Annotated in this window: 29 protein-coding genes; 20 read left to right on the top strand and 9 right to left on the bottom strand. The window is 65.8% G+C overall.

Annotation, left to right across the window (positions count from 1 at the left end; translation table 11 throughout):
* Window positions 1–74: 74 nt before the first annotated feature.
* Window positions 75–1,151, bottom strand: a complete 1,077-nt coding sequence (locus tag ACESMN_RS01035) for a putative zinc-binding metallopeptidase (RefSeq protein WP_373051726.1) — start codon at window positions 1,149–1,151, stop codon at window positions 75–77.
* Between the two features lie 367 nt (window positions 1,152–1,518).
* On the opposite strand from ACESMN_RS01035, the gene ACESMN_RS01030 reads away from it, so the two are divergent.
* Together ACESMN_RS01030 and ACESMN_RS01025 are read left to right on the top strand one after the other, a co-directional pair.
* Complete coding sequence (locus ACESMN_RS01030; RefSeq protein ID WP_373051725.1) at window positions 1,519–1,719, top strand: dodecin family protein; 201 nt, start codon at window positions 1,519–1,521, stop codon at window positions 1,717–1,719.
* Between the two features lie 194 nt (window positions 1,720–1,913).
* Entirely contained in the window at window positions 1,914–2,519 is a 606-nt protein-coding gene (locus ACESMN_RS01025) for a hypothetical protein (RefSeq protein WP_373051724.1), read from the top strand.
* Window positions 2,520–2,608: 89 nt separating this feature from the next.
* Here ACESMN_RS01025 and ACESMN_RS01020 read toward each other — a convergent pair whose 3' ends face one another.
* On the bottom strand, window positions 2,609–3,628 hold the full coding sequence (locus ACESMN_RS01020; protein ID WP_373051723.1) for a sodium:calcium antiporter: 1,020 nt from the start codon (window positions 3,626–3,628) through the stop codon (window positions 2,609–2,611).
* A gap of 458 nt (window positions 3,629–4,086) precedes the next feature.
* On the opposite strand from ACESMN_RS01020, the gene ACESMN_RS01015 reads away from it, so the two are divergent.
* Window positions 4,087–6,330, top strand: coding sequence for a glycosyltransferase (locus ACESMN_RS01015; RefSeq protein WP_373051722.1), 2,244 nt, complete (start codon window positions 4,087–4,089; stop codon window positions 6,328–6,330).
* Here the strand turns inward: ACESMN_RS01015 and ACESMN_RS01010 are convergent.
* A complete protein-coding gene (locus tag ACESMN_RS01010; protein WP_373051721.1) occupies window positions 6,327–7,007 on the bottom strand; it encodes a TVP38/TMEM64 family protein in 681 nt (226 codons plus the stop codon). The genes ACESMN_RS01015 and ACESMN_RS01010 overlap by 4 nt on opposite strands.
* A 287-nt stretch (window positions 7,008–7,294) precedes the next feature.
* Between ACESMN_RS01010 and ACESMN_RS01005 the strand changes: the two genes are divergently transcribed.
* From ACESMN_RS01005 to ACESMN_RS00995, 3 genes are all read left to right on the top strand, one after another.
* The gene (locus ACESMN_RS01005) at window positions 7,295–7,582 is read left to right on the top strand and encodes a hypothetical protein (protein ID WP_373051720.1); all 288 of its coding nucleotides are present in this window, start codon (window positions 7,295–7,297) and stop codon (window positions 7,580–7,582) included.
* A 288-nt stretch (window positions 7,583–7,870) separates the two neighbouring features.
* A complete protein-coding gene (locus ACESMN_RS01000) occupies window positions 7,871–8,662 on the top strand; it encodes a transglutaminase domain-containing protein (protein ID WP_373051719.1) in 792 nt (263 codons plus the stop codon).
* A 390-nt stretch (window positions 8,663–9,052) separates the two neighbouring features.
* Window positions 9,053–10,378 (top strand): acetyl-CoA carboxylase biotin carboxylase subunit family protein, encoded by a 1,326-nt coding sequence (locus ACESMN_RS00995; RefSeq protein WP_373051718.1) that lies wholly within the window; start codon window positions 9,053–9,055, stop codon window positions 10,376–10,378.
* 165 nt (window positions 10,379–10,543) lie between these two features.
* On the opposite strand, the gene gpmA is transcribed toward ACESMN_RS00995, so the two are convergent.
* Entirely contained in the window at window positions 10,544–11,293 is a 750-nt protein-coding gene (gene gpmA, locus ACESMN_RS00990) for a 2,3-diphosphoglycerate-dependent phosphoglycerate mutase (RefSeq protein ID WP_373051717.1), read from the bottom strand.
* Between the two features lie 237 nt (window positions 11,294–11,530).
* On the opposite strand from gpmA, the gene ftsH reads away from it, so the two are divergent.
* The 3 genes from ftsH (at window position 11,531) to ACESMN_RS00975 (ending at window position 14,601) form a co-directional block, all read left to right on the top strand.
* On the top strand, window positions 11,531–13,474 hold the full coding sequence (gene ftsH / locus ACESMN_RS00985) for an ATP-dependent zinc metalloprotease FtsH (protein WP_373051716.1): 1,944 nt from the start codon (window positions 11,531–11,533) through the stop codon (window positions 13,472–13,474).
* Between the two features lie 61 nt (window positions 13,475–13,535).
* Window positions 13,536–14,051, top strand: a complete 516-nt coding sequence (locus ACESMN_RS00980; protein ID WP_373051715.1) for a type 1 glutamine amidotransferase domain-containing protein — start codon at window positions 13,536–13,538, stop codon at window positions 14,049–14,051.
* A 262-nt stretch (window positions 14,052–14,313) separates the two neighbouring features.
* On the top strand, window positions 14,314–14,601 hold the full coding sequence (locus ACESMN_RS00975; RefSeq protein ID WP_373051714.1) for a hypothetical protein: 288 nt from the start codon (window positions 14,314–14,316) through the stop codon (window positions 14,599–14,601).
* A 52-nt stretch (window positions 14,602–14,653) separates the two neighbouring features.
* On the opposite strand, the gene treZ is transcribed toward ACESMN_RS00975, so the two are convergent.
* The 3 genes from treZ to glgX are packed head-to-tail and all read right to left on the bottom strand — an operon-like array spanning window position 14,654 to window position 21,211.
* Window positions 14,654–16,387, bottom strand: a complete 1,734-nt coding sequence (gene treZ / locus ACESMN_RS00970; RefSeq protein WP_373051713.1) for a malto-oligosyltrehalose trehalohydrolase — start codon at window positions 16,385–16,387, stop codon at window positions 14,654–14,656.
* Window positions 16,384–19,044, bottom strand: coding sequence for a malto-oligosyltrehalose synthase (treY, locus tag ACESMN_RS00965; protein ID WP_373051712.1), 2,661 nt, complete (start codon window positions 19,042–19,044; stop codon window positions 16,384–16,386). The genes treZ and treY overlap by 4 nt, the downstream gene beginning before the upstream one ends.
* Window positions 19,034–21,211 carry a glycogen debranching protein GlgX gene (gene glgX, locus ACESMN_RS00960; RefSeq protein ID WP_373051711.1) on the bottom strand — a complete coding sequence of 726 codons (2,178 nt, stop codon included), beginning with the start codon at window positions 21,209–21,211 and terminating at the stop codon, window positions 19,034–19,036. The genes treY and glgX overlap by 11 nt, the downstream gene beginning before the upstream one ends.
* Window positions 21,212–21,432: 221 nt before the next feature.
* Between glgX and ACESMN_RS00955 the strand changes: the two genes are divergently transcribed.
* Together ACESMN_RS00955 and ACESMN_RS00950 are read left to right on the top strand one after the other, a co-directional pair.
* On the top strand, window positions 21,433–21,786 hold the full coding sequence (locus tag ACESMN_RS00955) for a hypothetical protein (RefSeq protein WP_373051710.1): 354 nt from the start codon (window positions 21,433–21,435) through the stop codon (window positions 21,784–21,786).
* A gap of 124 nt (window positions 21,787–21,910) precedes the next feature.
* Window positions 21,911–23,149 (top strand): MFS transporter, encoded by a 1,239-nt coding sequence (locus ACESMN_RS00950; RefSeq protein ID WP_373051709.1) that lies wholly within the window; start codon window positions 21,911–21,913, stop codon window positions 23,147–23,149.
* A 33-nt stretch (window positions 23,150–23,182) separates the two neighbouring features.
* Here ACESMN_RS00950 and ACESMN_RS00945 read toward each other — a convergent pair whose 3' ends face one another.
* Window positions 23,183–24,622 (bottom strand): phospholipase D-like domain-containing protein, encoded by a 1,440-nt coding sequence (locus ACESMN_RS00945; RefSeq protein ID WP_373051708.1) that lies wholly within the window; start codon window positions 24,620–24,622, stop codon window positions 23,183–23,185.
* 373 nt (window positions 24,623–24,995) lie between these two features.
* Between ACESMN_RS00945 and otsB the strand changes: the two genes are divergently transcribed.
* From otsB to ACESMN_RS00900, 9 genes are all read left to right on the top strand, one after another.
* The gene (gene otsB / locus ACESMN_RS00940) at window positions 24,996–29,114 is read left to right on the top strand and encodes a trehalose-phosphatase (RefSeq protein ID WP_373051707.1); all 4,119 of its coding nucleotides are present in this window, start codon (window positions 24,996–24,998) and stop codon (window positions 29,112–29,114) included.
* Window positions 29,111–31,039: a 1,4-alpha-glucan branching protein GlgB gene (gene glgB / locus ACESMN_RS00935; RefSeq protein WP_373051706.1), complete on the top strand. Its 1,929-nt coding sequence runs from the start codon at window positions 29,111–29,113 to the stop codon at window positions 31,037–31,039. Before otsB ends, glgB begins: the two co-directional genes overlap by 4 nt.
* Before the next feature lie 6 nt (window positions 31,040–31,045).
* On the top strand, window positions 31,046–33,043 hold the full coding sequence (locus tag ACESMN_RS00930) for an alpha-1,4-glucan--maltose-1-phosphate maltosyltransferase (protein WP_373051705.1): 1,998 nt from the start codon (window positions 31,046–31,048) through the stop codon (window positions 33,041–33,043).
* A 35-nt stretch (window positions 33,044–33,078) separates the two neighbouring features.
* Window positions 33,079–36,396: a maltose alpha-D-glucosyltransferase gene (gene treS, locus ACESMN_RS00925; RefSeq protein ID WP_373051704.1), complete on the top strand. Its 3,318-nt coding sequence runs from the start codon at window positions 33,079–33,081 to the stop codon at window positions 36,394–36,396.
* A gap of 96 nt (window positions 36,397–36,492) precedes the next feature.
* Window positions 36,493–38,460: a 4-alpha-glucanotransferase gene (locus ACESMN_RS00920; protein WP_373051703.1), complete on the top strand. Its 1,968-nt coding sequence runs from the start codon at window positions 36,493–36,495 to the stop codon at window positions 38,458–38,460.
* 121 nt (window positions 38,461–38,581) lie between these two features.
* Window positions 38,582–41,242 carry an AMP-binding protein gene (locus ACESMN_RS00915; RefSeq protein ID WP_373051702.1) on the top strand — a complete coding sequence of 887 codons (2,661 nt, stop codon included), beginning with the start codon at window positions 38,582–38,584 and terminating at the stop codon, window positions 41,240–41,242.
* Between the two features lie 114 nt (window positions 41,243–41,356).
* The gene (gene ppsA / locus ACESMN_RS00910; protein ID WP_373051701.1) at window positions 41,357–43,774 is read left to right on the top strand and encodes a phosphoenolpyruvate synthase; all 2,418 of its coding nucleotides are present in this window, start codon (window positions 41,357–41,359) and stop codon (window positions 43,772–43,774) included.
* A gap of 66 nt (window positions 43,775–43,840) precedes the next feature.
* Window positions 43,841–44,770, top strand: coding sequence for a 1-phosphofructokinase family hexose kinase (locus tag ACESMN_RS00905; RefSeq protein ID WP_373051700.1), 930 nt, complete (start codon window positions 43,841–43,843; stop codon window positions 44,768–44,770).
* Window positions 44,771–44,824: 54 nt separating this feature from the next.
* Window positions 44,825–45,454: a response regulator transcription factor gene (locus ACESMN_RS00900; protein ID WP_373051699.1), complete on the top strand. Its 630-nt coding sequence runs from the start codon at window positions 44,825–44,827 to the stop codon at window positions 45,452–45,454.
* Window positions 45,455–45,487: 33 nt separating this feature from the next.
* On the opposite strand, the gene ACESMN_RS00895 is transcribed toward ACESMN_RS00900, so the two are convergent.
* Window positions 45,488–45,814: a hypothetical protein gene (locus ACESMN_RS00895; RefSeq protein WP_373051698.1), complete on the bottom strand. Its 327-nt coding sequence runs from the start codon at window positions 45,812–45,814 to the stop codon at window positions 45,488–45,490.
* Between the last annotated feature and the right edge of the window lie 191 nt (window positions 45,815–46,005).

Raw genomic sequence — 46,005 nt, 5'->3', positions numbered from 1 at the left:
GCGGCGCCGGTGGGAGCGGCCTCCGGCCGCGATGGGGTTCGCGGGTCGATCGTGGCGCGGGTGGGAATGGCCGCCTACCGGACTGACTGGTGGCGGATGATCCGGTGCACCAGCTGCAGCTTCTCCACCGCCGGGGGCGCAAGGACGAAGGGATAGGCGTCCTCGTGGCCCATGCTGCGGTTCAGGCTGTTCAGCGCGAAGGCGAGTGGTAGCCAGTTCTCGAGGATCGGCGCGAACTCCGTCTGACTGCAGGGATCGAATCCGTGCTCCTTGGCCATGGACTGCTGACCGGTCCCCTTCAGGCGCACGTCGACGCCGAAGGCGCGCGCGGTCTCCAGGGTATCGACGATGTGCAGGTAGTGGGCCCACGTCTCGGCCCAGTCCTCCCAGGGATGACTGCTGGCATAGGCAGTGACGAAGCGTTCCCGCCAGCCGCGTGGCGGGCCCTCGGCATGATGGCGCTGCAGTGCCTGCCGGTAGTCCAGGGTCTCGTCGCCGAACAGCGACCGGAAGTCGCTGAGCCATTCGCGGTCCCGAACCAGCCGGTCCCAGTAGTAATGCCCGGATTCGTGGCGGAAGTGTCCGAGAAGCGTCCGGTACGGCTCTGCCATGTCCTTGCGCATTTGCTCCCGGGCTGCAGGGTCGGCCTCGGCGATGTTCAGGGTGATCAGGCCGTCGGCGTGTCCGGTGAGCACGCGCTGCTGCTCATTGAACGCCGGATCCGGGTCGGCCAGGAAATCGAAGGCCATTCCCTTGGGATCCCGGTGCCTCGGCTGCACCGGCAGGTCCAGGCGGAGCAGGCTGTAGACCAGGCGTCGCTTCTGGGTTTCCAGCCGCTGCCAGAGGGTCTGGTTGCCCGCAACGGTCAGGTCCGGGATGGTGCGGTTCAGTCGGCAGGACACGCAGAGCGGATCCGGATCCCGTTCCGGGATCATCCAGTTGCAGACCTCGTACTGCGCCGAATTGGCGCAGGCCCGATAGATGGCGTCCTCAGGCGATGCCAGGGCACGCCAGAGACCCTGCGCCGTGCCTTCGAGCGCGGAGACCTCCATGCGGTCGGGGAGAAAGCCCAGGGTATGTCCACAGCGGACGCAACGGACGTTCTCGAAATAGACGTGCTGGCCACAGTGCTGGCAGGCATAGAGTCTCATGATGCTCCGGGATCGGGGAGGGTCGCGATTCGGGCAAATATAGCAGGCTCATCAACCTGCGCAGGAGGCCAGCCCCGGTCCTGCGATCCTGCAAGGCAGGCCGATCCGCGACAGGATTCGCCGGCCACGGAGGTCGGCTTCGGCACAGCTCCCGAACAGGGGGCTCACCATGCCGCGGCATGCCGGCAGTTCAGTGAGGTCGCCATGTTGGTCTTCCCGGATGGGTCCGATTACCTAGGGAAAAACATGGCTGGACGCACTCCCGGGAGCCCACTATGTTCATGGGTACGGCGGCAGCCGCCGGATCGTCGGTCCGGCAACGCTGTGACGTCGGCGCATCCCTGCAAAAAATCTGAGGAGAAATCTCATGACAGTCGCAAAGGTTACTGAAATAACGGCCGAATCGACCAAAAGCTTCGAGGATGCGATTCAACAGGGACTCGACCGGGCCTCCACCAGCCTGCACGGTATCAAGGGCGCCTGGGTGAAGGAGCAGAAGGTGACGGTCGAGAATGGAAAGATCGCGGGTTACCGTGTTGACCTCAAGGTCACATTCATACTGGACTGAACGAGCCCGCCCAGAGGGCCGGGCTCCCTCTCTATCGGTCGCGGGCAATCGGCCGCCCCAGGCCGAAAGACGCCGAAGCCGCTGTTGAGCCTGTGGCGCATGGGGCCGCACGCGCGCCGGCCCCCGCCCGCGTCGTGCTACAAGCCAGACGGACTGCCGTCGCCCAGGCGGTTGTGCGGACGTGGCCTCTCGTGATGATTCCCTGGTGGTTCAAGTTCGCCTATCTGGCCTTCGTAGCCGTTCTGGTTCCCGTCTATGCGCTGGAACACGGCTGGGTGAGCTTCCTCTGGTTCTCCAACCTGGCTCTGATCGGCGGGCTCATGGCTGCATGGCTGGAGAGCCCCCGCCTCGCCAGCATGATGCTGGTCGCCGTGCTACTGCTGGAGATGGGCTGGATCGCCGATTTCGTCGGCAGCCTCTTGCTGCTTGGGACTGCGCCCCTCGGTGGTGTGGACTATCTGTACGATCCCGGAATCGCGCTGCCTGTCCGTCTGCTGTCGCTGTATCACCTGCTGCTTCCCTTCGTGCTCCTGTGGCTGGTCTGGAGGCTGGGATATGACCGGACCGCGTGGCGGCCCTGGATCCCGATCGGACTCTCTGTGCTGGTGCTGAGCTTTCTGCTCTCGAGCCGGGAACGGAACGTGAACTGGGTGTGGGGTCCGGGCGGCGAGCCCCAGCAATGGATGCCCCCGGAGGCATGGCTGGCTCTGGTGCTGGCCTTCTGTGGCCTCGTCTGGTGGAGCACGCACATGCTGATCCTGCACGTATTGCAGCGTTGGGGGTTGCGGATAAACCGCTAGTGTCCTGAGTCAGAGGTTCGCAGCGCGCGCTGAGGAGGCGCCGATGGCCCTGTTCAGCGCCTGCCTGGTGGGCCACGGCAGTTCGCGGGCTAGCGCAGAAAGAGTGTCGCCAGGGTAATCGCATACAGTCCAAGGACCAGCGTGCTCTCGAAGCCAATGTTCCCGAAGCCGAATTTTTCGCGCCGCAGGAGTCCCATCATCAGTGTCCCGGACATCAGAATGGTGACGGCGATCCACAGCAGTTCGTCAGTGCCGAGGGAGGCATACAGCGAACCCTCGCGGTAGAGCGAGTCGGAGACGGACAGAAACAGGACATCAAACGCGTTGCCGCCGATCACATCACCGACCGCAAGAGCAAGCGCGCCGCGGCGCACCGCCGCGACGGCGATCACCAGTTCGGGGAGGGAGGTGGAAACCGCGGTGAACACACCGCCAACCACGCTCTCCTGGATTCCGAGATGAGCGGAGAGGGCGATACCGGACATGGCGATGACCCAGCCGGAGGCCGCCACCGCGGCCGCCAGCGCTGCGAACACCAGCCAGTCAACCGCTACCGCCCTCTCTCCCCGGTGCCCTTCCTCTCCCTCGGGTGGGGTTTGGCGGGTGATCCTCGGTCGCCACATGGGATGTTTGTGCGCCCGGCTCACCAGCTTGACGCCCCCGATGTACGCGATCACCAGGACGATGGATGCCGGATGCATCCACCCGATCTGGAGCTGCGGGGTGGCCATCGCGAACAGCGGGATCGCCAGCAGGGCGATCAGCAGGGCCACCTGCTGGAGGTTCGCCTCGGAGGCGGCTGCATGTTCGAGATTGGCCCGGCGGTAGACCATGTCGGCCACGGCCAGAAAGACCGTCTGGGCGGCGATGCCGCCAAGCGAATTGCTGACCGCAAGTGAGGCGTGGCCCTGGATCGCGGCGGTTCCCGAGGTCACGAGCCCCGAGAGCGACGTGGTGGCGCCGATGAACACGGCGCCCATCACGGCCTGACCCAGACCGGTCACTCGGGCAAGATACTCGGCGCGGGCGGTGATGAGCACGCCGCAGACGCCGATGACGGCCGCCGCCAGCAGGAATCCCACGAGGCTTACCGTCAGAGACAACGCCATGCGGTACACACCGTTGGTTGCGCGGGGATACCCCTGAGTGTTGCATAGATTGCTGAGCTGCGGAGCCACCTTCGGTCGCCATCGTTACCGGATGCGATGGGTGTCCGTGCGGAGGCCCGGGCTTGGTCGGGCAACCGACCGGGAACCGGCGAGGAGGCCGGCGACGGACGGCCGGTCGGGTGGGCGGGAGGTATCCTGTTTGTTCATTTCATGCCGAACCCGTCCTTGCGGCGGAGGACGAACCGCTGTTTGCTGATGTGGCGGCCACCAACAGGGTCATTGTTTTCGATGTCGATCAAGCAACGCCTGCGGCGCCGGGATTGGACCGGAGGACATTCCTCCGGTACCGGCATTGTGCCGCTCCGGAGTCTTCACGATCCTTTCGGGCCCTGTCATCCGGGGGAATCGCGGACGGCGCGACGCCGCGTCCGGGGCGGCCATGACTGCGGGGCGGCAGGGTGACCGGCAGAAGACGGCGTGCCCGCTGGCTCACGCTGCTCCACGTCGGCAACCTCGGACTGCTCGGCGTGCTGCTCCTGCACCAGGCCCATCTGCATCTTGCCCATCCCGGCTATGAATCCGTGCATGTTTCCCAGGTTCAGGAGATCCGGCAGCGGGTGGACGGACGCAGCGAATTCCGCTTCGCGGTCGTGGGTAACGTGAACAACTCGGTCCGGGTGTTCCGTGATCAGGTCGTGCCGCGTCTGAACGCCGGTCCCTATGACTTCGTGGTCTCCGCCGGTAATGCCGTCAGCGGCGGACAGGAAGAGAACTATCGGACCGTCCACCGGCTGTTCAATGCCCTGGATGCTCCTTACGTGCTGACATTCGGCCAGAACGAGCACGATGATTTCGGAAGCTTCCGCTTTTACGAGCAGTTCGGCCCCTATTTCTTCTCCTTCGTGGCCGGCGATGTGCACTTCCTCTTCCTCGATGGCACCGGCAAGAGCTCCCTGTCCTGGCAGCTGGACTGGGTCGAGCGCGAGCTGTCCGGCTCCTCGGCATCGCGCCGCCTCGTCTTCATCGGCCTGCCCGTTCACCGGAAGCTCCCGGAGACACCGGTCTTCGAGTCGGAACACTACCTCGATGCACCGGCCTTCCGCGACGCACTGGTCGGGCTCTTCGAACGTCACGGCGTCGACGTGGTGTTTTCGTCCAACCTGACCCTCTTCTCGCAGCTCGAGCGCAATGGCGTCCGGTATGTAACGACCGGCGGGGCCGGGGGGCTGATCGTCGACAGCGAATCGAGCTTCCATCACTTCGTCGACGTGGGGATTTCCGCCGACGGCATCACCATTGAGCCGATCCGCCTGGACCTGCACCTGCCTGCCTGGCAACGCAGGCTGGATGGTCTCTGGAACGCGATCTACTCGTTCTTCTATGTCAGCTACACCCGCTTCCTGCTGCTCGTCAGTGCACTCGTGCTGCTCGCGCTGTACCTGCATCGCCTGCTGGTCGAGGATCGCGATTACTATCCGGACTTCGACGTTGACCCCGCCCCGTACCAGGGACGTTCGCTGCGTGTCGGCATGTATTCCAACAACTACTTCCCCTTCGTCTCCGGCGTGACGGTTTCCGTGGAGCGGCTGCGCCGCGGTCTGGACGCGCTTGGCGATCGGGTCCTGCTGATCGTGCCCCGGTATTCCGACCCATGCGTGGACGATGGGGACATCGAGCGTGCGCCGACATTGATGGCCTTCGGCGAGCAGGGCGAGTTCCCGCTGTCGAATCCCCTGCGCGCGCGGCTGGGAGCCCGCCTGAGGGCCTTCGGTCCCGACGTGATCCATGTGCACCATCCGTTCTGGCTCGGTTCATTGGGGCTGTTCATGGGACGGCGATTGAAGATACCGGTGGTGTATACCTACCACACGCGACTGGAGCACTATGCCCACTTTGTACCGCTGCCGGGCCTGCTGTTCCGGAATCTGATCTCGCATTACCTGATCCGGCGTTTTGCAAACAAGTGCCAGGGAATCGTGGTGCCGACCAGCTCCGCGGAGGAGTACCTGCGCGTGATCGGCGTCAGCACCAAGACCCTGGTGCAGCCGACCGGGATCGACTTCGATCGTTATCAGCAGGTGGAGGAAGGCAGTGTGGCGAGGCTCCGTGCCAGACTCGGCATCGCGGGCGGCGAGACGGTGCTGGTGAGTGTCTCGCGACTCAGCGCCGAAAAGAACATCGAATTCATGCTCGAATCACTGGCCGGCCTCGTGTCGCGCGGAACAACGGCCTTTCGGCTCGTGCTGATTGGTGACGGGCCGGCCCGGCCACGGCTGATCCGGTTGATCGAAGATCTTGATCTTGCCGGCCGGGTGGTGCTGGCCGGTTCCGTGCCTCCGGAAGAAATGCCCCGCCATTACCGCCTCGGCGACGTCTTTGTGTTCGCTTCCAAGTCCGAGACCCAGGGCATGGTGATCCTGGAGGCGATGTCGGCCGGATTGCCTGTGGTGGCCGTGCGTTCCAGCGGTATCGCGGACGCCGTGATCGACGGAAAGAACGGCTTCAAGACGCCCGAGGATCACGACGCCTGGGCTACGCGGGTGCAATCGCTGATAGAGGACATCGAACTTCGGACCCGTTTGGGCGTTCGGGCCCGGGAGTTCGCCAGGGCCCATGACACCGCGTCCTTTGCCCGAAACATCCATGATTTCTACGCGTTGCTGCTGGCCCAGTACCATGCAGGCCGCCGGCAGGCCCACTAGCGCCGGTTGCCGAGCTTCCTGCCGTAGTTGCGCAGGCCAAGGAGGAGACCGATCGCTGCGGCCAGGCCCGCGAGTGCCCAGAACAACTCCTCGCGGCTGGCCGCGAAGATCAGCGCGCCAAGCTGGCTGCCCAGCAGCGTCACCGCGGCGAGTCCCGGTACGATGCCCAGAGTGGATCCGATCATGTAGTCACGAAAACGCAGGTGGAACGCTCCCGCCAGCATGTTTGTGACCGTGAACGGAGCCACTGGCAGGAGGTTGATCCACGTCATGGTGCAGATGCCGCGGCGTATGAAGAGACGCGAGAGTCTCTGCAAGCGCCGTCCGCCGTAGACCACGACGGCTTCACGACCGAGTCGGCGGCCAATCCAGTAGGAAACGACCGACGAGGTCAGGGTGCCGAGGGTGGCGTAGAAGAACCCCCAGGTCGGACCGAACAGCAATGCCGTCAGGACCACCATCAGGGTCAGCGGAAACATCATCAGCAGGGCGGCCGCGTAGGCTGCCATGATCCCGGGGACAAGCCAGGGGTTGTCGCGCCAGTCGGCAACGGACGCAAACCATCCCCGGAGGTTGTCGACGGTCAATACCTGCTCGATTGCGAGCCACTGCCACAGCAGTCCGAGTGCAAGCAAGATGACCGCCGCACCAAGCACGTTTACCAGTGGACGTGACATCGGACGCTCCGGCCAGCGATGAAAAGAGGCCTGTGAGGCGGCTCGGTTCGGCGCCCTCCGTCGCCGATGCGGCGCTGCACGGAAGATCACCATAAATACCAAGGATGCCGCAGCCGCCACGACCTTGTCACGATACCGCAATGTGATCGGTGCAAATGAGGGAGGCTTCGAACGGACGGATCCATCGATGTTTCTTCGACCCGTCGGTTGCGGTCTCGAATGGACTATGATCTGCGCAGGCGCGGCCTCACCCTGGCGGCGATTCCTGTGATCCAAAGGAGGCAACGATGAGCGATCGAGACGCGTACGTGGAGAAGATGAAGGCGAGGATCGACCAGTGGAACGCCGACCTGGCCCAGCTCGAGGCCCGTTCGCGCGAGGCCGAGGCGGATATGCGGGCGAAATACGACGAGCAGATCAAGGAGCTGCGGGAAGATCGGGAGCGCGCTGAGGAGCGGTTGAAGGAGCTTCAGCAGGCCAGCGAGGATTCCTGGAAGCGCTTGCGCGACGGCATGGAGTCGGCCTGGGACGAGATGGCCAAGGCGTTCCGGGAGGCCTGGGAACGCTTCCGTTGAGATGACGCTGTTTGACCCGGGTCGCCATGGCCCGCATGGGATCATTCCGACCGGGAAGGAAGCCTGAGGCGGGAGCGGGCGGGGCGGCCGCAGGATGGAAATGCGCGCGCCGGATCGATAGCCTGAACCCAATGGTGCATCACGGTGCGCGGCTGGTTCCGACCCGTGTGCCACCACTGGCCTGCGGCACCGCGGGGTAGGGCGCGAAACGGCTTGTGCCCACCATCGGCCACGGCATCCTGGCCGGCGCCGGCAGGTTCGCGAACGACGACCGTCACGGGAGGGCACATGTGGTTGCGGGTCAGTTGCAGGCTTGAAATGGCGTTCGATGTCCCGAGCCCGATGATCCTGCTCCTGCGTCCACGGAGCGATTCGAGACAGTGGGTCGCGCGCGACTACTATGCGGTCTGGCCGCCCCTGCCGATCCACGAATACACGGACATCTACGGCAACCGGTGCCAGCGCCTGCTGAGCCCGGCGGGTCGGTTTCAGCTGGAGGTGTCCTCGGATGTCCATGTTGCCCCGGGGATCGAGCGGCGGCCGGGTGCGCCGTTCGTCGAGGTGCAGGAACTGCCCGTGGACGTCCTCACCTGCCTGGCGCCGAGCCGCTATTGCGAGTCCGATCGGCTCGGCGGACTGGCGACCCGGATTGCGGGCCGACGCCGCCCCGGATACGAGCAGGTGCAGGCCATCACGGAGTGGATCCACAGGACGCTGGAATATCGCACCAACTCGCATCCGGTCCCGATCTCCGCGGAGGAGGTGCTGGAACGGGGTCACGGAGTGTGCCGGGACTTCGCTCATGTGGGCATCGCGCTTTGCCGCAGCCTGAGCATCCCTGCACGGATCACCGTTGGCTACCTCCACCGCCTGGAGCCGATGGATTTGCATGCCTGGTTCGAGGCCTTTCTGGATGGCGAGTGGTACGTCTTCGACCCCACGCGGGCCACGCTGAGCGGTGGGCGGGTCTGTCTGGCCCATGGCCGGGACGCGGCCGATGTGCCGGTCTTCACGCAATTCGGTCCGCCGGTGTTCCCGACGCGGATGGATGTGACCGTGGATGAGGTCCCGGGACCGTGAGACTGCGGGGCCTGGCCGCCGGAGGCCTCTGCGCCGGGGATCGCCACGTCCCGCCACGCTGCGCTGGCGGCTAAAGGCTGCGCGCCTGGCGGTGACGGCGCCGATCCGCATGTTCGGGGCCGCGGAGCCTTCGTGCCCATCGGGACTCGCCTTGCGCGTCGGTTCGCTGCCGGTGGCCACGCCGAAAGGGCGTATTCTTACCTATTTACAAAATTGCAAAATTCGGGTTGCCAAGCGGAAGCTCGTGATCCCGTTACAGCCATACCCAGTCATACTATAATAGAGGAAAATGGAGCCCCGGCTGGCGCGCAATGCGGTCCGGCCGGTGTTTATCGTCCCGTGCCCGGGGACGATCCGTTGCCATCCGACATCATCCACTCAGGAGTCGATGTGTCAAAGAACATTTTCATTATCGGGGCCGACTGGTTCAACATGCAGAAGGTCAGAAAGGTCGAGATTGATGCCGAGTTCAAACTCCACGAACTCCTCAGTTTCGACGAAGTAAAGGGAAAGGGTTTCTATCCGGTAGAGGAGTGTCTCGCGAAGGCAAAGGAGCGTCTTCAGGAATTCGACGGTTCAATCGATGCGATCATCGGCTACTGGGACTTTCCGGTCACCACCATTGTGCCGATCCTCTGCCGCGAGTACGGACTTCCCTCGCCGTCGCTTGAAAGCGTGCTGCGGTGCGAACACAAGTACTGGAGCCGGCTTGAGCAGCGCAAGGTGATCCCGGACATGACCCCGCGCTTCGACGTGGTGGATCCGTTCGACGATGCGGCGGTCAACGCCATCGACGTGCCCTTCCCGTTCTGGATCAAGCCGGTCAAGGGGACGGATTCACTGCTCGCCTTCAAGGTGCGCAACCGCCGCGAACTGGATCACGCAATCGACCGGATCCGGGCGCGGATCGACCGGATCGGGAGACCCTTCGACCAGATCCTCGCGCATGCGGATCTGCCCCCGGAAATCGCGGGCATCGGTGGCCACCACTGCATCATCGAGGAGTCCGTTGGCGGTCGCCAGTGCACGATCGAGGGTTATGTCTTTGGCGGCGAGCCGCGGCATCACGGCATCATCGATTCGATCAACTACCCGAAGCGCTCATCCTTCCTTCGCTATCAGTATCCATCGATCCTGCCGAAGCGGGTCAAGAGCAGGATCAGTGAAGCGACGAACCGGCTCCTGCCACACCTGGGCTACGACAATGCCACCTATAACGTGGAGTATTTTTACCAGCCGAAGAGCGAGCAACTGACATTGCTGGAGATCAATCCCCGCCTGTCGCAATCACACGCCGACATGTTCGAAAAGGTGGATGGGGCATCCAATTTCCAGATCATGCTGGAACTGGCCCTGGGAAGGGAACCCGATTTCCCGTTGCGCCGCGGCCGTTACGGTTGCGCGGCGAAGTTTCACGTGCGCGTGTTCGAGGATGGAATCGTCTCGCACGCGCCTGACGCCTCCGACATCCAGCGCATAGAGCAGGAGTTTCCCGAGACGCGGATCGAGCTCAAGGTCCGGCAGGGAACACGATTGTCGGAGATGCTGGAACAGGACAGCTACAGCTACGACATCGCCCATGTCCATACAGGCGCCCGCGACCGGAAGGCGCTGCTGGAAAAATACAATCACATCCTGGAGGCGCTGCACTTCGAGTTCGAGCCGGTGCCCGAGGAATCGGCCGAGGCCCCCGAGGTGATGGAGATCTCGGCCTGAGGTCGGGTGCCCGTGCAGAACGAGACAGCGAGCATGCGCGGCCCGACCTGTCTCGTCTCGGCGGGCAGGTACCGGCATGCCGGCAAGAATGATCATCGCGGCGGAGGCTGCCTCCGCAATATTGGAGCCCGTTCCATGTACGCGAGAGCGGGTCCTGCAGACGGATCAATGATCCGAATCCATGCGGCGGGCGATGTCGCTTGGCAGTTCCTGGTCATCCGTGAGTCCGCCGATGTATCGGCTCGAACGCGGCCGCAGGTCTTCGTCGAGGTCATAGAGGAGCGGGACTCCGACCGGGATTTCCACGTGAGGGATGACCTCGTCCGGGATCGCATCGAGCATCTTCACCATGCCCCGGATGGAGTTGCCGTGGGCGGAGACCAGCGGCGTACGGCCCCTCTTCAGAGCCTGCATCACGGGGCCCTCCCAGGCCGGTTGCATGCGCGACACGGTATCCTGCAGGCTCTCGCCGCGGGGCAGCCGCTTCCGGGCGACCTCGGCATAGCGCGGATCGTGCCCGGGAAAACGGGGGTCCTCCAGATCCAGCTGGGGCGGCCGTACGTCCCAGGAGCGGCGCCATGCGTGCACCTGCTCCTCGCCCGCCAGATCCGCCATCTCGCCCTTGTCGAAGCCCTGCAGCGCGCCGTAGTGGCGTTCGTTGAGACGCCAGTCGCGCACCACTGGCAGCCAGGCGAGTTCCATCTCATCCAGGGCGATCCACAGGGTCCGGATCGCCCGGATCTGGACCGAGGTGAAGCACAGGTCGGGCGTCAGGGCCGCGGCCGTCAGCGCAGTGGCGGCATCGGCCGCCTGCTGCCTGCCGGTGTCGGTCAGGTCGACGTCGGTCCAGCCGGTGAAGAGGTTGGCACGGTTCCACGAGCTTTCTCCGTGCCGCAAAAGGATCAGTTGGGGCATGGTGGGTTCCTCCCGTGGCTGGAAGCGCCGGGGACCGCCGGCTGTTGCCCGTTTCCGGGCCGTGGTCCGGTCCCTGCCGGTGGTGGGTATCCGCGCCATCCCCGCGCAGGCCGTTGCCGGCGACCGGACGGTCAGGCGGCCGCTGGTGCGGCGGAGCATGGAACATGATGAAGCGACGATTGACCTATCAGTATAGAGGCAATCATCGATCCGGTTCGGAGTAGGAGACGCGCGAGGATGAATCAGGGGCGCGAGCAAAATCCGCGGGGGGACTCGAAGAGCGGACCCGGATGGGGTCGTGACGGGGATCGCGGGAATCGGGAAGGCGCCCGCAACGGCCTATGGGAGAAATGGCTGATCTTCGTCTGGCTCTCTCTCGCGGTCCTCCTGGCCCTGAACTGGATCGACGAGCGCGATCGGCTTGAACACACGGTACTGACCTACAGCGAGTTCCTGCGCGCGCTCGAGGCGGGGCACGTGGGCACAGTGACGCTTCGCGGCCAGAACATACGGGGCGAACTGACGGAATCGGGCCGCGAGGCGCTGGAGGTGGAGGACCCCGGTTCCTTCGAGACGGTGCGACCGGAACTGGCGGGCGAGGCCCTGCTGCAGAGGCTGCAGGAACTCGACATCGATATCGCGGCGGAACCCGTGGAGCGGCCGTGGTGGCAGCAGATGGTGATCCGGGCCCTGCCGTTTCTGCTGCTGCTGGCCCTGCTGGTGTGGTTCTGGGGCCGCATGCAGCAGCGGGCGATGAGCGGGGGTGGCGGTGCGTTCGGATTCGGGAAGTCCACCGCGAAACGGGTTCGCAGCGAGGATAGCGACACCCGCATGGATGACGTCGCGGGATCCGAGAATGCGAAGAAGGAGATCACCGAGGTGGTGGAATTCCTGAAGGAACCCGCCCGCTTCCGCGAGCTCGGGGCACGCATTCCGCGCGGCATCCTGATGATGGGGCCGCCGGGCACCGGCAAGACACTGCTCGCCCGGGCGGTGGCGGGCGAGGCGGGTGTTCCGTTCTTCAGCATCAGCGGCTCGGAGTTCATCGAGATGTTCGTGGGCATGGGGGCCTCGCGGGTTCGGGACCTGTTCAAGCAGGCCAAGGAGGCGGCGCCGTCGGTGGTCTTCATCGACGAACTCGACGCCATCGGGCGCTCCCGGGGTGCCGGCATGGGCGGCGGACACGACGAACGGGAGCAGACGCTGAACCAGATCCTGTCGGAGATGGACGGCTTTGAGGGCGAGGAGTCGGTGGTCGTGCTCGCGGCGACCAATCGCCCGGACGTGCTGGACAAGGCCCTGCTCCGGCCCGGCCGCTTCGATCGCAAGATCACCCTGGATAAGCCGCACCGGGAGGCGCGCCGGGACATCCTGAAGGTGCACACGAAGTCGATCCCGCTCGCGGATGACGTGGACCTCGACCGTCTTGCCGCGGGGACCATCGGACTCTCGGGTGCGGACCTGCGCAACCTAGCCAACGAGGCCGCGTTGTTTGCGGGGCGCCGGGGGCTCAAGCAGGTGGACTGGGCCTGCTTCTCCGATGCACGGGACCGCATCCTTCTTGGTGAAACCCGCGAGCACGGGCTGTCGGACCGGGATCGCCAGATCGTCGCGTACCACGAGTCGGGACACGCCCTGCTGGCATACCTCCTGCCTCGGGCCGATGCGCTCGAAAAGGTGACCGTGATCCCGCGCGGCCGTGCGCTGGGGGTGACGGCCCAGGTGCCCGAGGAGGAGCGGTACAACTTCAACGAGTCCTATCTCCGCGACAAGATCGCGGTGATGTTCGGCGGGCGTCTGGCGGAATCGATCGTCTTCAACGAGCTGAGCAACGGAGCGGAAAACGACCTGCGCGAGGCCACGCGCCTCGCCCGCAGGATGATTGCGCACTGGGGCATGAGTGAGCGCCTGGGTCCGGTGGCATTTCCCCAGCAGCAGGAGGAGGTCTTTCTCGGGCGGGAACTGGGCCAGCAGCGCGAGCACAGCGAGTCCACCGCGACTGCGATTGACGAGGAGGTCAGAAAACTGCTGGTCGACATCGAGGCCGGTGCGAGAGAGACCCTGGAGAAATACCGGGGCGCACTGGAGGCGCTTGCCCAGGCCCTGAAGGAGCGCGAAACCCTGGAGGTGGAAGAGATCCGGGAGATGCTGAAGGGCAGGGTACGGGAAGGGCAGGCCTGAATCTCCCGCGCCGCGGCCCTCGCGATGTCCCTGATGAAAACCAATGTCTGGAGACAGCATCATGAGCCTTGACGACAAGCACGTCGCCATCCTTGTCGAGGATGGTTACCAGGAACTGGAACTGCACTATCCGCGCTTGCGCATGCTCGAGGCCGGGCTGCGGGTCTCGGTCGTGGGCGCCGGCAAACCGGAATACGCGAGTGCCAAGGGCTACACGGTGAAGGCGGACGTCAGCGCCGACGAGGTCGATGCAAACGGCATCGATGCACTGATCATTCCCGGCGGCATGGCCCCGGACAGGATGCGCCGGCATCGCGCGATGGTCGACCTGGTGCGTGCCGTGCATGAGCGCAACAGGCCGGTAGCCTGGATCTGCCACGGGGGCTGGATGGCGGTATCGGCAGACATCCTGCGCGGGCGGCACGCGACCTCTTTCCATTCGATCCGAGACGACATGATCAACGCCGGCGCCGAGTGGAGTGACGAGGAGGTCGTCGAGGACGGCAACCTGCTGAGCAGCCGCACGCCGGACGACCTGCCCGCCTTCTGCCGGGCCCTGCTTGAAAGACTCCGGTGATGCCGGGGGCAGGGGGGATAAGCACGGGATTCACGGGGGCTGATTTACGACGATTAACGGCGATTAACGATTAACGGGGACAGATTTATAAATCTGTCCCCGGCGGGGCCGGTCCCTGGCGGCCGCCGGGGGGCAGAGGCCCTCTACCAGCGCTTCGGCCCTGGCACGTAATCATGCGTGGCCGGGACCGGGCCTTACCGCCTGCGGGCGCCAAATCCGCAGGCGTCCCAGGTACATCACAAAGAACGAGGAGAGCGACGCGATGGGTGAACGAGAGGAATACGTTGAGAAGATGAAGGCGAAGATCGAGGAGTGGAACAACGACCTGGCAAAGCTGGAGGCGAAGGCCAAGGAGGCCGATGCCGAGATGCGTGCAAAGTACGATCAGCAGATCAAGGAGCTGCGCGAACAGCGCGATGAGGCCGAGGAGCGGCTTCATGAGGTCCGGGAGGCGAGCGAAGACTCGTGGAAGAAGTTGCGCGAAGGAATGGAGTCGGCCTGGGACGACATGGTGAAGGCGGTCCGGGACGCATCCGACCGCTTCCGGTAGACCGGCGGGCAGACCCCGGATCCTTGTCGCCCCACAAAGGCGCAGGGAAGGCTCAGGCGAGGATCGCCGCGCACTCTCCGGGGAGCTGGAGGGTGGTGCCCCGCAGCTGGATCCCGGGTGCGGAGCACAGTCGCAACGCAAGGTGTGCCACGTCCGGGGGCAGGGCCAGGGTCTGCGGCGCCTTACCCAGGTTGCAGGCCGTGACCATGCCAGAGCGCAGCAGGGCGATGCAGCGGCGGTCTTCGTCGACGGTCACCCGCAGCCGATCGAGACGGTCGTCGGCGAAGGCCGGGTGGCTGCGCCGCAGCCGGATCAGCGACCGGTGCCAGTCGAGAATCCCGGCATGGGGATCCCGCTTGCGTTCGTCCCAGTCCAGTCGTGAACGGTGGAAGCTGTCCGCGGCCTGTGGATCGGGAATGCTCTCCGGATCCCAGCCGAAGGCGGCGAATTCCTCGCGCCGCCCGCTGCGCACGGCCTCGGCGAGCCCCCGGTCCTGGTGGTCGGTGAAGTAGAGAAACGGGCTGGATGCGCCCCATTCCTCACCCTGGAAGAGCATCGGCACGAACGGGGACGTCAGCACCAGAGCGGCGCCCACCTTCAGCAGCGCCGGGGACAGCAGATGGCTGCTGCGTTCGCCGGTGGCGCGATTGCCGACCTGATCGTGGTTCTGCAGACAGCCGACGAAGCGTCGGCCCGGCACGCCGGTGGCCGGGCGCCCGTGGGTGCGTCTCCGGTAACGGGAGTAGACGCCGTCGTAGGCGAAGCCGCGGGTCAGTACCTTCGCCAGCTGCTCGAGTCTGCCGAAGTCGGCGTAGTAGCCATTGGATTCGCCGGTCAGCAATGCGTGGAGCGCGTGGTGAAAGTCCTCGTTCCACTGCGCGTCCAGTCCGTACCCGCCAATCTCCACCGGCCGTATCAGTCGCGGATCGTTGAGATCGCTCTCCGCGATCAGCACGAGTGGCCGCCCCGTGCGGCTCTCCAGCCCCCGGACCTCGTCGCAAAGCGCCTCGAGGAGGTGCACCGCGGAGGTGTCGATGATGGCGTGGACCGCGTCGATGCGCAGGCCGTCGAAGTGGTAGTCGCGCAGCCACATCAGCGCATTGTCAATGAAGAAGCGCCGGACCTCGTCGCTGTGGACGCGGTCCAGGTTCACCGCCTCGCCCCAGGGCGTGCTGTACGCGTCGGTGAAATAGGGGCCGAACTGGGCCAGATAGTTGCCGTCCGGACCGAGGTGGTTGTAGACGACGTCAAGCAGCACGGCGAGGCCGCGCCGGTGACAGGCATCGACCAGCCGCTTGAGTCCATCCGGACCGCCATAGGCGTGGTGCGGGGCGAACAGATCCACGCCGTCGTAACCCCAGCCGCGATCACCGGGAAACTCCTGTACCGGCATCAGCTCCAGGTGCGTGACGCCGAGCTCCGCCAGATGATCGAGCCGGTCGATCACCGCCTGGAAGGTCCCCGCAGGGGTGAAGGTACCGACGTGGATCTCGACCACCACCGCCGCGGCCAGAGGAGGTGCGCGCCAGCCCTGATCACTCCATTCGAAGGTCTGGTGGTCCACCCAGCGCGAAGGGCCGTGTACGCCATCGGGTTGCCAGGCCGAGCGCGGATCGGGGAACGGACCGTTGCCATTCACATGGAAGGCGTAGTCCACGCCATGAGCGAGTGCGGCGCTCTCCAGCCGCCACCAGCCGCCGTCCTGGCGTGCCATCGGCGTACGGGTTCCGGCGCATTCCAGCAGCACCTGTTCCGCTTCTGGCGCCCAGACCCTGACCGCGGTCACTGCGTGTCCTCCACCCGCTCGAGCAGCGCCAACGGGAAGGGCGCAAGCAGGTCGGCCACCAGGGCGTCTCCATCACCCTCCAGCAACGCACCCGAAAGCCGGTTCCTCCAGCGTCCCGGCGGGATGGGCAGGCGCGTGTCCTGCCAGTCGCCGGCAAGGCCCAGGACCAGCCGTGGCACCACGACCAGCACGCCGCCCCCGCGCAGGTAGGCGAGCGTGTGTCTGGACCTGGATCCTTCTGCGACCACTGGTTCATAGCCACCCGTCGGGCCGAAGGCCTGCGGGCGGTCGCGGCGCAGCGCCAGCGCCTCGCGAATGACCCACAGCTTCGGAAGCCCCTCGTCGCCGCGAGCGAGGATCTGGTCGGCGGAGAGCGTGTCGAGCTCCGCGAGCAGGCGTTGGCGCTGTTCGAAGTCCACTGGTCGCCGGTTGTCCGGATCCACCAGGCTCAGGTTCCACAGCTCCGTGCCCTGATAGATGTCCGGGACCCCGGGGGCGGTGCACTTGACCAGGGTCTGCGCGAGGCTGTTCACCCGCCCGGGCAGGATCAGCGGGGCCACGAAGGCCTCGACCATCTCCCGGAATTCGGAGTCTGCCAGCAGGTCCTGCGCGAAGTCCCGGATGGCCTGCTCGTAATCGGGATCGTTTTGCGTCCAGGTCGTGTGCTGCTTGGCCTCGCGAATCGCCTTTTCCATGTATGCGGTCAGGCGTTCGCTGTCGATCGGCCAGGCGCCCACCAGCGTCTGGTAGAGCAGGTATTCCGTCGCCGGATCGGGGCCGTGGGCCGAACGGTGCCGGGCGTTGTGTTGCATCCAGGCCCGGACGGCCCGGCCCCAGGCCTGCGGGATCTCCGACAACAGCACCAGGCGCGCGCGTACGTCCTCGCTGCGCTTGCTGTCGTGCGTGGAGCTGGCCAGCATCGCGGTCGGATGCCGGATCAGGGAATCCCGGGAGGCCCGGTGAAACGCGTCCACCGACAACCCGAATTGCCGGGGGTCGCCGCCCACCTCGTTCAGGGCCACCAGGCGATGAAACCGGTAGAAGGCGGTATCCTCCACTCCCTTGGCCATCGCCGGTCCCGTCAGTTGCTGAAAGCGCAGCGCGAGTTCGGCCTCCAGATCACCCTCGATACGCAGAAGGAGCAGGGCCTGCAGGAACTGCAGCAGCTCCTCGTCGAGATGGGGGGCCTGGAGGTGAGCGTCTTGAATCGCTGCGCGGATGTAGCGTCTGTCGGACTCCGTGACCCTGGTACCCCCCATCACGTAGGTGCGATAGACCGGAAAGGATGCCGCGACCTCAACGAGCGTCTGGTAGAGACCCTCGCGGCTGTAGTCGCGATGCCGGCGATGCCGCTCGCAGATCGTCACGAAGAGCGATGCCAGACGCTGGAGTTCGCTGCCGAGGACTTCCCAAAGGATCTGGTGCTTGCTTTCCAGGGCCACCTCCGCGAAGTCGGCGGATTCACCGGTGATCTCCTGGTACAGCGTCGTCATGGGGCCTTCGCCGGAGGGATCGACGAAGAGTCCCTGCAGACGGTTCAGAAAGTCGTAGCCCGTGGTGCCCGCGATCGGCCAGTCCTGCGGCAGTTGCTCACCAGGCTCGAGAATCTTCTCTGCGACGATCCAGGCATCCGGGCAGGTCTCGCGCAGGCGGCGGAAGTAGTCGGCCGGGTCGCGCAGCCCATCGGGGTGATCGACCCGCAGGCCGTCAACGACGCCCTCCCGTACCCACTGGATGGGCAGGGCGTGGACCGCGTCGAAGACCTCGGGGTTTTCCACACGCAGTCCAGCCAGGTCATTGATGTCGAAAAAGCGTCGGTAGCCGAGATCCTGGGCCGCGGTGGTCCACCAGGCGAGGCGGTAGTTCTGCCGGTCGATCAGCGCGTCCAGGGCATCGGGGTTCGCATTGATCCAGTCGAGCTCGACCTCGACCGCCGCGAGGGTTCCGGCGTCCTCCCGGCAGGCCTCGTCCAGCAGGCGGCGGATCACCTCCTGATCGCGCTGGCGCCGTTCCATCTGATCGCGAGAGGTGACCTGCGGACGCGGCAGGCGGGCGCAGGACTCCGCGAGGAACCCGAGCAGTTCCACGCCGCTGCGGCGGTACACGCGCTGAAGCAGCGCGAACAGCGAGGAGGGATCGACCGGGAAGCGGTGCTCGTAATAGTGAAGCGTGAACACGCCCCCGGCGTAATGCAGCTGCATTTCGCCTGCCTCGAGCACCCGTCCGTAGTGATCGCCCAGTACCGGCAACAGGACCTTGTTCGGCCAGCGCTCCTCGGACGACTCCCAGTCCACGTCGAAGTACCGCGCATAGGGGCTCGAGGGCCCGTTCTCGAGCACGTCCCACCACCAGGGGTTCTGATCGCCGGCAATGGCCATGTGATTCGGGACGATGTCCAGCACCTGTCCCATGCCGGCCGCTTCGACTGCCGCGCAGAGCCGTTGCCGCGCCGCCTCCCCCCCGAGCTCCCGGTTCACGCGGCCGGGATCGACCACATCGTAGCCGTGCGTGCTGCCCCGCGCCGCCTGCAGGAACGGCGAGAGATAGACATGGCTGACGCCCAGCTGCGCGAGATAGGGGACGACGGCGGCAGCGTCTTCGAGCGTGAAGCCGCCGTGCAGCTGCAGGCGGTAGGTGGCGACGGGTTCAGCCGTCACAGCGCAGCACCACGATGGAATGGGCCTCGACCGACAGGATGCCGCCCGGCTCGCGGATTGCGGTTTCATCGTTCCGGCCGGACAGCGTATCGAGTTCCCGAACCCAGCTGTCGGCCCAGTTGCCGTCGGGCAGCGTGAATTCCAGCGTCTCGTGAGCGGCGTTGAAGATCAGATAGAAGCTGTCGTCGGTCAGACGCTCCCCGCCCGGACCCGAAGCGATGATGGAACGGCCGTTGATGAACACGCCGAGCGACTTCGCGAAGTCCTCGCCCCAGTTCTCTTCCGCCATCTGGGCGCCATCGGGAGTGAACCAGGCGATGTCCTTCACGTCGTCGCCATGAATCGGTCGGCCCTGGAACCAGCGTCGCTGATGGAACACCGGGTGTTCGAGGCGCAGCCGGATCAATCGGCGCGTGAAGGCCAGAAGGTTCTCGTCGACGTTCTCCCAGTCGTACCAGGCGATCTCGTTATCCTGGCAGTAGGCATTGTTGTTTCCCTGCTGGGTGCGGCCGATCTCGTCACCTCCGAGGAGCATGGGGACGCCCTGTGACAGCATCAGCGTGACCAGGAAGTTCCGTTGCTGACGTTGCCGCAGGGCGTTGATCTCCGGGTCGTCCGTCGGGCCTTCCGCACCGCAGTTCCAGGAGCGGTTGTGGTCTTCACCATCCTGGTTGTCCTCGCCATTGGCCTCGTTGTGCTTCTCGTTGTAGGAGACCAGATCGCGCAGCGTGAAGCCGTCGTGCGCGGTCACGAAGTTGATGCTTGCATGCGGCCAGCGTCCGGACAGTTCGTACAGATCGGAGCTGCCGGTGAGTCGGTAGGCGAACTCTGCAAGCGTCTGGTCTTCGCCGCGCCAGAGATCGCGGACGGTGTCCCGATACTTTCCGTTCCATTCGGACCAGAGCGGCGGGAAATTGCCCACCTGGTAGCCTCCCTCGCCGATGTCCCAGGGCTCGGCGATCAGCTTGACCTGGCTGATCACCGGGTCCTGCTGGATGATGTCGAAGAATGCCGAGAGACGATCGACCTCGTGCAACTCGCGGGCGAGCGTCGACGCGAGATCGAAGCGAAAGCCGTCCACGTGCATCTCCAGCACCCAGTAGCGCAGCGAGTCCATGATCAGCTGCAGCACATGCGGATGCCGCATGTTCAGGCTGTTGCCGGTACCGGTGTAGTCCATGTAGTAGCGCGGATCGTCCGCCATCACCCGGTAGTAGGCGGTGTTGTCGATACCCTTCAGGCTCAGCATCGGACCCAGGTGGTTGCCCTCGCTGGTGTGGTTGTAGACCACGTCGAGGATCACCTCGAGCCCGGCCCGGTGCAGGGCCTTGACCATCTTCTTGAATTCCGTGACCTGGCCCATGCTGGTGCCATCGGCCGCATATTCGTTGTGAGGGGCCAGGTAGGCGATGCTGCTGTATCCCCAGTAGTTGCGCAGGCCGCGTTCCTCGAGAAAGGCGTAGTGGATGAACTGGTGGACCGGCATCAGTTCGACCGCGGTGATGCCGAGATCGGTGAGGTAGTCGATGACCTCGGGTCGGGCGAGGCCGGCGTAGGTGCCGCGCAGGTGTTCCGGGATCCCCGGGTGACGCGCGGTCAGACCCTTCACGTGGGTCTCGTAGATCACGGTCTCGTGCCACGGGATTCGGGGATGGCAGTCGTCTTCCCAGTCGAAGCCGGGATCGATCACCACCGACTTCGGTACGAAGGGGGCGCTGTCCGTATCGTTGAGGCTTCCTTCGGGATCATCGAAGTGATGCGGGAAGACCGCTTCGTCCCACTCCACGGCGCCGTCCACTGCCTTGGCATAGGGATCGAGCAGCAGCTTGGCCGGGTTGCAGCGCAGACCCCGGTCGGGATCCCACGGACCGTGAACCCGGTAGCCATAGCGCTGACCCGGGCCGACACCAGGCAGGTAGCCATGCCAGCAGAGGGCGGTGACTTCCGTCAGTTCGTGGGACGCGGTCTGCCTGCCCTCGGCGTTGAAGAGGCAGAGCTCCACGCGTTCGGCAACCTCGGAGAACAGCGCGAAGTTGGTGCCCGTTCCGTCGAAGCTGGCGCCCAGTGGATAGGGCTCACCCGGCAGCAGGGCCTGAGTGGATGGCGATTGGGTCGCGGATTCCTGTGTCACGCGGTCTCCTTGCGCCTGGTGGTGGCTTCCGGGCATGCTCGTGGCGGCAGAGGGCAGCGGCGCGGGGCGCCGGCCTGCCGGCTTCGGCCACCGTGCGCCCCGGCCGGGGTCAGAATAAGCCCGGCGCCCGCCGATGGGAATAGCTGCAGGACGGGCCGGCGACCGGTGCAGGCGGTGTGCACAGGCGCATGCGCCGGAGACGGCCGGAGACAAAACGTCTGCGCGCGACCGCGCGCGACAGTGATCAGGAGCGGATCATGACCGATGAACTGAGCGACCTCGATCTCGTGAAGTGGTACTTCAATGTCTGTAACACCGCGCTCGCGACACCCAACGCGAATGCCGTCGGCAATCTCGTCGAGTCACTGGTGTTGAAGGCGACGCCGAACAGATTCATCGCAGTGGAACTTGTCGATGACGAAGGCAGGGCACTCGGCCAGTACACCACGCGCTTCGTGGACGGCCAGTTCGGTCCGGTGGAGGAGGGAGAGCACCACCCGGAGACCCGGTTCACGCTGCGGCGCTCGTTTCTGCGGTCGGTGGTGGACCGCAGCGACGAGTACGTCGAACATCCGGAGAAGCTCGACTGGTCGTGGATGCTGCCGGTCTGAGGATGTGATCCCTCTCGGGACACGCGGTCAAACGCGGCTTCGGGACAGCGCTGCCGAATGACCGGTCATCCGTCGGCGGATGCCGCCCGGTGGCGGGAACCGCGGCGCCAGGAGGATCCCCCGAATGGCCGGTTCTTCGGACATCAGGACCAAGGGTTTCGCGGCCTTGATGATCACGGTGTTCATCAATGCCCTGAACGATAATTTCTTCCGCCTCGTCTTCATCTTCCTCGCATTGCGCGTATATGTGACCGAAGGGGAGGGGACGTTCTACTACAGCCTGATCGGCTTCATCTTTCTGCTTCCCTTCGTGCTGTTTTCGCCCTACGCCGGCTTTGTCGGTGACCGTTTCAGCAAGAAGGCCGTGATCGTCGGCACCCGTGTGGCCGAGGCCGTGGTCCTGATGACGGCGGCCGTGATGCTGGTGCTGCACAACATGGCGGGCCTGTTCTTCGCCCTGTTTCTGATGGGGCTGCAAAGCGCGTTCTTCAGTCCGGTGAAGTTCGGCATCCTCCCGGAGATCGTCCGCGAAGAGGAACTGTCACGGGCCAATGGCCACATGCAGCTTTGGACCTTCCTCGCGATCATCCTCGGAACCGCGTTGGCCGGATTCATCATGGGATGGGCGGGAGACGACCTGCGGATTCCGGCGCTCGTGATCGTCCTGTCTTCCCTCCTCGGTCTGGCATCGAGCGTGTTCGTCACCCCCACCGAGGCGGAGAGCGATCCGGCCCCCTTCCGGCTGAATGCCTTTGCCGACGTCGGCGCAGCCATCGACGAGATCCGTCAATTCCGCACGCTGTTCCTGGTCGTGATGGGCATCGCCTGGTTCTGGGCACTGGGTACGCTGTATCAGCTGAACGTGCCGATGTTCGCCGAGCTGGAACTGGGGGTGGGGGAACTGCGCACCGGCATCATCCTCACGCTGCTGGCCGTGGGGATCGGCGTCGGCAGCATCGTCGCCGGGCACCTGGCCGGTGGCCGGATCGAGATGCGGCATGTGCCGGCGGGAATGATTTCCACGGGCCTGTTCAGCGTCCTGCTGTTCGTTGCTGGCGGCAGTTATGCCGCCACCCTGATTCTTTCCTTGCTGCTCGGGGTCGGCGCGGGCTTCTTCATCGTGCCGATCTCAGCCTATCTCCAGAATGAGAGCCCCGCCAGACGGCGCGCGCGCTTCATCGCCGCAAGCAACTTCCTGGCCTTTGCCGCCATGCTCGTCGCACCCGTGCTGTTCTGGGTTCTCACCGGACCGCTCGGTGCCACGGCCGAGCACATCTTCGTGTTCTCGGGCCTGGCGTCGATCCTGGTCGGCATCTACACCATTCATCTCTTCAGGCGCGGCACGCTGGACGGGATCTCCTGACTCGCGGAGATCGGGTCGCACCCGTGGCGCGGATCAGAATGAGGACAGGCCGGTGGCCTCCATCAACCGATAGCGCCAGTAACGCAGTCGGGAATCATCGGCATATTTCTCGTAGGGGAGGGTGTGCATCCGGTCCTGCTCGTTGTACCAGCGGGCATCGAAGATCCCGGCGGCATCGGCGATCACCCGGGATCCCGGCTCGGCCCGAACCTGTACGCTGGTCTCGAGGTTGAAGTTGTCGAGGTTGCGCCGGGTGAAGTTCGCGGAGCCCGCGAGCAGGTTGGCTTCTCCCGTCGGAGTGCGGTGCAGCAGCATCTTCGCGTGGCACTGTTCGCCGGTGGTGTTGCACCAGCGCACCGGCACACCCGCCGCGTTCAGCTCCAGCGCGACCTGCCGGTTGGGGATCCCGCGCTTTTCGAGGCCGAATGCATCACGATTCGGATCGAGAAGCACCCGTAGTGCGACGCCGCGCTGCTGCGCGGCAATCAGGGACTTCACGATGGCCCGGTGCGACAGATAGAACATCCAAAGCTCCAGCCGGTCCCCCTGGCCGGCGCCATCGATCATCTCCAGTGCGGCGTCGCGGATGCGCGATTCGGTCAGGATCCGGATCCGGACGGACGAGTCCACGGCCTCGTTGGCCTCGTTGGCCTCGGGCGGATCGGGGAAGGCCATTTGCACGCCGTTCGAAAACGCCGCGACCGCCCGCTCGGTGTGCAGCAGATCGATTGCCGCGTCGCCCCGGAAACGCAGGGCAATGTTGTCGTGGCGGCTGCTGGCGTCATGGGGATTTCCGGAGGTGACCAGGCCGGTCCAGCCCTCCGGCCCATCCGCGACCAGCGTCTTGCGGTGGTTCGCCTTGAAGTTCAGCAGCGCGAGATAGGTCCGCAGGGTCACGGGCGTGTCGCCCACCGGGTTCGGGAGCCAACCGCCACGCGGGCTGTTGCCGAACCACTGACAGCAGATGCGCCAGGCCGCCGACCACAGGGGATTGGGATCCCGCAGGGCCTGCAGATCCGTCTCGATCACATCGATCCCGTGCGCCTCGAGCCGCGAGAACAGGGGTTGCTCGACGCCGCCGTAAAGGGTGTTGAAGGGGTCGGTGATCAGCAGTGCCGCGATTTCTGCCCGCTCGGCGTGGCGTTCGGTCAGTCCGTTGGCGAACTGTCTCGAGAGCGGTCGATGCGTATCGTCGACGGCCCCGGCAAACCGGTTCACCAGAAAGAAGTCCGCCACGATCAGCGACTCGGCCTGTGCGATCATCTCCAGCACGGCGTCGAATATCTCGTGCTCGGTGTGGCGATCGCCGTTCGAGTTCATCCAGGTGGAATCGACGAGGAACTCGACATCCTCCGCCGGCCGATAGGGTGTGGCGACATCGAGTCCGTCGGGAAGCGGTTTGTAGAGGTGGTAGGTGGCCACCGACAGGTAGACAGCCACCAGTCCGAAGAGGAATGCGCGTCCCGGCCTCATGCCCGTGCCGGCGGTCGGGGTGACGGCGACGGCGGGATCCCGGCGACCTTCAACCGGATCCCCCCGCCCGGGAAGGGGACTCGTGACGCGCAGATACGATCCTGTCGGCAGAGTCTTGCGGCATCGCGATCACCTGTCTCAAACCGCGAATCGTGGCATGTCGCCCGCGTGTGCACCAGCGCCAGGAACGAAAGACCGGGTTTCCCTGTCTACCGGGGTACGCGCAGGACGATGCGGGGATGCCTGCCTTGGGCAGGGTGTCCCGGTTTGGACACGGCCATTGCCGCGGTCGCTCTTCGACCCAGCCCTCCCTGCAGGACGGGCCGGTTTCCGAAGACGCCACACGCAGTTTCCACATTGACCGGAGGCCCAGATGAGGGACGGGGCGAAATGGAGGTCATCGATCGACGCGGCCCTTTTCGATATGGACGGGGTCGTGACGGACACGGCGCGGGCCCATGCGGCCGCCTGGAAGCGCCTGTTCGACGAATATCTCGAGGCGCGTGCGGAACGGCTCGGCGAGCGGTTCGAGCCCTTCGATGCCGGCGAGGACTACCGCCGCTACGTGGATGGACGTCCTCGCGCCGAAGGCATCCGCAGCTTTCTCGACGCGCGCGGGATCGAACTGCCGGAGGGCGACGACGGGGATGGACCCGACGAGGAGACCGTCGCCGGCCTCGGCAAGCGCAAGAATCGCTATTTTCACGACTGGCTGCAGGAACACCGCGTGCACGCGTTCCCGGGCACGCTCAGGCTCATCGAGGCGCTGCGGAACGGCGGAGTCCCGGTCGCGGTGTTCTCCTCCAGTCGCAATGCCGAAGCCGTGCTGCGCAGCGCGGGACTCGTCGACCGCTTCGACGCCCGGGTCGACGGCAACGACCTGCTGCGCCTGGACATCCGCGGCAAACCGGAGCCGGCGATGCTGCTGGAGGCGGCGCGGCTGCTCGGGGTCGCGCCCGACGCCTGTGCGGTCTTCGAGGATGCCGTCATCGGGGTCGAGGCGGGCGTGCGGGGTGGCTTTCGACCCGTGATTGGCGTGGCACGCGACGATCAGGGCGAGGATCTGCTTCAGGAGCAGGCTGACCTCGTCGTGGCCGACCTGGCCGAGCTTCGCTACAGCCAGGCAGAGGGACTGGTCCTGCGCACCCTCGACAGCCTCCCCGATGCCCTCGAGCACGAAAGGGACCTCGTTGTCCGGCTCGAGGGCGGGCGCGCCACCGCGTTCCTCGACTATGACGGCACCCTGGCCCCGATCGTCGAGGATCACACCAAGGCCTTCCTTCCTGCAGACCTGCGCGCGGCAGTGGCGGCACTCGCGCGCCATTGCCCCGTGGTGATCGTAAGTGGCCGCGACCTTGCGAAACTGCGGGAGCTGGTTGCGCTCGATTCCGTCTGGCTGGCGGGCAGTCACGGGTTCGAGATTGCCGGCCCGAGGGGTAACGAACACCGGCTTGAGAAGGGCAGCGAGTTTCTGCCGGAACTCGATGCGGTGGAACAGGAGCTGAGGGAGCGGCTGACCGGCATCGAAGGGCATTCGCTGGAACGCAAGCGCTTCTCGATCGCCGTCCACTACCGGCGCGTCGACGCCGCCGAGGTGGACCGGCTGATCGCGGTCGTCCGGGAGATCCTGGAGGCGCACCCCAAGCTCCGGTCGGGTCGCGGCAAGAAGGTGATGGAGATCCGCCCCGACATCCACTGGAACAAGGGCGAGGCGGTGCAGTGGATCATCCGCGAGCTGAGCGCCGAGCGCCCGGACAGCGTACCGGTCTACGTCGGGGATGACATCACCGACGAGGATGCCTTCCGCGCGCTTGCCGGGCAGGGAATCTGTGTCGCGGTCCAGTATGATGAAACGCGTCCGACCGCGGCCGACTACACCGTCGACGATGTGCGCGGTGTGAAGCGTCTCCTGCAGTCGCTGGCGGGGATCCTGGTCGCGCAGGCGCCCGGGGCGCCAAGGATGCGCGATACGAGGCGAGGTGAGTGGTCACTGCGCTATTCGGGTTACCGGCCCCAGCAGGAGCGGCTCCGGGAGGCGCTCTGCACGCTGGGTAACGGGTATTGCGCCACGCGCGGCGCCGCGCCGGACGCGCGCGCAGACGACGCCCACTATCCGGGGAGCTATCTGGCCGGTGGTTACAACCGCCTGGTCAGCGATGTCGCCGGGCGCAGGGTCGAGAACGAGGACCTGGTCAACCTGCCGAACTGGCTGCCCCTGACCTTCCGTATCGGCGAGGGCGAGTGGTTTCGGCTGGATGACACGGAGATCCTCTCCGTCGACCAGGAACTCGACGTCGTGCGCGGTCTGTTGCGGCGCAGCCTTCGTTTCCGTGATCCCGAGGGCCGCACGACGCTGTGGCGTGAGTCCCGACTGGTCAGCATGGCCTCGCCCCACCTCTCGGCCCTCCGCGTCGAGTTGACCGCCGAGGACTGGTCGGGACCGATCACCGTGCGTTCCTCCCTCGACGGCAGCGTGGTCAACGACGGGGTGAAACGCTACCGGGGTCTCGAGAACCGGCATCTCGAGGTCCTCGAGGCGGATCATCGGGGCGAGGGCACCCTGTTTATCCGCACGCGCACCAATCAGTCCCGGCTCGGACTTGCCCAGGCCGCGCAGACCCGCGTGTACCGGGACGGTGCCGAGGTCGATGCCGATCGGCGAACGATCATTGAGGACCGGAGTGTGGCGCAGGAGATCGCGCTCGATCTGTCCGAAGGGGATGCGATCGAGGTGGAAAAGCTGGTTGCGCTGTATTCGTCCCGCGACGGGGCAATCTCCGAACCCGGGATCGAGGCATTGCGGGCGGTCGGTCGTGCCGGCCGTTTCGACGCGATTCGTTCCCGGCACGAGATGGCCTGGAGACACCTCTGGGAGGAATGCGACATCACCCTCGAGGATGACGCGGCCCCGGCGACGGAACTCAAGCTGCGCATCCACATCTTTCACCTGCTGCAGACCGCCTCGAAACACTCGGTGGATCTCGACACCGGCGTTCCCGCGCGCGGCTGGCACGGAGAGGCCTACCGCGGGCACATCTTCTGGGACGAACTGTTCATCTTCCCCTTCCTGAGCCTGCGCATTCCGATGCTGACACGAGCGCTGCTGCGCTATCGCCACCGCCGCCTCGGTGAGGCCCGGCGGGCGGCGCTGGAGGCCGGTTTCCGGGGTGCAATGTATCCCTGGCAAAGCGGCAGCGACGGCCGCGAAGAGACCCAGCGGCTGCATCTGAACCCGGCTTCGGGGCGCTGGCTGCCGGACACCTCGCACCGGCAGCGCCACATCAACTCGGCGATCGCCTACAACATCTGGAAGTACTTCCAGACCTCGGATGATGCGGAATTCATGAATTTCTACGGGGCGGAGATGCTGCTGGAGATCGCCCGCTTCTGGGCCAGCGCGTCGGTCTACAACGCTGCGCTGGATCGCTACGAGATCAAGGGGGTGATGGGGCCGGACGAGTATCACACTGCCTATCCGGGAGTGGATCCCGAAGACGAGGGCGGGGTCGACAACAATGCCTACACCAACGTGATGGCCGCCTGGGTGCTGACCCGGGCGCGTGACGTGATCGCCCTGCTGCCACAGATCCACTGGCACGAGATCCGCGAACGCATGGCCCTGTCGGACGAGGAACTGGATCTGTGGTACGAGGTCAGCCGCAAACTGCGCGTGCCGATGCACGAAGACGGGATCATCAGCCAGTTCGAGGGTTACGAGGACCTGCAGGAGTTCGACTGGGACGGCTACCGGGAGCGATACGGCGACATCCGGCGCCTGGACCGCATTCTGGAGGCGGAGGGCGATTCGCCGAACCGCTACAAGGTCTCCAAGCAGGCCGACGTGCTGATGCTGTTCTATCTCTTCTCGGCCGAGGAACTGACGATGCTCTTCGAGCAGCTCGGCTATCCCTTCGACCCGGAGGCCATCCCGCGCAACGTCGAGTATTACGCGCATCGGACCTCGCATGGTTCGACCCTGAGTCAGGTCGTGCACTCCTGGGTGATGGCGCGTTCCGACCGGTCGCATTCCTGGGACCTCTTCCAGCGGGTCCTGGACAGCGACATCAGGGATATCCAGGGTGGCACGACCCCGGAAGGCATCCACGTCGGTGCGATGGCGGGGAGCGTGGACCTGGTCCAGCGCTGCTACCTGGGTATTGGCACCCGGGGCAACGTGCTGCACTTCGATCCGGCATTCCCCCCGGAACTGCACCGCGTGCAGGTACGGCTCCATTACCGGAATCAGACGCTGGAGGTCAAGGCCGACCACGACCAGCTGGAGATCCGAAGCGGCGCGTACACCACCCGATCGATCACGGTTGCATATCGCGGTCACTACCGTGAGCTGGCCCCCGGTGACCGCTGCTGCTTCCGGCTGCTGAAACCCGAGGAACGCGTGCGTGACGAGAATCGGAGGGGAGCCGCCGACACCGATCGCCCGGAACAGCATCAGGGGGCGCTCGCGGAGCTGAGCGGGGAGGGAGCTCGATGACCAACGCCATTCCACCGGTCCGCTACGGGGTGCCCATGCTGAGCGACCACGACATCTACCTGTTCAGGCAGGGACGACATACCCGCCTCTACGAAGGGCTTGGCGCTCATCTCCGCGAGGTCGACGGGACGGGCGGAGTCAGCTTCGGGGTGTGGGCGCCGAATGCACGTGAGATCTCGGTCATCGGCGACTTCAATCACTGGCGTCCCGGCACTCATCCGCTGCAGCTCCGCGGCGACGGATCCGGCATCTGGGAGGCGTTCATCCCGGGCCTCGGGGCGGGAGAACGGTACAAGTTCCATGTGGTGTCGCGGTATGGCGACTATGCCGCCGACAAGGGGGATCCCTTCGCGTTCGCCTGGGAGGAACCTCCCGGCACCGCCTCCCGGACCCAGGGGCTGGACTATTCCTGGAATGACGCCGCATGGATGGAGCGCCGCCATCGGGCCAACGCGCTGGACGCACCCTGGTCCATCTACGAGATGCACCTCGGATCCTGGCGGAACGCAACCGGGGAAGAGGACCGTCTGCCCCGATACCGGGAGCTCGCGGACTGGCTGCCGGCCTATCTCGACGAGCTCGGCTACACCCACGTGGAATTCATGCCGGTCACCGAGCATCCGTTCTTCGGTTCCTGGGGCTACCAGACCACCGGCTATTTCGCCCCGACCGCGCGCTACGGAACACCCCAGGACTTCATGTTCCTGGTGGATCGCCTGCATCAGCACGGCATCGGCGTGATCGCGGACTGGGTGCCTTCGCATTTTCCGGACGACGAACACGGACTGCGCTACTTCGACGGCACCTATCTCTTCGAGCATGCCGATCCCAAGAGCGGTTTCCATCCCGAGTGGCAGAGCTACATCTTCAACTACGGACGGCACGAGGTGCGGTCCTTTCTGCTCAGCAGCGCGCTGTTCTGGCTGCAGAAATACCATCTGGACGGACTGCGCGTGGATGCCGTGGCCTCCATGCTCTATCTCGACTACGGCCGCAAGGAGGGGGAGTGGATTCCCAATGAGCATGGCGGCCGCGAAAACCTGGCCGCAGTCACCTTTCTGCGCGATCTGAACGAGGCGGTCTACCGGGATCTGCCTGACACCCAGACCATCGCCGAGGAGTCCACCGCGTGGCCGATGGTCACGCGGCCGACCTATGTGGGCGGCCTGGGCTTCGGCATGAAGTGGAACATGGGCTGGATGCACGACACGCTGGCCTATTTCGCGAACGATCCCCTCTACCGCAAGTATCACCATGAACGGCTGACCTTCAGTCTGTCCTATGCATTCGACGAAAACTTCGCCCTCTCCCTGTCCCATGACGAGGTGGTGCACGGCAAGGGTTCGCTGATCAACAAGATGCCGGGCGACGACTGGCAGAAGTTCGCGAACCTGCGGGCGCTGTTCGGATACATGTACGGACACCCCGGCAAGAAGCTGCTGTTCATGGGGTGCGAGTTCGGCCAGTGGCGCGAATGGGACCACGACCGCGGGCTGGACTGGGAGCTGCTGGAGCAGCCCGCACACCGCGGCCTCCGGCACTGGCTGGGCGATCTGAATCACTTCTACCGGAGCCAGCCCGCCCTGTTCGAGCAGGATTTCGTTGCGGCCGGTTTCGAGTGGGTCGACCATCAGGATGTCGAGGAGAGCACGGTGAGCTTCCTGCGCAAGGCGCGGGATCCCGACGATATCGTCCTGGTGGTCTGCAACCTGACGCCCGTGCCCCGGGAGAATTACCGACTCGGGGTTCCCCGTGGCGGGTGGTGGCGGGAGATGCTGAACAGCGACGCCCGCACCTACGGCGGCAGCGGGCGGGGCAACCGGGGCGGCGTGGAGGCCGCGCCGGTGGGCGCGCACGGCCACTACCATTCGCTGATCCTCGACCTGCCCCCGCTGGCGGTCCTGTTTCTGAAACCGGGAGACTGACGGCCGATGACACGCGTGTTTCCCGAGGAAGGTCGGCGCCGCGTGGCGATCGAAACCGTTCGGCCGCGGGTGGACGGGGGACGCTTTCCGATCAGGCGCAGCGTGGGCGAATCCGTGTGCGTCGAGGCCCGGGCCTTCACTGACGGCCATGACCGGATCCGGTGCGTGCTGCGCCATCGGCGCGAGGATGGCGTGCAGTGGCACGAAACGCCGATGGTGCCGGGGCGCAACGACTGGTGGCGCGCTGAGTTCACGGTCCCGGATCTCGGGCGCTATGTCTACACCGTCACGGCCTGGGTGGACCATTTCCTGTCCTGGCGCCATGACCTGGAGCGCCGCACCGAGCCGGAAGACATTCATGTGGCGCTGTTGATGGGCGCGGAACTGGTGGCGCGGACTGCGGAGCGGGCCATGGGCGCCGATGCGGAGGTCCTGGCGGAGACGGCGGCAACGCTGGCCAACGGCACCGATCCGGATGCACGCATGGCGCTGGCGACGGGCACCACCCTCGGTGAGTTGATGGAACGCCATGCCGATCGCAGCCTGGCCACCGTGTCCTCGCCGGAGCTGGGGGTGACCGTGGAGCGGGAGCGGGCACGGTTCGGCGCCTGGTACGAGGTGTTTCCGCGCTCCTGCGGGGCGACCGACGATAGCCACGGTACCTTCCGCGACTGCGAGAACTGGCTTCCGTACATCGCCGGGATGGGCTTCGATGTTCTTTACCTCCCGCCGATCCATCCCATCGGCCGCATCCGGCGCAAGGGACCCAACAACACGCTGGCGGCGGGTCCCGATGATCCGGGCAGTCCCTGGGCCATCGGCGCCCCGGAGGGCGGGCATCTGAGTGTGCACCCGGCGCTGGGGACACTGGAGGACTTTCGCCGGCTCGTCGCAAGTGCCCGGGACCACGGGCTGGAGATCGCGCTGGACATCGCCTTCCAGTGCGCCCCGGACCATCCCTATGTGCAGGAGCACCCGGCGTGGTTCCGCCACCGGCCGGACGGCAGCGTGCAGTATGCGGAGAATCCGCCGAAGAAGTACCAGGATATCTACCCCTTCGATTTCGAGACCGCCGACTGGCAGGGCCTGTGGCTCGAACTCGAGGGCATCTTCCGTTTCTGGATCGAGCAGGGGGTAAGGATCTTTCGGGTGGACAATCCCCACACCAAGAGCTTCGCGTTCTGGGAGTGGGCGATCGCCTCGATACAGCGCGACTTTCCCGAAACCCTGTTCCTGGCCGAGGCGTTCGCAAGGCCGGCCGTGCTGCACGGACTGGCCAAGAGAGGCTTCAGCCAGTCCTACAACTATTTTCCATGGCGCAACACCAAACACGAGCTGACCGCGTATTTCACCGAGCTCACGCGCGGCGAGGGACGGGAATATCTGCGCCCCAGCCTGTGGCCCAATACGCCGGACATACTGCCCGAGTACCTGCAGTTCGGCGGTCGCCCGGCGTTCATGATCCGTGCGACGCTTGCGGCGACCCTGGGCGCCAGCTACGGCATCTACGGTCCGGCCTTCGAACTGGTCGAAACCCGGGCCCGGGAGCCGGGCTCCGAGGAGTATCTCGATTCCGAGAAGTACCAGATCAGGCAGTGGGATCTGCAACGACCCGACAGCCTCAGGGATTACCTGACCCGCCTGAATCGCATCCGTCGTCAGAATCCGGCATTGCAGCATGACTGGAATCTGTGCTTCCACGCCATCGACAACGAGGAAATGCTGTGTTTCAGCAAGACCGCGGAGGAGGAGGGCGATGTGGTGTTCGTCGTGGTCAACCTCGATCCCGTGCACACACAGTCGGGATACGTGGAAGTCCCGCTGGAGGAATGGGGTCTGGATCCGGCGCAGCCCTACCAGGTGCATGACCTGCTCGGCAATTCGCGGCATCTGTGGCACGGGCCGCGCAACTTCGTGAAGCTCGATCCGCGGGCCGGTGCGGCCCATATATTCCGCCTCAGGAGACGGCTGCGGACCGAGCAGGATTTCGACTATTACCTATGACGAGGTGGAACTCGATGACCGCGCAGGAGCCCGGCATGCAGGACGATCCGCTCTGGTACAAGGACGCGATTATCTACCAGATGCATGTCAAGGCGTTCCTGGACAGCAACGACGATGGCATCGGCGATTTTCCGGGCCTGACCAGCAAGCTCGACTACATCCAGGATCTCGGCGTCAACACCCTGTGGCTGTTGCCCTTCTATCCCTCGCCCATGCGCGATGACGGGTACGACATTGCCGACTACCGCAACATCCACCCCGATTACGGCACCCGCAGGGACTTCCGCGCCTTCATGCGCGAGGCCCACCGCCGCGGCCTGCGCGTGATCACCGAACTGGTGATCAACCACACCTCCGATCAGCACCCCTGGTTCCAGGCAGCCCGCAAGGCCCCGCCGGGCAGTCGCAAGCATGCCTTTTATGTGTGGAGTGACAGCAGGGAGAGGTTTCCCGAGACCCGGGTGATCTTCACCGACAGCGAGGTCTCGAACTGGACCTGGGACGACGCCGCCGGCGCCTATTACTGGCATCGGTTCTTCCACCACCAGCCCGATCTGAATCACAACAATCCGGAGGTGGTGAAGGCCGTGATCCGGCTCATGCGGTTCTGGCTGGACATGGGCGTCGACGGGCTGCGCCTGGACGCCATTCCCTACCTTTGCGTGCGCGACGGGACCAACAACGAGAACCTGCCGGAGACCCACGCCGTTCTCAAGCGCATGCGCGCGGAGGTGGACGAACACTACGGCGCGCGCATGTTTCTGGCGGAGGCGAACCAGTGGCCCGAGGATGCCCGGGAATACTGTGGCGATGGCGACGAATGCCACATGGTCTATCACTTCCCGCTGATGCCGCGCATGTACATGGCCGTGGCGCAGGAGGACCGCTATCCCATCCTGGAGATCATGGGCCAGACCCCGGAGATCCCCGATACCTGCCAGTGGGCCATCTTCCTGCGCAACCACGACGAACTGACCCTGGAGATGGTCACCGACCGCGAGCGCGACTACATGTACGAGCGTTACGCGGCGGATCCGCGCATGCGCGTCAACGTCGGGATCCGCCGCCGACTTGCGCCGCTGATGGAGAACGATCCCGAGAAGATCAAGCTGATGAACAGCCTGCTGATGTCGATGCCCGGCTCGCCGATCATCTACTACGGCGACGAGATCGGCATGGGGGACAATTTCTTTCTCGGGGATCGCAACGGCGTGCGCACGCCGATGCAATGGAGCCCGGACCGCAACGGCGGCTTCTCCCGCGCCGATCCCCAGTTTCTGTATCTGCCGCCGATGATGGATCCCGTCTACGGGTATGCGGCGGTGAATGTGGAGGCGCAGAGCCGGGAGCCCTCGTCGCTGCTGAACTGGATGAAGCGGCTGATCGCGGTGCGCAAGGTCCATCCCGCCTTCGGTCGCGGCACCCTGAGCTTTCTGCAACCGGGCAACCGCAAGATCCTGGCCTACGTGCGCGAATACGGCGAAGAGTCGGTGCTGTGCGTGGCCAATCTCGCGCGTTCGGCACAGCCGGTGGAACTCGATCTGGCCCGCTTCAAGGGCAGGGTGCCGATGGAGCTGATGGGACGCACGGCGTTCCCCCCGATCGGGGATCTGCCCTATCTCCTCACCCTGCCGGGACACGCCTTCTACTGGTTCGAGCTGGCCAGCGACGCGGCGGCGCCGGTCTGGCATCAGGAGATGCTGCCGTCGATCGAACTGCCGGTGCTGGTATTGTCCGGCGGCTGGCAAAGCTTCCTGCCGGAACCGCGGCCCCCGGGCCCCGGGGCGGCCTCCGGTGTTGCGGTCAAGCTGAAGAAGCGTCTGGAAGACGAGGTCCTGCCCGCCTTTCTGCGCGAGCAGCGGTGGTTTGCGGCCAAGGGACAGGCGCTGGTGGCCGTGGAGGTCGCACAGGTATCGCAGTGGGCCGCCACAGACGGGGAATGGCTGCTGATGTGGGTGCGGTGCCGCTTCGAAGGCGGCATGACGCAGACCTACCTTCTTCCGCTCGGTCTGGTCTGGGGCGACATCGACGAGGATCCGGTGCGGGTGATGCTGCCCGCCGCGGTCGCGCGCGTGCGCGAGAAGGCCCGGGTGGGTGTGCTGCACGACGCAGCGGTGGCCGAAGATTTCGTCCACGCGCTGGTCGCGGCGATGGCGAGGCCATCGGATCAGCCGCTGGGGTCGGGCATGCTGCGCTTCCGTCCGAGCGCGGCCTATGCGGAGCTGGCGGGCGCGACCCCGCACCGCAACCTGCGCCGCCCGGGGGCCGAGGGAACCAACAGCACGGTGGTGATCGGTGACGGACTGTTCCTCAAGCTCTACCGGCGCATCCAGCCGGGGCTGAGCCCGGAACTGGAAATGGGACGCTACCTCACCGAGGTCTCCCCGTTCCCCAACATCTCGCCCCTCGCGGGGTCGGTGGAATATCAGGGCCCCGACGAAGAGCCCTCCACCCTGGCCCTGCTCCAGGGCTATGTCGCGAACCAGGGCGACGGCTGGAATTACAGTGTCGACTACCTGGTCCGCCACTTCGAGGATTGCCTGGCCCGTCCCGACGAGATCACGGCCGATGTGCATGTCGACTACCAGCGCCTGATGCATACCCTGGGGCAGCGTACCGGCGAACTCCATGTCGCTCTGGCGAGGCCCGGCAGCGACCCGGCCTTCGCTCCCGAACCGATGCAGTCCGGCGATCTGGAGTCCTGGGGCAACCGCGTGCGCGAAGAGGTGCACGCCAGTCTCGACCTGCTCGCGGGGCGCCGGCGCGCGTTGCCGGGAGAGGTCAGCCCGGCGGTGGAACGCCTGCTGCAGGCCCGGGATGCATTCCTTCGGCGGATTCCGGAATGGACCGGCCGCGAGGTGGATGCGGTGAAGATCCGCCATCACGGCGACTATCACCTGGGTCAGGTGCTGTTGACCGAGAACGACTTCGTGATCATCGATTTCGAGGGCGAGCCGATTCGCCCGATCGCGGAACGCAGGCTCAAGCATTCGCCCCTGCGCGACGTCGCGGGAATGCTCCGTTCCTTCAGCTACGCAGGCGCCGCGGCGCTGGCGGACTGCACCGCCGAGCGACCGCTCGACCGTGAACGCCTGCTGCCGCACCTTCGGCATTGGGAAGGGGTCAGCACTGATGCCTTTCTCGCTGGTTATCGCGAGGCTGTGGCGGATTGTCGGGCATCTCCCGCGGATGTCGGGGACTTCAGCCGACTGACCCGTCTGTTCGTGATGGAAAAGGCCCTCTATGAATTGCGTTACGAACTGGATCACCGCCTGGACTGGGTCGGCATCCCGGTCGATGGCCTACTGAACCTGCTGGAGGAGACCGGCAGCGGAGGGAATGATGGGGCGTGAGGCGCTGCGGCCCCGCGTCGGCTGCGCGGTCGCAGCCGGCGCGTTGCTTCCGGCCCCGACGTCGGATCCGTCCGGGCGACCGATCGGGAGGCTTCGATGCCGGAGGTCGTGAGCCGCCAGGGATGCGCCGCGGTTCCATTGCCGGACCCCGCGATCACCGAGGCATTGCGCGTGCTCGGCAAGCGACGTCTTGCGCTTGCCATCCACGACAGCTGTCTTCCGGGTCTGCCCGGCGAGGACATCGGGCGGGGCGCGCTCTACAGCCGGGGGGCACTGGAATTCCTGGCCTTCCTGCGCGGCCTGGGTTTCGACAGCATCCAGTTGGGCCCCTTGGGACAGACGCCGCGCAACGACCCCTCGCCCTACAACGGCACCGTGTTCTCCCGGAACATCCTGAACCTGGATCCGGGCAGCCTGGCTGCCCGCGGTGAAGGGGCCGGCCTGCTCGATCCCGGCGCCCTCGAAGGCCGGGTCCGGGAGTGCCCCTGCGATGATGGATCCCGCAGCGTTCACGGCTATGCCTTCGATGCCGGGCACGCAATGCTGGAGGAGATCCACCGAAACTTCGCGGCGGCGCGGCAACGGGGCGATCCGGGGGCCTTCAAGCTCGATGCGGAACTACGTGTCTTTACCGCCCAGAATCGCGACTGGCTCCAACCCGACGCGCTCTATCACGTGCTCTGGCGGCACCATGGACAGAGGCGCCATCGGCACTGGCCGGTGATCGACCCCGCCTGTCCGGATGCGGACCTGTACCGGCATGTCGGCCAGGGATCGGACCCGTGCAGATCCCGCCGGGAGGCCCTGTTCGAGGCGCATCGTGATGCGCTTGAACGCTATCGCCTGGGGCAGTTCCTGGTGCAGCGGCAGCACGCACGGTTCCACTCCGAGGCGAAGAGGCTCGGGCTAAGACTCTACGGCGATCTCCAGGTCGGTCTCTCGGACTGTGACGAGTGGATCCGTGGCGGATTGCTGCTGGCGGATTACCGCATGGGGGCGCCACCGAGCCGCACCAATCGCGACGGACAGCCCTGGGGCTACGGGGTGTACGACCCGGATCAGTATCGCGATGCCGACGGTGCCGCCGGTCCCGTGCTCCGCTTCATGCATGCCCGGATCGAAAAGATGCTCGGGGAGCTCGATGGCCTGCGCATCGATCACCCGCACGGTCTGGTGTGCCCCTGGGTGTACCGCGCCGATGATCCCGATCCGTATCACGCGGTGCAGCATGGCGCGCGCCTGTTCTCATCGCCACAGCTGCCCGATCACCCGACCCTTGCCCGTTATGCGCTCGTCGGGGTGGCGCAGTTGAACCAGTCTGTTCCCCGCCACGCGGACGACTGGGTGCGGTGGCTGCGGCCGGATCAGGTCGAGCGCTACGCGCCGTTGCTGGAGACGGTGGTGAAGGTGGTTCGGGAACATGGCGGCTCGAGCGCGGACATCCCCTGCGAGGTGCTGAGCACATTGCCTCATCCGGTGGCGGCTGTCATCGGTCGCCTGGGGTTGGGTCGGTTTCGGGTGACGCAGAAGGCGGACCCCCGCAACCGTGACGACGTCTATCGCAGCGAGAACGCCGAGGCTCGGGACTGGATCATGGTCGGGACTCACGACACGCCGTCACTCTGGCATCTGGCCCGCCAGTGGATGGAGGACGGTGAGCGGGCCCGGCAGGAGGCGGAGGATCTTGCCGCGCGACTCGTCACGCCGCCGGAACGGGAGCGCTTCGCGCGCGAATTGGCAGGGGATCGCAACAAGCTGGTGCATGCCAAGTGGGCGGATGCGTTCGCCAGCCCGGCAGAACAGGTCATGGTGTTCTTCGCCGATCTGCTCGGCCAGGAGCAGACCTACAACCGGGCCGGTTTCGTCGATGCCGAAAACTGGACCCTGCGGGTGCCGCGCGACTACGCGACGGCCTTCCCGCGTAAGGTGGCCCGGGGTGAGGCCCTGGACCTGCACTGCGTACTGGCCCTGGCGCTGCAGGCGCGAGGCCACGATTTCGCGGATATGCACCGCGAACTGATCCAGCGTCTGCGCCAACGGGCTGATCGCTGGTGGACCGGGTGATGACATCGTTGGCGATGCGCGTGCGCCCGCGATCTTATGAACCGGCCCGCTCCTGGGTTCGGGGGCAGGTAGCGCAGGGAAGATCCCTGCTCGGGGTCACCCTTTCCGGAGGCGCCATGACATGAGTGCCCAGACCATCGACCAGCTCCTCTCTTCCCGTTCCGTATCCGAGGACCAGACGGCGATCGTCGTGATGAGCCGCGAGAGTTCCGACGCCACCTCGCGGGCGGCCCTTTTCGAACGGGCGGGCCGGCTGGCGGCCGGTCTGGAGAAAGCGGGGCTGGAGCGCGGCGACCGGATCGTGATCCTCGCTCCGAACAGTGCCGACTGGGTGGTCTCCGCGCTCGGGGTGATGAATGCCGGGGGCGCGTTGGTGCCGCTGGACACGCAGATGCCGCGCGAGGACCTGGAACATGCCCTCTCCGATTCCCAGCCGCGCTTCGTCTTCACCACGTCCAGGCTCGAGGACCGTCTGCCGGACGGTCTGGGCGATGTACCGGTCTACCTCCTGGATGCCGAGCCGGATGCCGCGGAGGCCTGGGAAGGTCTCCTGAAGGAGGAACCGGCGTCATCCGTCGCGGAATCGGACGATATCGCGGCCATCTTCTACACCTCCGGGACCACGGGGCCGCCGAAGGGCGTGCCACTGACGCACCGGAACCTGAGCAGCAACGTGGAGGCGCTGTGCGAGCAGGAACTCGCGGACGACCGCGACCGGGTGCTCGTGCCGCTGCCGTTCCATCACGTGTATCCCTTCACGGTCGGCATCCTGATCCCCATGACCATCGGCGCGCCGATCATCGTGCCCTTCTCCCTGGTGGGACCGCAGATCGTGCGTGCGCTGCAGGAAGGCGAGGCGACCGTGATGCTGGGGGTGCCCCGGCTTTACGAGGCCATATGGCAGGCCCTGCAGGACAGGGTCTCGAGTCGCGGCCGAATCCCCGCGCTGGTGTTCCGGCAGACGCTGGGCGTGTCGCGGCTCGCGCGCCGCAGGCTCGGGCTGCGTCTGGGACGGAAGCTGTTCAAGGGCCTGCACAAGCGCCTGGCCCCGCGCCTGCGGCTGGTGGTCGCGGGCGGAGCCGCGCTGGACCCCGACCTCGGGCGCAACCTGCTGGCGCTGGGTTGGGAAGTCGGCACCGGCTACGGTCTCAGCGAGACCTCTCCGATCCTCACCTACAATCCGCCGGACCGCCTGAAGCTCGAGGCCGCCGGTCTCCCCCTGCCCGGAGTGGAACTCGCAATCGACGATTCCGATTCCGGGGACGGGCGGGGCGAGCTGATGGTACGGGGGCCGAACGTGTTCGCGGGCTACCTGAATCTTCCCGGGAAGAACGAGGAGGACTTCGAGGAGGGCGGCTGGTTCCGCACCGGCGACACCGGCGAGATCGACGAGGACGGCTACCTGCACCTGCACGGTCGTGAATCCTCGATGATCCTGCTCTCCGGCGGGGAGAACGTGGATCCGGAACGGGTGGAGGATACCCTGCAGGCGATCGAAGAGGTGCGGGAGATCGGCGTCCTTGAGCACGAAGATCGCCTGGCGGCGGTCGTGGTGCCGGAGTCGGACCTGCTGCGCGAGGTGACCGGCGAGGACCTCGAGCAACGGGTCAGGGAAGTGGTGAAGAAGGCGGCGAAGGAGCTGCCGAGCCATCACCGTCCGGGCGAGCTGCGCATTGCCCTCGATCCGCTGCCCCGCACCCGCCTCGGCAAGCTGCGGCGGCACAAGCTGGAGGAGCTCTTCGAGGAGCTGGGGAAGGAAGACGCGGTATCCGAGGCACGACCCGAGCCGGTCTCCCCGGAGTCGATGGCGCCCGAGGACCAGCAGTTGCTGTCGGATCCGGGGGCGGAGAAGACCTGGAATTACCTCGCCGAGCGCTTCCACGATCTTCGCCTGACCCCGGACACCAGCCTCGCCGACGAACTGGGGATCGATTCGCTCAGCTGGGTGGACCTCACGCTTGCGCTTCAGGATCGCGCCGGTATCGACCTCGACGACTCCGCGATCGAACGGGTCGAGACGGTCCGGGACCTCCTGCAGGAGGCGGCCGGGGCCTCCGAGGCCCGGGAGGGCCGGGGCGAACTGAAGAAGCAGCTCGAGGACCCGGAATCAATGCTCGACGAGGACCAGCGAAGGGCCCTGGAACCCCCGGGGCCGACTCGCCGCGTCGTCGGTTGGCTGCTGCTGGGCCCTGCGCGGGTGCTCTCGCGCCTGTTGATGCGCGTAGAGGTGCGCGGCAGTCTTCCGGACGACGGCCCCTGCATCATCGCGCCGCGTCACCTGAGCTTCGTGGACCCCCTGGCGCTGCTGCCCGCTCTCGGCAGGCGGGACCTCGAGTCGCTCTACTGGGCGGGCCTGCAGGAGTACCTGTTTTCCAACCGGGTGTCACGGGCCTTCAGCCGGATCGCGCGGGTCCTGCCGATTGACCCCGGATCCGCACCGCGCAGGAGTCTCGCTCTGGCGGCGGCCTGCGTGGCGCGTGGCCACGGGCTGATCTGGTTTCCGGAAGGGCAGCGTTCTCCGGACGGCACGCTGCAGCGCCTGCGGCCCGGGATCGGGCTGGTTCTCGCCGCGCAGCCGGTGCCGGTGGTGCCGGTCTGGATCGACGGCACCCGGGAGGTGATGGCACCCGGGCAGCACTTCCCGCGTCCGGGCAGACGGGTACGCGTGACCGTCGGCGATCCGGTCGCACCCGAGACCTACGGCAGCGACGAGCGCGAGATCGTGAAGGCCCTGCAGTCGGCGCTGGAGGATCTGGGCGAGTCATCGGAGGCGCGGGGATAACCGAGGGGACGGGGAGGGACGGGAACGCCGGAGGGGACGGGGGACAGATTGATAAATCTGTCCCCGGGGGGCCGGAGCCGGGGGGCCGCCAAACACGACAGGAGGACGTGAAAAATGAGCGACAAAGCGCTGATTTTAAGCCTATCGGAACTGACCCAGAACGACTCGGATGAGGTGGGCGGCAAGAACGCGAGCCTCGGCGAGATGATCGCGACCCTCGAGGCACAGGGCATTCGCGTACCGGGAGGCTTTGCGACCACGGCCGCGGCCTACTGGCGCTTCATCGACGACAACGGGCTTCGCGACCCGATCGCAGAGGCCATGGGCAAGCTGAAATCCGACCAGTCCAACCTGAAGTCCGTCGGCGCGGAAGTGCGCGGCATGATCGAGAAGGGGCACTGGCCGGAGGACCTCGAACACGCGATCGTCGAGGCCTACGATGAAATGCGGCGCGAGACCGGCAGGAAGGAGCTGGATGTTGCGGTGCGTTCCTCGGCCACGGCGGAGGATCTCCCCAGCGCCAGCTTCGCAGGCCAGCTCGAGACCTACCTGAACATACGGGGGCACGAGGCCCTGCTCGCTGCCTGCCGGAACTGCTACGCCTCCCTGTTCACGAATCGCGCCATCGCCTATCGGGAGCGGCAGGGCTTTGATCACCTGCAGATCGCGCTGTCCGTTGGGGTCCAGCGGATGGTGCGTTCCGACAAGGCCGGATCGGGGGTGATGTTCTCGCTGGACACGGAGACCGGGTATCCCGGGGTGGTCCTGATCAATGCCGCCTGGGGCCTGGGCGAGACGGTGGTGCAAGGCAGCGTCGATCCGGACGAATACCACGTGTTCAAGCCACTCCTTGCGCAGGCGAAGCCGGAGGGCCCGCTGCTGCCGATCATCGAAAGGCGTCTCGGGGGCAAGGAGATCAAGCTGGTCTATGCCCGCAAGAAGGGGGACGAGAGTCCCGCGCGGACCGTGGAGACCACGAAGAAGGAGCGCGCCGCCTTCGTGCTGTCGGACCCGGAGATCCTGACGCTCGGCCGCTGGGGCGCGCTGATCGAGGCCCATTACGGCAAGCCGATGGATATCGAATGGGCCAAGGACGGGGAGAGCGGCGACCTGTTCATCGTGCAGGCGCGCCCGGAGACCGTGCATTCGCAGAGGGCCAACGAACCGTTCCGCTCCTGGAGGCTGGTGTCCCGGGGCAAGAAACTGGTTGAGGGTGTGGCCATCGGCGACTCGGTGGCGACCGGCGCGGTCCGGGTGCTGAAGAGCCCGGAGGAGAGCGGCAAGCTGCGCCAGGGGGACGTGCTGGTCACCGGCATGACCGATCCGGACTGGGTGCCCGTGATGAAGAAGGCGGCGGCGCTGGTCACCGATCAGGGTGGACGCACCAGCCACGCGGCGATCGTCTCCCGGGAGCTGGGTCTGACGGCGGTGGTCGGTGCCGGAGATGCCAGCTCGAGCCTGAAGGACGGGCAGGAGGTGACGGTCTCCTGCGCCGAGGGGCAGCGGGGGTTCGTCTACGAGGGCGAATCGGAGGTGGAGGTCAGCGAAACCGATCCCGACGAGGTCGAGGACACGCGGACCGACATCATGATCAACCTCGCGAACCCTGGTGCGGCCTACCGCTGGTGGCGGCTGCCTGCGAAGGGAATCGGGCTGGCCCGAATCGAGTTCATCATCGGCAACGACATCAAGGTGCACCCGCTGGCCCTGATGCACCCGGATCGCGTCGAGGACAAGGCCGCGAGGAAGACGATGGCCGAACTGATCCGCGGTTACGAGGATGGTGCGACATTCTTCGTCGACCGCATGGCACGGGGAATCGCCCGGCTGGCGGCTGCACAGTGGCCAAATCCCGCAATCGTCCGGCTCTCGGACTTCAAGACCAACGAATACGCCGGCCTGATCGGGGGGCGTGGCTTCGAGCCTAAAGAGGCCAATCCGATGCTGGGCTGGCGGGGTGCGAGCCGTTATGTGGACGGCCCCTATGCCGAGGCCTTCGCGCTCGAGTGTGCCGCGGTGCGGCGCGCCCGGGAGGAGATCGGCCTGGAGAATATCCGGGTGATGATCCCCTTCTGCCGAACGGTCGACGAGGCCGACCGCGTGCTGGCCACGATGGCGGAGCACGGGCTGGTGCGCGGCAAGGCAGGACTGGAGATCTACATGATGGTCGAGATCCCGTCGAACGTGATCCTGGCGCGCGACTTCGGGGCCCGGGTCGACGGCTTCTCCATCGGGACCAACGACCTGACCCAGCTGGTGCTGGGTGTCGACCGCGACAACGATCTCCTCGCGTCGCTGTTCGATGCCCGCGATCCTGCGGTGAAGGCCGCGATCGCCGAGCTGCTGGAAAAGGCGCGGGATGTCGGCGTAAAGACCGGCCTGTGCGGTCAGGCCCCGAGCGATCACCCCGAGTTCGCCGCGTTTCTGGTGGAGCAGGGAATCGACAGCATCTCGGTGAGCCCGGACAGCTTCATGGCCGTGAAACGGATCGTGGCCCGGGCCGAAGCGAAAAAGGGCTCGCGGGATGAGTGAGGCGCAAAGTCCTAGCCCGGCTGCGGTGTCCGTGAACACCCCCACGCAGAAATCCGAGGAAATGCCATGCAACCCGTGATCACGCTCACGATGAATCCCGCACTGGACGTCAGCACCTCGGTCGACGAGGTGGTCAGTACACACAAGCTGCGCTGTTCGGGTGCCCGCTTTGATCCCGGCGGCGGTGGCGTCAATGTCGCCCGCGTGATCGCGCGCCTGGGAGGCAGGGCCACCGCCCTCTTTGCCGTGGGCGGCGCCATCGGCGACGTGTACCGGGGGTTGCTGGAGGCCGAGCTGGACCGGGCGCGGCCGATCGAAATCGAGGGCAACACCCGCCAGAGCTTCAACGTGAACGAGGAATCCACCGGCAAAGAGTACCGCTTCGTGCTGGAAGGCCCGAAATGGCAGGATAGGGAGTGGCGCGGGGCTCTGGATCGCGTTGAGGAGGCGCTGTCGGAAGGAGAGTACCTGGTGGTGAGCGGCAGCCTGCCGGACGGGGTTCCCGACGACTTCACGGCCCGGGTGGCCCGACTCGCGAAGCGGGCAGGAGCCCGGTGCGTCGTCGATGCCTCCGGTGCCGCGCTGGAGGCGGCACTGGACGAAGGGGTCTTCCTGGTCAAGCCCAACAAGCGGGAGCTGCGCGATCTCACCGGGGCACGCCTGGATTCCCGGGAGGAGCAGGAAGACGTGTTGCGGCGGATCCTGGAAGATGACGGCTCCGAGATCGTCGTGCTGAGCCTTGGCGGTGACGGCGCGCTGTTTGCGTCGAGTGACGGCATCTTTCACCTCGCCGCCCCGGAGGTGGAGGCCCGCAGCGCGGTGGGTGCCGGCGACAGTTTCCTGGCTGCGCTGGTCCTGCGCCTCGCCGCGGGCGACTCACTCGAGGATGCCGGCCGCCACGCGGTGGCGGCAGGCGCGGCTGCGCTGCTGAGCGAGGGTACCGAATTATGCCGGGCCGAGGATGTCGAGCGGGTGTACCGGGAGCTTTCATCCTGAGGTCACCCGGCACCCTCACCCAGCGAAGTTCCAGACTGTGCATGGAGACGTGGAATGGACCAGACGAATACGATATTCATGCTGGACGACGACAAGGCGACGCGCCGCTCGCTGGCATTGGCCCTCGAGCTCGCCGGTTACCGGATAAGGACCTACGCGTCGGCGGAAGACATGCTGGCGGACCTGGATCCGGAACAGCCCGGCTGTCTCCTGCTGGACCTGCGGATGCCGGGCATCAGCGGCCTCGAGGTCCAGGAGATGCTGAACGCTCGGGGCTGCACGATGCCCGTGATCTTCATGTCGGCCTTCGCGGCCGTTCCCGCGACCGTGCGGGCAATCAGGGGTGGCGCCATCGATTTCCTTGAGAAGCCGTGCCCGATGGAGGTGCTCACCGAGCGCATCGAACACGCCCTCGAGATCGATCGGAGCCAGCGGGGAGAGCGGAACTGGCAGGGGCACATTCGGAGTCGGGCCGCCGAGCTGACCCGGCGTGAGGCGGAGGTCCTGCACTTCGTCACCGAAGGGCTCAGCAACAAGGAGGCCGCCAGGCAACTCCACATCAGTCCGAGGACCGTCGAGAAATACCGGGCACGCGTGATGGAGAAGATGGAGGCGGAGAGCATCCCCGAGCTCTGCCGGATGGCTTCGGTCCTCTCTGATGCGGATCCGGCCCCCCGCCCCTGACGAGCACCCGCGGCAGGGGCCCGCACAGGTGCGTCAAACGTGGGGGTGGGCACTTTCCATGAGGGGCGGGCCGGCGCGCATCAGTATCTCGGCCGATGACAGGGAATTGTCACGGAAACTGATCCAGATCCCGTCGGGCCAGCGTCGGGTAACGGTTCCCAGGAGATGGTGGCCGTCGCCGTCGGCGTAGGGTTCGGGAAAGACGATCGCAACCGTGCTGCCGGCAATGGGACCCGTGTACTCGAGGAAGACGCCATTGCGGCAGAGCTTTCGGGTCTCCACGCGGGCCACGGGCTCGTTGTCGCTTTCCAGGAGAACATTCGTGCGCACCCAGATGCAATCGTCAGCCTCTTGCCTCATCTTCGTTCTCCTACACAGCCTTGTCAGAAAGGAGTCCGTACGCCGGAATCGGCGACACGACGCTTCGTTCAAACAAGAGCCTAATGTGGAGCCGATGCCGCGTGTAAGGCAGGCAAGCACCTAGGTATAACTACCCACGGTGATCGTCATCAGCAATGCCCCGGCGGGGTCGCAGGAGCGGCCTCGTGGGA

The sequence above is a fragment of the Thioalkalivibrio sp. genome, assembly GCF_041690275.1.
GTDB lineage: Bacteria > Pseudomonadota > Gammaproteobacteria > Ectothiorhodospirales > Ectothiorhodospiraceae > Thioalkalivibrio.
This window is presented reverse-complemented; position numbering and strand designations above follow the sequence as displayed.

What these genes read in the sequence shown, in the direction of transcription:
- ACESMN_RS01035 (WP_373051726.1), bottom strand. Translation starts at nt 1,151, where the DNA reads ATGAGACTCTATGCCTGCCAGCACTGTGGCCAGCACGTCTATTTCGAG.
- ACESMN_RS01030 (WP_373051725.1), top strand. Translation starts at nt 1,519, where the DNA reads ATGACAGTCGCAAAGGTTACTGAAATAACGGCCGAATCGACCAAAAGC.
- ACESMN_RS01025 (WP_373051724.1), top strand. Translation starts at nt 1,914, where the DNA reads ATGATTCCCTGGTGGTTCAAGTTCGCCTATCTGGCCTTCGTAGCCGTT.
- ACESMN_RS01020 (WP_373051723.1), bottom strand. Translation starts at nt 3,628, where the DNA reads ATGGCGTTGTCTCTGACGGTAAGCCTCGTGGGATTCCTGCTGGCGGCG.
- ACESMN_RS01010 (WP_373051721.1), bottom strand. Translation starts at nt 7,007, where the DNA reads ATGTCACGTCCACTGGTAAACGTGCTTGGTGCGGCGGTCATCTTGCTT.
- ACESMN_RS01005 (WP_373051720.1), top strand. Translation starts at nt 7,295, where the DNA reads ATGAGCGATCGAGACGCGTACGTGGAGAAGATGAAGGCGAGGATCGAC.
- ACESMN_RS01000 (WP_373051719.1), top strand. Translation starts at nt 7,871, where the DNA reads ATGTGGTTGCGGGTCAGTTGCAGGCTTGAAATGGCGTTCGATGTCCCG.
- gpmA (WP_373051717.1), bottom strand. Translation starts at nt 11,293, where the DNA reads ATGCCCCAACTGATCCTTTTGCGGCACGGAGAAAGCTCGTGGAACCGT.
- ftsH (WP_373051716.1), top strand. Translation starts at nt 11,531, where the DNA reads ATGAATCAGGGGCGCGAGCAAAATCCGCGGGGGGACTCGAAGAGCGGA.
- ACESMN_RS00980 (WP_373051715.1), top strand. Translation starts at nt 13,536, where the DNA reads ATGAGCCTTGACGACAAGCACGTCGCCATCCTTGTCGAGGATGGTTAC.
- ACESMN_RS00975 (WP_373051714.1), top strand. Translation starts at nt 14,314, where the DNA reads ATGGGTGAACGAGAGGAATACGTTGAGAAGATGAAGGCGAAGATCGAG.
- glgX (WP_373051711.1), bottom strand. Translation starts at nt 21,211, where the DNA reads ATGCCCGGAAGCCACCACCAGGCGCAAGGAGACCGCGTGACACAGGAA.
- ACESMN_RS00955 (WP_373051710.1), top strand. Translation starts at nt 21,433, where the DNA reads ATGACCGATGAACTGAGCGACCTCGATCTCGTGAAGTGGTACTTCAAT.
- ACESMN_RS00950 (WP_373051709.1), top strand. Translation starts at nt 21,911, where the DNA reads ATGGCCGGTTCTTCGGACATCAGGACCAAGGGTTTCGCGGCCTTGATG.
- ACESMN_RS00945 (WP_373051708.1), bottom strand. Translation starts at nt 24,622, where the DNA reads ATGAGGCCGGGACGCGCATTCCTCTTCGGACTGGTGGCTGTCTACCTG.
- otsB (WP_373051707.1), top strand. Translation starts at nt 24,996, where the DNA reads ATGAGGGACGGGGCGAAATGGAGGTCATCGATCGACGCGGCCCTTTTC.
- glgB (WP_373051706.1), top strand. Translation starts at nt 29,111, where the DNA reads ATGACCAACGCCATTCCACCGGTCCGCTACGGGGTGCCCATGCTGAGC.
- ACESMN_RS00930 (WP_373051705.1), top strand. Translation starts at nt 31,046, where the DNA reads ATGACACGCGTGTTTCCCGAGGAAGGTCGGCGCCGCGTGGCGATCGAA.
- treS (WP_373051704.1), top strand. Translation starts at nt 33,079, where the DNA reads ATGCAGGACGATCCGCTCTGGTACAAGGACGCGATTATCTACCAGATG.
- ACESMN_RS00920 (WP_373051703.1), top strand. Translation starts at nt 36,493, where the DNA reads ATGCCGGAGGTCGTGAGCCGCCAGGGATGCGCCGCGGTTCCATTGCCG.
- ACESMN_RS00915 (WP_373051702.1), top strand. Translation starts at nt 38,582, where the DNA reads ATGAGTGCCCAGACCATCGACCAGCTCCTCTCTTCCCGTTCCGTATCC.
- ppsA (WP_373051701.1), top strand. Translation starts at nt 41,357, where the DNA reads ATGAGCGACAAAGCGCTGATTTTAAGCCTATCGGAACTGACCCAGAAC.
- ACESMN_RS00905 (WP_373051700.1), top strand. Translation starts at nt 43,841, where the DNA reads ATGCAACCCGTGATCACGCTCACGATGAATCCCGCACTGGACGTCAGC.
- ACESMN_RS00900 (WP_373051699.1), top strand. Translation starts at nt 44,825, where the DNA reads ATGGACCAGACGAATACGATATTCATGCTGGACGACGACAAGGCGACG.
- ACESMN_RS00895 (WP_373051698.1), bottom strand. Translation starts at nt 45,814, where the DNA reads ATGAGGCAAGAGGCTGACGATTGCATCTGGGTGCGCACGAATGTTCTC.